The sequence below is a fragment of the Amniculibacterium aquaticum genome, from assembly GCF_003852705.1.
In the GTDB taxonomy this organism is placed as follows: Bacteria; Bacteroidota; Bacteroidia; order Flavobacteriales; family Weeksellaceae; genus Amniculibacterium; species Amniculibacterium aquaticum.
In genome coordinates this window covers 1-57,671 of the sequence record NZ_REFA01000012.1, presented here as the reverse complement: position 1 = coordinate 57,671, position 57,671 = coordinate 1, and the positions used below count along the sequence as shown (strand labels likewise).

Below are 57,671 nucleotides of genomic sequence, written 5' to 3'. Positions count from 1 at the left end.
TGAATTCTTCTACGGATCCCGCAGAGGAGGAGTTGAAGGTGAAGGTACTGTTGTTCAGGGCTTTCATGTCGGGTGTAGAAATGTTTAACGCAGAAACGGGACCATCGACAAAGAGCGTGCCTTGTCCATAAACCATTCCCCAGAATAAATCGAAATCTTTTTGGGTCGTGTTTAACATGAGTAGATTGTCGGCTCTCATTACCAAGTTGACGCCCATTGAAGAAAGTGTTTGGAATTGTATGGCTCCTGAAATGGTTCCACTTGAGTTTTTTCTGCCGTCCTTTATGCCAATGTCATTCAGAATGGCCAATCCTTTGGAAAGGTTTATGACACAGTCGTCCATATTGTAATCTACCCCTGTAAAGTCCAATTTCAGTCCGAACTTTTTCAAGGCAATGTCTCCACTGTAGTCAATGTCGTTCAGAGGCCCTGTGATTTTCAATTCTCCGTTGGCTTTACCTCTCAGATTGCTAAAAATTCCTTTCACAAATTCATTGGCAAATCCCAATTCAAAGTCTTTGAGCTGAGCCGAAAGGTTTAGTATTGCTTTTTTTCCGGTATTGTCAATAGTACCGCTGATATCCAAAGGGTTTTCGCCCAAGAGTTGAGCTCTTTTTATTACGGTAGATACTTTATAGATGTTTGGGTGTTCGGAATTTTCTATAATAACTTCGGCATTACCCATTTCTTTACCGTTCATTTTTAGGTTACTGAAGTCGATATCGATCAGTGGTTTTATGGTGTTTTTGTCCATTTTTATATGGAGATTACCGTTTGCTAACCCTTCTGCATCAATGGGCTTTTCGCCACCAATCATTTGAAGTATTTTGGAAATTTCTAAATTTTGTACCACCGCATCGGCTTCATATTCTTTTCCGGATTTAAAGTTAAATCGATTCAGCACAATCTCGCTATCGTCAGAAAATATTTTTAGGTTTCTAATGTCAATTTCCCCGGTTGCTTTTTTATAGGTGATGGTATGCTCCAAATCGTGATTGGTGTCGATGTTCCATTTAACATTTTTATAATCAATCTGTGTGGGTTCAAAACGAAAAACAAAATCACCGTTGGAGTTGATGGTTTGGTCGAAAGCAATTTGATATTCCTTGCCTTCCACATCGTTGTTGTCAACTTTAAAGTTGGTGGTCACATGCAGGTTTCTATCGTCCTCGTTTTCTCCGTGTATTTCTATGTTTTTAAATTTATTTTCACCGTACTCCAAATGTTCAAGTTTAGCAACGATTTGATTTTCTAGTTTTGAAGTATCTATGGTAATCGCAAGCTGATCTGCCACAATACTGTCTTTTACCACTTTGGGTTTTGGGTGATAATTGGGGTTTTGTTTGGCAAGTTCCAGCTCAGCATCGGTGATGTCCTCGGTTTTGGTCATCATGTATTTTAAAGATTCGGCTTGCGCATTCAGCTTAAGGTTATTGCTATTTCCATCGTACTTCGCAACGATGTGTGCTCCTTTTTTTAGTTTTAATTCAGGTGCAAAATAGTTGATGATGTTTTGTTGAATTGTGAAATTGGCATCAAAATATTGGTTTCTGTATAATTTTTTTGGATGCGGTCCCACCAAAATTTTATTCAGTCCATTTTGTAGCATGCCACCAAGGTCGGAAAGGTTGTACTGACCTCGTAGTTCTCCTTGCAAAACGGATGGTGCGTTAACAGCGATTATTTTATTGCTGGTTTCGTTATAAATTTTTATTTGCGAAGCTGGAATCAGGATTTTTTCTTTTCCGTTAAATACCGACAAATGATCGATATCCGTTTCCAAATGCATATCGTTCATGTTGGTAAATAGGATCTTTCCTTTTAACTTGCCGCTTACTATTTGTGGAGTGCTGGTATTGGTGAAATAATTAAGTTGCAAATGTTGGATGTTGCTCTCAATATCTGCTTTCAATTTCGGCGTGCTAAAGTCGATTAAACCCTCTACGGTAAGCTTTGCAGCTTGATCGTTAATGTCTATTTTCCCGAAATATTTTTTGTGATCCAAACGACCATCAAGATTGATATTGTGGATGGTTTTACCGGCAATTTCAATTTTTTCTACCTGAGATTGGGTGTTCAGGACCATGGTGTTCACATCAAAACTTCTACCGTCCACTTTAAATTTTCCAGAAAGCAATCCGACTTGTTTGCTTTTTGTAATTACTGAAGTGTTCAGGTCTTTTACTTCGGCATAACCGCGATATTTAGGCATGTTGGTGCTGTAATCGCTAAGGTAGAACTGAGAGATTGTGGCTTGTCCAATTCCGGTAATTGCTTGTCCTTTTTCTACAAAAATTTCATGAGGCTGCACTTTGATCGAGCCGTTGTATTTCATTCTACCAAAATTATCCGCAAAGTTTTTAAGTTTTTTGGAAATAAAGGTAGGCATGGCCGATTTCAAATCTTGATAAGTGAAGTCGGTCGAGATGCCTTCACTTTGGATGGTGAATTTTTCAGGATTTGTGATCTTGTTTAGGCTCAATTTTTTTGTATTGAAGCTAAATAATGAATTGCCCAAAACAAAATTTTTCAGCACCATGCTGTTCAGAGGTCCTGCAAGTTGTCCCGAAATTTTTACCGGCTTATGGTTGTCCCAATTGGTGACAAAATAGCTCAGATCGTAACCGCTCAGTTGACTTCCTTGTACGAAGTCGAGCTCCATTTTTACTTTGTTGTTAAAGTCTGCCCAAGAACCGTTGTTTATGTTGAATTTGATACCGCCCTGCAACAAAGAATGCGGAGTGTTGAAGGTAAGGTCTTTAATCTCTAAAGCCTTTTTCGAATAGAAAAAATCGCCAGAAAATGTTTCTACATAATGGTTTTTATTCCAACGATTGGTCGTGAATCTCAGATTGTTGATCTGTGCATGGACATCGGCTCCTTTTACTTTTAGTTCAGGAATTGTTAAACTAAGATTTTTGGCATCCAACCATTTTCCGGCATCTCCAGGACTGTTTTGGTTTACGATGGAAACTGTAGAATTGGTGACCATAATTCTGGACTTCAATTCAAACGGTGGTCTTTTCGGATCCCTGGGTTTGCCGTCATCAAACAATTCTACAAACCGTACGAAATTGGATATGCTGTCGCCTTTGTAGGTGATGACCTTCATGTCCAAATGATCCAATGCAATCGATTGAAAACGAATGTTTCTGGAGTTGAAAATCAATGAAAACCAGTTGGAGTCGGCATATACTTTTTCAATTTTTATAAAAGGAAAATTTCTATTGTCTTTGGCTTGTACACGATGGATGGTAACATCTCCAAAATAGTTGATTTCGACATCCTGAAAAGAAATTTGAGATTTCAAATCTTTATTCAACATCGCAATTACCTTTTGAGCTGCGTAATTTTTGGTTGCCGGCAAACTGATGATCACAAAAATTAGGACGAAAATAGACAGTACGGTCCAAAAAAGAATTTGCAGTAATCGTGCCCACCATTTTACACTAACAACATCTTTTCCGGCTTGTTTTGCCACGGCTTCTGCGGTTTCTAAAGGATGGTGGATGGCATCATTCGTAAAGTCCTCAGCTTCTTTTAGCCCTTCGGATATTTTTTCTTTCCCCAAAGACACAGCGGATTTCTTTGGATTGGATTTATTATTTTGGTTGTCGTTATTATTCTCTAAATTTGCCATTATTATGAGCGAAAAAATTATTTTAGGAATCGAGTCCTCATGTGATGATACTTCTGCAGCCATTATCTGTGGAAACAAAATCCTTTCTAATATTGCTGCCAACCAAAAAATCCATATAGAATACGGTGGTGTTGTTCCGGAATTGGCTTCCAGAGCACATCAGCAAAACATTATTCCCGTAGTGCAAAAAGCATTCAGCCAAGCAAATATACAACAAAATCAAATTGCTGCCATAGGTTTTACAAGAGGACCTGGACTTTTAGGCTCGTTGCTTGTGGGGACATCTTTTGCCAAGTCATTGTCCATGAGTTTGCAAGTTCCGCTGATAGAGGTCAACCATCTTCAGGCTCATATTTTAGCGCATTTTATTGACGATGCCAATCCCAATCCACCAAAATTTCCGTTTCTCTGTCTTACCGTTTCTGGAGGACATACCATGATTGTTTTGGTCAAAGATTATTTTGACATGGAAATTGTCGGTAAAACCATAGACGATGCTGCCGGCGAAGCGTTTGATAAAATTGGGAAAATCTTTAACCTTGACTATCCTGCCGGTCCTATTATTGACCGATTGGCTAAAGAAGGAAATCCAAAAGCGTTTGAGTTTGGCAAGCCCAAATTGGAAGCCTACAATTATTCTTTCAGTGGGGTAAAAACTTCCGTGCTTTATTTTGTTCAAAAAGAATTAAAGAAGAATCCAGACTTTGTCAAAGAAAATCTGAATGATCTTTGTGCTTCTGTACAAGCAACCATCATTTCGGTGTTGATGAAAAAATTGGAAAAAGCAGCAGCAGATTTTAACATCAATCAAATAGCGATTGCAGGTGGAGTTTCAGCCAATTCAGCGCTTAGAAACGCAATGTTGGCCAATGTAGAAAGAAAAGGTTGGGAAGTGTTTATACCAAAATTTGAATATACAACAGATAACGCTGCGATGATTGCGATGGTCGCCCAACTGAAATACGAGAGGGGTGAGTTTGCAGATTTGTCGATTTCAGCAACTGCAAGATACGATATCGAAGAAGATTTTAAAAAGTAAGCATGAAATTATTTTACGGAGAAATTTTAGAAAATGAAGTGCTCATTGATCCTGAAGAACAACAGCATATTGCAAAAGTTCTAAGGATGAAGGAGGGCGAGGAGCTTTTTGTAACCGATGGTAAAGGTAATCTAGCCAAAGGATCTCTTTATTTTGAAGGTAAAAAAGCCGTGTTGAAAGTTGTTGAAATTCAAAAAGAATTGCCCAACCCCAACCTTCAGCTTCATATCGCGATAGCTCCGACAAAAAATATGGACAGGATCGATTTTTTTGTTGAAAAAGCGACTGAAATGGGAATTGCAGAAATTTCTTTTTTGCAAACTGAAAAAACAGAAAGAAAACATTTGAATGTCGATAAGATCATCAAACAAAGCATTTCTGCTTCCAAGCAAAGTCATCGTTTTCGTTTTCCAAAAATTAATGATGTGCAAAAGTTTTCGGATTTTATTAAAAACAGCGTTCCACAAAAAACTTTTGTTGCCCATTGCGATGATGCTTTTGAAAGATCGTCATTGGACATCTTGGATGTTAAAGAATCGCTTACCATTTTGATCGGCCCAGAAGGGGATTTTAGCGCAAAAGAAATTCAACAACTCTCGGATTTAGGAGTGAAAGCCATTTCCTTGGGACACCAACGGTTGAGAACGGAAACGGCTGGTGTTTTTGTTTCGGCTTGGTTTTATTCCAAATCTTTTTTAAAATCTTAAGAAAATAAAAGTCCACCGCAAAAGTGGACTTCATTTTTAAATTGTTTTTTCTGGACGCATTTTTCTGTGTCTTTTCATTTTTTCATTTTTCATTCTCTCCATTTTCTCCATTCTGTTGGCTTTCCATTTGTTGTATTGATCGGTGCTAAGGATGTTTTTCATTTCAGAATCGTGCTTTTCCATTCGTGCTTTTCGTTCTGCTTTTTCTTGCTCCATTTTGGTTTTCCTCAACTGAAATTCACGATCTCTAATGTCTTTTATTTTCGCTACCTGAGCATCATTCAGACCCAATTCTTGTTTCATTTTGTCCAAGTTGGCTTTTTGATTTTCAATTCTTTTTTGCTCTCGAGCTTCTTGTCTGTTGGGAGTTTGTTGTGCCATCATCAAAGATCCAATTCCTAGGACTGCACATACGATTGCTTTTTTCATATCGGTAAATTATTAATTGATTTATTGATAGGATTGCTTTTCTTGTCTGAAGTTAAATTCAACATAAAGAGATTTCTAATTGCCGTACACTTTTATTTGACTTCTAAATGATTACTTTTGCATCATAAAATAGAAATTATGAGCGTTCATATTGCAGCCCAAAAAGGAGAGATAGCTCCTATCGTTCTTATGCCGGGAGATCCGCTAAGAGCCAAATTTATTGCCGATCATTTTTTAGATGAGGTGAAATTAGTCAGCCAAACAAGAAATATTTTTTTCTACACAGGAACTTACAAAGGGAGAAGGATTTCTGTTGGTGCCAGCGGAATGGGTGCGCCAAGTATTGGGATTTATTCTTTTGAACTTTTTACAGAATACGAGGTGGAAACCATTATCAGAATTGGTACTTGTGGTGCCTATACGACCGATCTACAAGTCTATGACATCTTGAATGTGGAAAAATCCTACAGCGAATCGACTTATGCAAAATTTGCTTGGGGAATAGAAGGAGAAGGAATTGGTCACCAAGGAAATGTCTTTTCTAAAATTAATGAAACGGCCGTAGCATTGGATTTGCCTGTGAAATCGGTGAACATCCATACCAGCGATATTTTTTACAGAAAAGATTTGGATGTACCTGCAATTGCTAAAGAAAACAATTGTCCAGCAGTTGAGATGGAAGCTTTTGCTCTATTCGCCAATGCTCAATACCTGAAGAAAAATGCAGCCACCATCCTGACGGTTTCTGATGTGATCCCAACGGGTGAGAAAATCTCTGCCGATCAACGAGAAACGGCTCTCAAGAAAATGATAACTCTTGCATTAGAAACAGCTATTTCTTAATTTGTTGTTTTTTTATAATTCTTAATGAAGCTGAAAACCAAGTTTTTGAGCTTCATTTTTTTTGAAGTATTAAAAGAAAAATATGTACTTTTAATTTATAAAAACAGAAAAAACGAAATGATGTTAGAAAATTGGCCTTATTTGCATTATTTATTAGGAGCGTTCGTAGGTGTTGGCTTGGCTGCAGCATCCGGTTTTAGGGTTTTTCTGCCGATGTTTGTCGTTAGTTTGGCTTCGTATTTAGGATGGATACCGATCGGTGAAAATTTCTCTTGGTTAACCGGTTTGCCCACGGTAATTGCAACAGGAATTGCAACAGTTGTTGAAATTTTTGCGTATTACATACCTTATGTCGATCATCTTTTGGATTCGTTATCCGTTCCCATGGCTACTGTTGCGGGTGCGGTTTTATTTGCCAGTCAATTTACAGGGTTGGATGCTTTCCCACTTTGGGCCTTGGCTTTAATCGCTGGCGGAGGTACTGCCGCAACGATAAGTTCTGGCTTTGCCGGAGTTAGGGCGGTTTCTACTGCTACAACAGGAGGTTTGGGAAATTCTGTTGTTGCCACAAGCGAAACTGCAGGTGCTGGACTTATGTCTGCGCTGGCTTTGGCTTTACCTATAATTGCGGTTGTCGTTTCCGTTGTTTTGGTACTGACGGTATTGGTTTACGGCAGGAAATTGTGGCGTAAATTATCAATCTCAAAAACATAAAAAAACACCTTTTGGTGTTTTTTTATTCGGTATCGATATTGTCTTCGAGTAGGTGACCAAAATAATTTTTTTTGGTTTTTAAATATTCCTTAGAATTTTTATTGGCTTTTATTTGTAGAGGAATTCTTTCGACCAGCTTAATGTCGCTGTTTTCTACAAATTTTATTTTGTCCGGATTATTAGTAAGCAGTCGAATTTCGTGTACATTCAATTTTTTAAGAATTTCAATTGCAACTTGAAAATCTCTATCGTCTGCCGGTAATCCCAATTCTAAATTTGCTTGTACCGTATCCAGTCCTTTTTCTTGTAGGGCATAGGCTTTTAGTTTGTTGATGATGCCTATATTTCTACCTTCTTGTCTAAGGTAAATAATCAAACCACCGTGTTTTTGGATGTATTCCATAGCCGCATCCAATTGTTGTCCGCATTCGCATTTTAAAGAATGAAAAACCTCTCCGGTAATGCACTCTGAGTGAAAACGAACATTGATGGGTTTGGAGAAATCCGTATTTTCTGCAATGAGTACCATGTGCGGCATCCAATCTTCGACATCGTCAGAAAAAGCAATCATTCGGAAAGATCCATATTGAGTAGGAACATTGGCTTCCGCCTGAAGTTTTATCATAATTGGTTCTCTTTTTATTTTTTAGGATTAGAATAATTGGCTTCTAAGAAGGTGATGTTTCTTTTTATTCTAACCAAAATGGAATTGAGTTTTTCATCTTCCAATTTTGGAAGATCCTTTCTCAATTTTTGTATATTAATGTACGATTTTTCTACTTTTTTTAATTCTCTCGTTTTGCCCATTTTGTTGTTGGCCTCCAAAGCATACACATAATTCTGAATATTGGTTTTTAAGCTAACAATTTCAGAATTTAGAGCCTTGTTTTTAAACTTTGGGAAAAGCGAACAAGTATTCGTGAGCTCAGAAGCATAAGCATTGGCCACCACCGATCTGTTAAAACTGGTCGAGATCTTTTCGGTACTTATGCTGCTTTCGGAATAGGCATTTGCAATGGGCGACATGTTGGCCTTTTCCGTTGCGCATGAAACAAATAGGGTTAATGTAAAAATTAAAAAAAGAGTCTTCGTCATTATTTATTTCCTTTTTGATAAAGGATTGGGTTAAGGCTTTCGTCGTTGTACATTTTCATCTGTTTGTACACCTTCATCTTAACCACACCGTTTTCAATATCCAAAAGAAGTTGATCGATGGCAGTGCTGAGGTCTTTGTGTTGCTCCAGTAAAACATTTAATTTTTCCTGGCATTTGGCTCTATGATCATCACCAGCGCTATCTCTATTGGCTTCCAAAGCCATGTGATATACTTTTAATGCCAAAATGGATAATCTGTCGATTGCCCAAGCTGGAGTTTCACTATTTATTTTCGCATCTGCTTTTGGTGCTGTACTTTGATATTTATTCAAAAACCAAGAGTCCACATATTCTACCAAGTCGGTTCTCTGTTGGTTGGAGGCGTCTATTCTTCGTTTAAGTTTCAATGCCTCTGTGGGATCGATGTTTTCATCACGAATAATGTCTTCAAAATGCCACTGAACGGTGTCAATCCAATTTTTAGTATACAAAAGATGTTCCAAACTCTCTTTTGGATAGGGATTGTTGATGGGTTGATCGACATGATCATGAACATGGTAATCTTCAATGGATTGATTGAAAATTGTCCAAGCCTCCTGACTAAAACTCATGGTCAATATTTTTATTGATTGATATTGTTTGGAGAATCGTTGTTTTCAGGAGTTTTTTTGTCTTCTTCCTTTACAGCGTCTTTAAATTCTTTGATACCGCTACCCAAGCCTTTCATCAATTCAGGGATTTTTTTACCACCAAATAATAATAAAATGACAATAGCAGCAATAATAATATGCGATGCTGAAAGTGCTAAAAATGTGGTTAACATAATATTTATTTTTTGCAAAATTAATCTAAATTTTTAATTTACCCAACCCATTGGGTCAACAGCAGTTCCATTGCTGTTATATATTTGGAAATCAAGGGTGTAAGTGCCGTCGAAATCGAGACCTACAGCACCAATAGCTGTTCCTGCAGATACATTTTGATTGGTGTTGACCATGGTATTCGCCAGGTTGGTATATACGGTGAAGTAGTCTCCGTGTTTTACCATGACCGTTTTGGTCCCATCGTTGGCTTGAAGGATCTTGGTGACTTGACCTGGGAAAACGCATTTGGCAACGGTTCCTTTGGTTACCGCAATTTTTATTCCGTTGTTTTCTTCAACAATATTTTTGAAAATAGGATGCGATTGTCTCCCAAATCTATGGGTGATGGTTCCGTAAACCGGCATGGAAAGTTTGCCTTTGTTGTTAGCAAAACCGGCTCCAGCATCGGTGGTTACGCCAAAGTTGGTAAGTGCTTTATTTTCAGCTGCTTTTTTGGCTTCGTTGTTTTTCTTCTCCAAAGCAGCTTCTGCAGCCTTAGCTTCTGCGAGTTTATTGGCGGCTTCTTTGGCTCTGTTAGCCGCATCGATAGCTTCTTTTGCAGCTGCTTCTTTACGGGCCAAAGCTCTGGCATCGGCATCGGCTTTTGATGCATCATCAGCTCTTTTCTTTTCTTCTGCTGCTTTTTTTGCTGCCAATTCATTGGCTTTTCTTACCGCTTCTTCCGCTTCTTTTCTTTCTCGCTCAAGGGCTTCAGCACGAGCTCTGTTTTCGGCATCAATTCTAGCTTTTTCTTTGTCGGCAGCTATTTTTGCCAATCGTATTTTTTCGGCTTCTGCTGCTTTTTTTGCTGCTGCTTCTGCTTTGGCTATTCTAATTTCCTCTGCGATGATGGATCGGATTTGTCCTTCTAAAGCTTTGGATTTTGCTTGTTTTTGTCTTAATTCGGCAGTAAGCTTTCCTTCGTTGGCTTTGAACTCTTTTACCAAATCTTCTTTTTGTTGTCTATCAGCATTGATGGTTGCCAACTCAATTTTTTGATTGTTGAGTAATGTTTCTTTTTCTTTTACGGATTTTTCTTTTTGTTGAATGGATTCTTTTAACAACCTTGCTGCATCGGTGATCTCAGCTGCTTTTTTTTCTTGAAATTCAGAGTATAGCTTCAGATATTGCACCCTACGAATGGCTTCACCAAAACTTTTAGATGAAAGGATGAAGGTGACTTTGTTTTGTATCCCTTTGTTTTTGTAGGCATTGACGAGAACTTTGGCGTAGTTTTTCCTAAGCACAGCCAATTCGCGATTTTGTCGGTTGATTTCCAATTGGCGTAGATAGATGTCGTCTTCTATAAATCTTTTTTCTTTCTGAGTATTGTTGTACACTTTTTCCCTCAAGACAATCTTTTTATTCACATTGTCCAGATAGGCAATGGAAAGTTTGGACTCTTTTTGAGATTGAGAAATGGCTTTGTTGATGGAGGCAATTTCTTTTTTGAGCTCGGAATTTTGCTTTTGGAGTTGTTCTTTCTTTTGTTGTCCAAAGGAAAAGCCAAAAGTTATTAATGCCAATATGATATGGGTGTTTTTACTCATTGAATTTCAATTTTCGTGTAGTTTTTGGGTACCGAATACGGTGTCTGAATTTTCAAATCTTCAAATTTCGTATTTTCGATTAAAATTTGCCCTGTTTTGCTTCCTTTTATAATTATTTTAACATATTCCGGCATTCTGTAATTGCTGAAGTTTTGCCAGTTTTCATAATTTATTTGCAACTCATCTCCAGAGACAGGATCCAGAAGTTCAACTTCCATTAAGTCAAAAGAATCGGAATATTTTAAAAAAACTCTATACTCTCGGCTTGGTCGGTCAGCTGTCGGGCTTCCTATGGTTTGGGTTTTTCTGGAAACCATGTAATACCCTTCCATGTTTTTGGAAAGTATGTATTGCGAATCTCTTATTGGGATGAAGGTTCGCCCCATCAATAATTTTTGCAGAGTAGGATAGTTGATGAAGTCGATGTTTAACAAATTGTTCAGATAATCAAAATCAGAATCAATATAGGTTCTGTTGTATTTTTCATAGGCCTTTATCCCTTCGGGAGTTGCAATTCCCCTCGCAGCATTGACGATGAACGATAGGTTCATCCATATTTTCTGATTGTTTTCTATGTAAATAAGAGCATCCAGAGTCGGTATGGAATTTCCAGTTTCTATTTTTATGGTACTCTTCATTTTCAGATGCTCAAATTTTGGATGAATCAAAGCATGTTCGTAAAAGTCAACTCGCTCATTTATGGATAGGTTGGCATTGGCATCTTTAGGCAGAGAAGAACTTTTGTCCAACTTGATGGAGTCCATCAAAAGGCTATCAACAACCAAGCTGTCTTTGTTGTTAGAGCTTTCTACAGCCGTTTTGGTTTTACAAGACAAAAGAAATAAACCCACAAATAAAATGCAGGTCAAGTTTATAATTTTCTTTTTCTGAAAGATGATATTGCTTTTGAAAATTTCCTTTGTCATTGTTTGTTTTTTATGGCAATGTTGCAATAATAAAGCCAAACCACACAACAAAAGTGTGTGGTTGGTTGTGAAGGCTTGATTAATGCTTATTTGTTATCGGATAAGAAGTCCAAAACCGAATAATCTCCCAATGAAATTTCTCTGGAAACTCCTCTGTATTGTGCGAAATTACCGATCATGGAATTGCTCAAATTTCCGTGGTTGATGATGGTTTTTTCTTGTATCAACGAGTTGTCGATGTTGGAATTGCAAATCTTGGTTCCGTTTCCTAAGGATACGAAAGGTCCAATTTTAGAGTTGTGGATTTCTACTCCTTCACCAATAAAACACGGTGGGATAATCAAGGAATTTTCGATTTTTGAAGATGCCGGGAAAACAGCAAATTCTTCTTTTTCGTATTCCAATATTTTACCGTTGGTTTCCACAGTGGCATTTTTATTTCCACAATCCATCCAATCGTCCACTTTTCCGAGGGAGAATTTTGCACCTTTGTCTCTTAGGTTGTCAAGAGCTGTTGTTAGTTGGTACTCGCCACTTACCATGATGTTGTTGTCCATGATGTGGTTGATTTCGGCCATTAATTTCTCCGCCGACTGAAAATAGTAGATGCCAATAATCGCAAGATCGGAAACAAATTCTTTAGGTTTTTCAACAAAATCAGTGATGAAACCGTAGTCGTCCAATTTTACAACTCCAAAAGCCGAAGGGTCGGCAACTTTTTTCACCCAAATCACACCGTCAGAGTTTTTATCCAAAACGAAATCGGCACGGAAAAGGGTGTCCGCAAAAGCAACCACAACATCTCCGGTCATGGATTGCTCGGCGCATTTTATGGCATGTGCCGTTCCTAAAGGTTCGTCTTGAGTGTATATACTTCCTTTTGCACCTAGTTTTTCTGCTATTTTTATTAAGGATTCTTTCACTTCATCACCGAAATCTCCGATTATGAAAGCAATTTCATCTATTTTTTCATTGGCCACTTTTGCGATGTCTTCAACCAATCTTTGTACAATTGGTTTCCCACCGATTGGGATTAGTGGCTTAGGTACAGTCAGTGTGTGAGGTCTTAGTCTGGAGCCTCTACCGGCCATAGGAACAATAATTTTCATATAGTTTATTAATTTTTTATTTTTTTAAAATCTTTTTAACAATGTTTTTTTCTTGATACAATACGAAGCCCAAAAATAACAATAAAAATAAATTTCCAATGAAATAATTGGTTCTAAAAAAGTAAAATGAAAGTAAGGAGAGCGAAATGGAAAGGAAAAGGTACATGGAGAGTTTTCCGACATGGTAATGGATGGGATACACGCGTTGTCCCCAAATATAGGAAATGACCATCATGCTGGTGAAGGTGATCAGTGCGGCACTTGCACTGGCCCAATAACCAAATTCTGGTATGAAGATAAAGTTGATGCCGATGGTGATGGCTGCTCCGATGAGCGAAATGTACAGTCCAACTCGTGTCCTGTCCGATAATTTGTACCAAATGGAAAGGTTGAGGTAGATGCCTAAAAACAAAGCACCCAACATCACCATGGGGATAATTTCAATACCTTCGTAGTACAAGGGGTTTCTTAAGTATTTTTCGGAAATCCATTGCAAATTAGCCATCAGTCCCATGTAGATTAGGCAATTGCAAATGACAAAAATGTCCATGAGTACAGCATAGGTTTTATGATTGTTTTTGTCTTTGAAACTGCTGAAAAAATAAGGCTCAATACCCAGTTGATAGGCTTGTCTGAAAACGGTGATGAAAGTGGCTATTTTATAAACAGCTCCGTAAACTCCAATCTGATGTTTGGCTTCGCCTTCCGGTAAAAGGTATTTCAGAAACTGTCGATCCAAAGTCTGATTGACCACTCCTGCAAGTCCCGCAACCATGACCGGCCAAGAGTAATTCATGATCCTTTTCCAAAGCAAAAAATCGAATTTTTTTATGCTGAAGTTCACGAATTCTTTTCCAACAATGGCAAGGGTAACAATGCTTTGCACCAAATTGGCAATAAAAACATAACCTACACCAATTTCCGGATTGTACTTTAATCCCAAAATACCATCGGGCATTTGTGGGAGCCATTTGATGAAGAAGACCACCAGGAAAAAATAAACCAAAGACCCCAACACTTTTGAAAGCATGTACAGTATCGGTTTGCCTTCCAATCGCAATATGGCCGAAGGAATGGTAGCAAAAGCATCAAAAGAAAGGATGAATAAAAATAAAACCAAAAAGTTTACCTGATCCGGTGTTTCGAAAGCATTGGCAAGGGATTGTCTGAAAACATATCCAAGGATAAGATAGATGAGACCAATGCTGATGATGCTCAATGAAGTTGTAGAAACCAATGTTTTCTTATCGATGTCTTTTTCCTGAGCAAATCGGAAAAATGATGTTTCCATACCGTGGGTCAGCAAAACGGTGATCACTCCTGCAATGGAATACCAATCTACAAAAGGTGAAGAGGCTGTTGGGCCGAAAGCTTTGGTAACAATGGGAGCAATAAGAAATGGAAATATCCTCACCAATACCGAACTTAGTCCGTACACGGCTGTTTGGCCTAATAATTTTTTATACAATTTTTATTTTATTTTAATTGCAAAAGTAATTATTTCGATGGGTAATTGTCAATTCTTGGTATTAAATTGTGATTAAAACTTTACATTTGTTTGAAATTAATTTTTACTTAAAGTAAACAATGAGAACATTAATAAAAAATGCCAAAGTGGTTAATGAAAATTCCATTTCTCAATGGGATGTTTTGATAGAAAATGACCTTATTTGTAAAATAGGAAAAGACCTTAACTCGGAAGCAGCAGATTTAATAATTGACGGTACCGGAAAATTTCTTATCCCTGGAGTTATTGACGATCAGGTGCATTTCAGAGATCCTGGACTTACACACAAAGGCGATTTAGAGTCCGAGTCCAAAGCAGCCATTGCCGGTGGTACAACCAGTTTTATCGACCAACCCAACACCGTACCCAATGCGGTAACTCAAGAATTGTTAGAAGAAAAATACCAACTTGGAGCGGAAAAATCCTTTGCCAATTATTCCTTTTCTATGGGCGGAACCAACGATAATTTGGACGAAGTCCTGAAAACCAACCCCAAAGAAGTGGCAGCCATCAAATTGTTTTTAGGCTCTTCAACAGGAAATATGCTGGTGGACAACCCCGAAACTTTGGAAAATATCTTCAGCAAAACCAAGATGATTATCTGTGTGCATTGCGAAGACGAAGCCACCATCCAAAAAAATACTGAAGACTACAAAGCAAAATATGGCGATAACATCCCGATGGATTTTCATCATTTGATAAGAAGTGAAGAAGCGTGTTATCTGTCAAGCTCCAAAGCGATTGAACTGGCAAAAAAAACCGGAGCAAGATTGCATATTTACCACCTTTCCACAGCCAAAGAAATGTCGCTTTTCTCGAATGATATTCCGTTAAAAGATAAAAAAATAACTGCTGAGGTTTGTGTCCATCACCTTTCGTTTACCAATGACGATTATGCTAAAAAAGGGGCACTCATTAAATGGAATCCTGCCGTAAAAACCCAAGCCGACAAAGACGAACTTTGGAAAGCACTTCTGGACGATAGGATAGATGTCATTGCAACCGATCACGCACCACACACTTGGGAAGAAAAACAAAATCCCTATACCTCTTGTCCATCAGGAGCGCCTTTGGTGCAGCATTCTTTAACCGTGATGTTGGAAAATTATAAAAATGGAAAAATTTCTATTGAAAAGGTGGTAGAAAAAATGTGTCACAACCCGGCAATTCTATTTCAAATAGAGAAAAGAGGTTTCATAAAAGAAGGCTACAAAGCCGATTTGGTATTGATTGATCCTGAAAAAAAATGGACTGTGGCCAAAGAAAATATTTTATACAAATGCGGTTGGAGTCCACTAGAAGGGACAGAATTTAGCACAAAGGTGACCCATACTTTTGTTAATGGACATTTGGCATATGAAAACGGAGTGGTCAATGAAAATAAATTTGGTGAACGATTGAGATTCGATCGATAAATTAATTGAAATTTAAACAGGCTCAAAGAAAGCAACAAGAATTAAAAAAATAAAACAAACATGATTAAAAGAATTTTTCTGGTTTCGGCATTGTCAATATCCTTGTCGTCTTTTGCCCAAAAAGCAGAATGGAAAACAGCAGAAAGTGGAGGGTACACCTACAAATTTGTGACCAACGATCCTACAAAAGCAAGATTTTACACCCTGAAAAATGGACTCACCGTAATTTTGAGTCCAACCAACAAAGATCCTAGGGTACAAGCGTACATTGCGGTAAAAGCAGGTAGTAAAACCGATCCTTCAACCAATACCGGTTTGGCGCATTATCTAGAGCACATGATGTTCAAAGGAACGGATAAATACGGCTCTTTGGATTTTGCTAAAGAAAAAGTACAATTGGATAAGATTGATGCCTTGTACGAAGAGTACAACAAAACAAAAGACGAGGCCAAAAGAAAGGCAATTTATCATAAAATAGACTCTATTTCTGGGGTGGCTTCCAAATTTGCCATTGCCAATGAGTACGACAAAATGATGTCTGCCATGGGAGCTCAAGGGACCAATGCCTTCACTTCATTTGAACAAACGGTCTATACCGACGATGTGCCCAGCTCGGCTTTGGATAAATATTTGGCAGTACAATCCGAACGATTCAGAAATCCGGTTCTTAGGATTTTCCACACCGAACTAGAAGCGGTTTATGAAGAAAAAAACAGAAGTTTAGATTCCGACGGATCCAAAGTATTCGAAGAGCTGTTCGGTACGCTTTTTAAAAATCACAATTACGGAAAACAAACCACCATTGGTACGGTTGAGCATTTGAAAAATCCTTCTTTGGTGGAGATTAGAAAGTATTTCAACACCTATTATGTGCCCAACAATATGGGGATAGTTATGTCAGGAGATTTTAATCCGGATGAAGTCATCAAGAAAATTGATGCCCAGTTCGGAAGCATGAAGCCTCATCCTGTACCTAAATATACATTCCAACCGGAAGCACCTTTGACAGCACCCGTTGTCAAAGAGGTTGTAGGTCCGGATTCCGAAAGTCTAACCATGGGCTATCGTTTGCCGGGGAACAAAGACAAAGATGTTTTGTTGGCCGATTTGGTAGGTTCTATATTGACCAACGGAAAGGCCGGATTGTTGGATCTTAACTTGGTGAAAAAACAAAAATTATTGTCGGCAAGTGCTTCTGCTTTTACCCTGATCGATCATGGTGTTTTGTATATTTCTGCAAAACCAACCAATGGACAGTCTTTAGACGATGTAAAAGCCTTGGTTCTTGGTGAAATTGAAAACCTGAAAAAAGGCAATTTCGATGATGATTTGATCACCTCCATCATCAATAACATTAAAAAATACAAGATCCAAGGATCTGAAAAGTACAGCAACAGAGCCAACGATTTGATGGACACTTTCACCTCCGAGCAAGATTGGAAAGATCAGGTGGCCTATGTCGATAACCTCTCAAAAATCACCAAACAACAAGTGGTCGATTTTGCCAACAAGTATTTGGGAAATAACTATGTCGCAATCCTGAAGAAAAAAGGAGAAGCCGAAAAAACAGCCAAAATTGAAAAACCGGAAATCACACCGGTAGAGACCAATGCCGACAAGCAATCTCCTTTCGTGAAAATGGTGGATGATATGCCCAACATCCCATCGAAACCCGTGTTTTTGGATTACAATAAGGACATTCAAAAATCCAAATTAGGAAATGCCGAAATTTTGTATGTACCCAATACGGACAATCAGCTTTTCCGTCTCAGATACCGATATAAAATTGGCTCGACCAACGATCTCAAGCAATCGTATGCGTCCATGTATCTGCAGTTTTTAGGAACGGACAAAAAATCTTCCGAAGATATTTCTAAAGAATTTTATAAAATTGCCAGTTCTTTCTCTGTGGGTACGGGCGAAGAATATACCACAGTAACCATAGAAGGTCTGCAAGAAAACTTCAAAAAAGCCGTGGCATTGTACGAAAACCTGATCCAGAATGTAAAAGCCGACGACAAAGCATTGGCCAACCTAAAAGCCAGATTGTTCAAATCCAGAAAAGATGCTAAAGCCAACAAAGGCGCTATCTTACAAGGATTGACCAGCTACGCACAATACGGAGCCAAAAATAAATTCAACAATACCCTAACCGATCAAGAAATCAATGCCATCACTGCGCAAGAATTGGTGGATAGAATAAAAGGACTGAACCAATACGAGCAAACCGTCATCTATTACGGCCCAGAAAAATTGAAAACCCTGGTCTCTGATTTGAAAGCTTTGCATACGGTTCCTGCGAAGTTTGCCACACCAACTCCGGCGAAAGTCTTTACCCAAATCGAGCAAAAGAAAAACCAAGTTTTATTTGCCAACTACGATATGGTGCAGGCAGAAACTCGTTGGGTAAGAAATACCACACCGTACAATCCAGCACAAACAGGGCTTATCGATGTGTTCAATAATTATTTCGGAGGTGGTATGGGTGCCATTGTTTTCCAAACCATTAGGGAGAGTAAAGCCTTGGCATACAGTACTTTTGCAAGGTATGTGAGTCCGGCAAAAGCCAATGAAAAATACGGAGTTATCGCCTATGTGGGCAGCCAGTCGGATAAATTTAACGAGGCAACCGTTGGCATGAATGAATTGCTGAACAACCTGCCTTATCTTCCAAAAAATTTAGAATTGGCAAAAGGCGGTGCCAAAAAAGACATCGAAACCGAAAGAATTACCCAAGACGGAATTATTTTCAACTACCTTGCAGCAAAACAATTGGGACTGAAAGACGACATTCGAAAGTCGGTCTATGCCAATGTCGATACCATATCATTTGCCGATTTGCAAAAATTACACCACGACAATTTAGCAAACAAGCCTTATACCTACGCCATTGTAGCATCGGATAAGAAAGTGAAAACCGAAGACATGCAAAAATTAGGAGAACTGAAAGTCCTTTCTTTAGAAGAAATTTTCGGATACTAATTTCGCCCGGTTATTATACATTTAACTGTCCAACTTTTTTGTTGGGCAGTTTTTTTTTGGGCACCTTTTCCGCCTTCCGTTCCCGCTTTTTTATTTTTTCTCCCTTCGCTTTCGCTCGGGAATCAAAAAAATAAAAAGAGCTCCACTCAAGTCGGGGTGCAACGCAGGGATCATTTGTTTTCTCGAGACATTTACTTCATCATTTGCTAAGTGCTGAATACTATTTTTTAATCCCTCGCCTTCAAATATTTTGTACTTTTAAAAAATATAAAAAATCACCCATGAATTATACAAAACCCATGCTTCGAGAAGGAGCGCTGAACGATAAAGTAATCGTAGTAACCGGTGGTGGAAGTGGTTTGGGAAAAGCCATGACCAAATATTTCTTAGAATTGGGAGCCAAAGTGGTCATCACCTCCAGAAATTTAGAAAAATTGCAAAATACCGCCAAGGAATTGGAAGAAGAAACAGGAGGCAAAGTCCTCTGTGTCGCATGTGATGTGAGAAATTGGGACGAGGTAGAAGCAATGAAGGAAGCAACCCTGAAAGAATTCGGAAAAATCGATATTTTATTGAACAATGCTGCCGGCAATTTTATCTCACCAACCGAAAGATTGACCCATTCCGCCTTCGATTCGGTGTTGGATATCGTACTGAAAGGGACAAAAAATTGTACACTTTCCATCGGAAAATATTGGATAGACAACAAAGTCCCGGGTACAGTTCTTAATATCGTGACCACCTATTCTTGGACGGGCTCTGCCTATGTCGTTCCATCGGCTTGTGCCAAGGCTGGAGTACTTGCCATGACCCGATCTTTAGCTGTAGAATGGGCCAAATACAAGATAAGGTTCAATGCCATTGCACCAGGACCTTTCCCTACAAAAGGAGCTTGGGAAAGATTACTACCTGGAGATTTGGCAGAAAAATTTGATATGAGAAAAAAAGTACCACTCAAAAGGGTAGGAGAGCATCAGGAATTGGCCAATCTTGCAGCCTATTTGGTGTCGGATTTTTCCGCGTACATCAATGGAGAAGTCGTAACCATCGATGGTGGAGAGTGGTTGCAAGGTGCTGGTGAGTTCAATATGTTGGAGCAAATTCCTCAAGAAATGTGGGACATGCTAGAGGCGATGATCAAAGCAAAAAAAGCACAATAATTTTTATTAGATTTAAAAATGTAAAAGTCAATTCGGATAGAATTGGCTTTTTTTTATTGTTTTTGGTTGATAAATAGGAAAAAGCCTTTAAAACTATGACAATTAGGATTGTAATATTGTATAGGAAAAATTTAACTAACCTAAAAACACATTATTATGGCAACTTTAAAATCCATTTTAGAAAAAGATTATTCTAAAAAAACCAAATCAGAATTAATTGACATCATCTCCGGTATCAAAGAAACCATTGGTTCGGGTGAATACGGGAAAATAACCGGAGTGGATCCCAATGAGATGCAAGATTTATCAAAAAAAGAGGTGGCGGATATTTTATCTTTATTTAAAACCAAATTCGATGCTTCTTGGGAAAATGCCATGGCGAAAGCCACAACAACAGCACTTAATTTACTCATGGGAATACAAGCCGTAGATCCATTGCGATTTACTGCGGCAGATGCGGCTTCAGCTAATTTTGCAGCCGAATTGGGATCGATAGATTTCGCAAAAATTATTGGTGCGCCTTTGTTGGCTTGTGTGAGAGCTCAGGCTTCGGCTTCCATGAGTACGCTCAATTTTATCAACAATGTAGGTTTCGAAGTAGCTGCCGACGGTAAGAAAACCCTAAGGATGGCCGAGTTTAAATACAAAAAGAACGGACCTAATCCGGATTTTGACAGTTCAAAACCAGAAAGTGCAGCCAATCCAAAAATGAAAATACAAGATGTGGAAATCATTGTTCCTTTTGTAGCTTTACTCAATATACCAAGCATCAGAATTGAAAGTTGTGATATCGACTTCAATGTAAAATTGAACTCTACATTTACAGAAACAACCAAAACGGATTTCAGCTTTGCCTCCAATGCAAGCGGTGGAACAAGCGGACTTTCCAATCTTTTTGCTAAAGCCAGTTTCAGCGTATCCATTTCTGCTAAACGATCCACAACAACCGGTGTAAAAGTTGAAAAGGAATACTCATTAGGTATCAAAGTTAGAGCAACCAATGACGAAATGCCAGCAGGTTTAGAAAAAGTTTTGGGATTGCTTTCTGAATAATATCTAAAAATTTTACGAGTATGATAAAATTATCGGACTACTTGGATTATCTTAATAACGAGATAATCCAAGCTCGTAAAATGGCTGATGAAAATGCCATACGAGTTGCAAAAATGTATGCGGATCATCCACAACTAAAGTATTTTCGAGTACCTCGATATTCCATGCCAAGCATCAAAATGGATGTGCCCATAAAAATTTCGGATATCGATACGGAGGATAAATACGAATTTGAAGTCGATAGAAAACAACTTCTAACCGAGGTGAACGATAAAATTCTAAGGTTGAACATTGAAAAAAAAATGAACATTCCACCGTTGACGGATCAGTTTTTCAATTCGCCAGGAATGCTTGGCTTTTTCAAATCCATGGAGAATCCTACGATTAAGAAGCCAACAATGCCCGTTTTTAATGTGCCGATTCGAGTTCCTGTTAACCCGAGTGTACTGAATATTTCAGAGGTTACTAATCCTTCGAATTTTAAGATGGTGAAACCCATCAATGTTACCGGGATCGTGAAGTCATTAGACATCAAATATTTTAAACCTTTGCCAACGACGACAGACAATGAAAGTGTGGAACTTCGGAATTTGGTATCAGAATCTTTGGAGTCGCGTTATAAATTGGTTTCATCCAAATTAAACACCATTTATATCGATCCGGATACTTCGAAAAATGATGACAAAGATAAATTGTTCCTTAACCTTCATGTTGAAATGGAAGAAGAAGGAATCCGATTGGTGAGAATTCAGGACGATAAAGGCAATTCTATAGAAGAAATAACTTTTGAATAATGGTTGAATTTGTACATCATAAAATAAAAGTCGCTGAAGGTTTTCTTTCAAAACTTATTAAGGTTCAATCGCTCTTTATAGAGCGTTCTTTTCGATTCGAAACTGAATTTAATGATCTTTTGACGGACTTGCAAACCTATTTTAAAAGTATTAAAGACGGTTCAAAAGAATCAGACGTTTTACGATTGCAAGGGCTGTTACAAGTAGTAAAGAAAGGTTTTGATCCGATTAAATTGGAAAGGTTGCCGGTCAGTAGAAGAGAATTTTATTGGGGGATTGCTTTTCATGTTGTTGAAGAGGTGAAAAAAATGATAGAGGATATCTTAACAAAAGAAAGGCAAAAATTGGATGAAGCGGAAGACTTGTTGTCCAATACTTTTTTAAGTTTAATTCAAAATGGAATTCTCAACAATCAAGAGTTGAAAAAGTTGGATTCCGTAGCAAAAATAGAATTGTTGTGGACGGAAATCGTAAAACAGAATGCCTCCATAGCTTTACTGGACAAAAAAATGAAACTTCAGGTGACCAGGGAAGATATGTACCTGTTGATTGAAAAAATTATTGGAAACATGAGTTAAATTCAAAACATTATGAAATCTGAAAAATACATTGTGCTACTGGAAAATCAAGACTCTAAAACCTTGAAATCTGTTGAAAAAGAATTTCAACTTAAGTTAACATCGTCTGAGTTTCTTTCCAAGGATAATCGTTCTTTTGATTTGATTGATGATAAAAATGGTGTGCTATACAAAAATCTAAATGTAATGGTGGTTGATAAAATGGATGAAGATCAATTGATGTCAGCGGTCAACGATGGTAGCAATCCCATTATTCATTTTGAAAAAGAAAGAACTTTTTACATCGATGGCGCTTTAGAAATTGTGAAATCCTTGCAGGTTTCGGTTTCGGAAATGGAGCAAAAATTATTAGAATTGGAAACTGAGCTCAAGAAAAAAGTAAAGAAACCTTCAAAAGTGACCACCGATTTCGAATGGGGACTGAAGGCTGTAGGGCTCGATACCACACAGTTGACCGGTAAAGGAGTGGATCTGTGTATTCTAGATACAGGGTTTGATGTTACCCATCCCGATTTTTTAGGAAGAACCATTGAGGGTAAGTCTTTTATTTCTGGAGAAGCATGGGATATCGACTTGAAAGGTCACGGAACGCATTGTGCAGGGACAGCCGCTGGAAATGTCCGATTAGACACCGGAAAAAGATACGGTATTGCAAAAAATGCCAATTTGAAAATAGCAAAAGCTTTGGCAAATGATGGAAGCGGCACAACAAGCAGTATTGTAGATGCCATAGATTGGGCTATCTCTAAAAAAGTCCGTGTGATATCCATGTCGCTTTCGGCACCGGTACAGCTCAACGAGGCTCCCTCTCCAATTTTTGAAATGGTAGGGAAAAAAGCATTGGACAACAATTGTCTCCTCATTGCAGCAGCGGGTAACGACAGTCAAAGACCGGCTTTGCCACAACCGGTTTCAATACCTGCCAATTCAGAGTCCATTATGGCTGTAGGTGCAATCGATGGACAAATGCGCGTTGCAACCTTCTCAAACGGTGGACTGAATGCTGCAACGGGTGGTGTTATAAATGTTTGTGCTCCAGGGGTCGATGTGCTGAGTTCGTTTCCGAAAAGTCTCGTAGTTGAAGGGTACATGCTAAAAAACGGAACCAGTATGGCAACGCCTCATGTCGCTGGGATAGTGGCGCTTTATATGGAGAAATATCCCCATCTAACTGCGTTGGAAATTTGGAAAGTATTGGAGAAAAATGCTCGCCTTCTCGAAGGGTTAAAATATAGAGATGTGGGAAATGGATTGGTGCAAATAAAGGATTAGTATGATGAAAGTTTATTTTGGAATTTTGAAAGAAGGAGTGAGTCAAAAAGAAGCTGAAAAATTTTTGGAAAAGCTAAATTTGAAAATGATCAAGTTTTATCCGGCTTTGAATATTGTTCAATTTCAATCGGAGCAGGAAATCAAGTCTGAGATTTCCATTTTTAAAATTATAGAATTGGAAAAAAATAATTTCAGAGGAGATCATCATTGAGGTGAAGCCTCTATTGATGGGCGTTATAAAAAAACCTTGGCCTAGAATAAATCTAAGCCAAGGCAAAAACACAAATGATGAAAAAAAATTATTGTACTAAAACAACGCGCAAATTTAATCAATGTTATGTTAAATGCAAAATAAATTGAAAAGTTTTTCTTTTTTTATTCTGTAGGTCTAAAAATTAATCCGGTTTCTTCAAAATAATCCAAAGTAATTCTATCGTTGTCGTGTACTTTTCCAGCAAGGATTTCCTTGGAAAGTTGGTTTAATACTTCTTGTTGCAAAACTCTTTTCAAAGGTCTTGCTCCAAATGCAGGTTGGTAGCCTTTATTCATTAGGTATTCGATAGCATCTTCCGTAGCGGTTAATACAATCCCTTTTTTCTCCAACATTTTGTTGAATCCAGACAGTTGGTATTTCACAATTTTTCCAATTTCTTTTTTGTTCAACGGTTGGAACAGCACAATTTCATCTATTCTATTGATGAATTCAGGTCTTAAAGTTTGTTTCAACAATTCGAAAACTTCTACTTTGGTTTTTTCTACAATTGAAACTGAATTTTCTTCCGTAATATTTTCAAAATTTTCCTGAATAATTGGCGAGCCCAAATTGGAAGTCATGATGATGATGGTGTTTTTAAAATTCACCACTCTTCCTTTGTTGTCCGTAAGGCGGCCATCATCCAAAACCTGCAATAAGGTATTGAAAACATCAGGATGTGCTTTTTCGATTTCATCCAAAAGGACAACCGAATAGGGTCTTCTTCTAACCGCTTCGGTCAGTTGTCCGCCTTCGTCATAACCCACATATCCTGGAGGCGCTCCTACCAATCTCGAAACGGAATGTCTTTCTTGGTATTCGCTCATGTCTATTCGGGTCATGTTGTTTTCGTCATCGAAAAGCAATTCGGCCAAGGCTTTTGCAAGTTCTGTTTTTCCGACCCCTGTTGTTCCTAAAAATAAGAAACTTCCGATGGGTTTTTTATCGTCATTCAGTCCAGCTCTATTTCTGCGGATGGCGTCGGAAACGGCTTCTATGGCTTCTTCTTGTCCTACCACTCGTTTGTGGAGTTCGTTTTCCAAATGAAGGAGTTTTTCTCTTTCGCTTTGCAATAGCTTGGTTACTGGGATACCGGTCCATTTGGAGATAATTTCGGAAATATTTTCAGCAGTGACTTCTTCTTTAATCAATTCGTTTTGATGGTTTTGCATTTCCAATTCCAGTTTTTCCAGGTCGGCTTCTTTTTCTTTTAACCTTCCATATTGGATCTCGGATGCTTTGGCATAGTCTCCTGATCGGGTTGCCTTGTCGTACTCCAATTTCAGCGTTTCTATTTCTTTTTTAATTTGGGTTAGGTCTTCGGATTTTTGCTTTTCCTGTAACCATTTAGCATTGATTTCGTTTCTTTGTTCGTTGAGTTTAGAAATGTCTTCTTTGAGGTGGCTAATTTTCATTTCGTCATTTTCTCTGGAAATTGCTGCTAATTCTATTTCCATCTGCATGATTTTTCTGTCCAAAACATCCAATTCTTCGGGTTTGGAGTTGATTTCCATTCTCAATTTTGCAGATGCTTCATCAATAAGATCAATGGCCTTGTCCGGTAAAAAACGGTCTGAAATGTATCGTTGAGACATTTCTACCGCTGCAATAATGGCTTCGTCTTTAATTCTCACTTTATGGTGGGCTTCGTATTTGTCTTTAATTCCTCTCAGGATGGAAATGGCAGATTCTGTATCCGGTTCTTCCACCATCACTTTTTGGAATCGTCTTTCAAGGGCTTTGTCTTTTTCGAAATATTTTTGATACTCGTTCAGGGTGGTTGCACCAATGGCTCTCAGCTCGCCTCTTGCAAGGGCAGGTTTTAAAATATTTGCTGCATCCATGGCACCTTCACCACCTCCTGCGCCAACCAAAGTGTGAATTTCGTCAATGAAAAGAATAATTTGTCCTTCAGATTGTATCACTTCGTTGACTACAGATTTCAATCGCTCTTCAAACTCGCCCTTGTATTTGGCTCCGGCAATCAAAGCTCCCATGTCTAGAGAAAACAAAGTTTTGTCCATTAGATTTTCGGGAACATCTTGTGAAATGATTCTGTGGGCAATTCCCTCGGCAATGGCGGTTTTACCAACGCCGGGTTCTCCGATGAGGATGGGGTTATTTTTGGTTCTTCTGGATAGAATTTGCAAAACTCTACGGATTTCTTCGTCTCTTCCAATGACAGGATCTAGCTTGCCTTCAGCTGCCAATTCGTTGAGGTTTTTTGCATATTTGCTCAAGCTTTGGTAGCTTTCTTCTGAACTGGATGAGGTGGCTTTGGCTCCTTTTCTTATTTCATTAATGCCGGCTTCTAGGAGGTTTTTTGTTATGCCCATGTCTTTCAAGAGTTTGGAGACATTGGACTGGATTTCTATTAATCCCAACCACAGGTGTTCGATGGTAACAAATTCGTCTCCCATTTTTTTAGCTATGTTCAGGGCTTCTAGGAGAATTTTGTTCGAATTCTGGGACAGGTACATATCGCCGCCTTCTACTTTTGGTAGGGTTTCGATCAGGGTTCTGTTTCTTTCACGGATAAGGGAAGCATCGGCTTCGGATTTTTTTATTAAAAAGGAAGAAATGACTTCGTCGGTTTGGAAGATGCCCTCCAAAATATGTTGAGGTTCAATGCTTTGGTTACTGAACTCCATTGCGATTTGTTGAGCTTTCTGTATCGCTTCCTGAGATTTTAGTGTAAATTGATTTAGGTTCATATTAGATGTTGGTTTTTTATGGTGATTTGAATTGTTCTTTTCAAAAATCATGCATTCGTTATTAAAATTCAATTTTCAAGAAATAATGCCTATTTTTTCAATTGTATTAAAGACAAAATTTCCGTTTAAATGCAATTGGTTTTACTGTTTATCTGACATTTTTTCCGATTCGCACAGGTGTTGTTCAGTGATTTTCCTTGGATTTTAAACAATATTTAATAGTAATTTTGATAGCAATAAAAATAAGTGTTATGAAAACTAAGATAATGATTTTGGCTTTTTTTATGCTAATATTCAATGCTTTACAAGCACAGTTTTTAGATAAGTTAATGAAGTCTGCAAAGCGAGAGGCTGAAAGAACGGTTGAGAGAAAAGTAGAGGAAAAATCCAGACGAACTACAGACGATGCCATGGATAAAGTTTTAGGAAATAAGAGTAAGAATTCGAGTTCTGAAGGGGCTTCGTCCAAAAATAAATCGTCAAAAAAAACAAATGGTTTAGAAGATGGAGGGGGTTCTTTGTCTGAAGAAGGAGACAATGCTGTTGGTTTTAAAAGAGGAACAAGGGTGATTTTTCAAGATGATTTTTCTAAAGATGCAATTGGTGATTTTCCTGCAAAATGGAGCACCAACAAAGGAGGTGAGGTGAAAAGCCTTAAAAATATGGGTAAATTTTTAAAAATTTCAGCTGATAATCTGGTTTATCCGGAGCTGACTAAGCCATTGCCTGATAATTTTACAGTAGAGTTTGATTTGGTGTATCCCTCAGCACATCCGTATCGAAGGATGGGGGTGGGATTTGGAAATAAGCCTGAAAAGTTGGATTATTTATTGGGTTCAAAAACTGCTGTGACATTTGATATTATGTCAGCATCAAAAGGAAGTCAAAATTATAATTTGATTTATTATTCCGAGAAATCTTTAGGCTATGGAAAGGAAGAGGTTGATTATGTAGCCCCTTTGGATAAAATCATCAAAATCGCATTTGAAGTCAATGGTAAAAGAATCAGAATGTTTGTCGATGGTAATAAAAAAGTGGATTTACCCACTCAGTTCAAACCTGAATATAGAAAGTCGCTTTTTTTTACTTCAATAACCAGTGGTTGGGCAGAAACAGCAGATGCTTATTTCTATATCGGAAATTTGACAATTGCTGAGACAGGAAAAGATGAAAGAAGTAGCGTATTGAAAGATTTGATGGAAAAAGGAAGCTTCTCGACCACTGCCATATTGTTTGCAACCGGTTCCGATAAAATCCAAAGTGAAAGTACAACAGTGCTCAACCAAATTAAAGACGCATTGAGCCAAGCTCCCGATATGAGAATTAAAATTATTGGGCATACAGACAATGAAGGTGATGATGCTTCTAATCTTGCACTCAGTAAAAAAAGAGCCAATGCAGTAAAAATGAAATTGTCGACTATGGGTATTTCATCCAACCGAATGGAAACCGATGGAAAAGGAGAGTCTGACCCGGTTGCTGAGAATAATTCCGCTTTTGGAAAAGCACAAAATAGAAGGGTTGAATTTGTGAAAATTAATTAAATTATGAAAGCTTTAATTTATATAATGCTCCTTTTTGGAGCATTTCATTTATCGCAAGCTCAAAGTAGGGAACAAAGGAAAAAAGACAGTTTGCGCTTGGATTCTCTTTGTAGGAAAAATGCTTCTTTATGTTCAGAGTATCGGGATCTTGTTGGTAGGGGTTCTGTATTTAGAAATCTGGAAGAGAAAAAGTTGTATCCTAAAGAAACCAATTGTTTTAATAAGAAATTCTATTTTTCAGGACTTATTAACAACAAGCCTGCTTCAGGATGTTATTTTGTAGACACCCATAATGGACTTATTGCCAAGGTTTCAGACTTTAATAAAAGTTGCGGATCGATAGGTGATTTTCAACCTGGATTCGAATTAGAAATTTATTCCATGCAAGGCGATTCCTATAATTATGTTATGGATAAAAAAGGGAATAAACTATTTTATAAAATTCCAGCAATGGAAACTTTATTGGATTATGAAGTAAAATTTGTGATTACCTCTATGGCAAGTATTACACATTTGGCGTTTGAGAAAATTGGTGATCAAAATGTGCCCACTCTTCAATATCATATCAATGGATCTTCGCAAAGAGCCGTGTACTATCTTTTCACATCCGAAATTAAGCCAGAACTAAAAGTGCATAACTACTTAGGAGTATTCGGAACGGGGTATTATGAAGATGAAAATGGAAATACCGTAATATCGATGTTGCTGGACTCAGATCCACAAAATTATATTCGAATTGATAAGATTGTTGATGTTGCTGAATGTTTTGATGGTTCTTCATTTATTGATCAGGTAGAGGAGTCGGCTCGAATTGAAAATGATTTGGCCGAAGAGAAAAAGAAAAAATTGGAAAATCAAGCAGCAAATGCAACTCAATCCCTTTGTGTGGAAAGTCGATTAATTGTAGAATTGGAAAAAAGTATTTTAGAAAAAGAAGAAAAAGCCAATCGATTGGCCAGATCCAATTCCATTAGAACCAATAACCAAGCCTTGATGAATATTTTAGCCGAAGGTGCTGATGTCATTGATCAAGTGATGTTGAAAAAATTAAAATTGAAACTTAAAATTTGTCATATTAACAACAGCTTGAACCGGCCAGGTGATAATCGAAATAAAGAAAAGGCATTGATGAAAAAACAATGTTTATTGGAAGCGGTAAGTAAATTAGGTGTTATGGAATCCGAACTTAGAGCTATAGAAAGGGTTTATGCTTCTAATACAGCTAAAAGTATAGTGGAGAAAAACAGGTACTACTCAGAGAATATTGGCAGGATTGATATGTCTTGCGGAGGTCGATGATAAAGTGAGAGGAATGACGAAAATAGAATAGTTTTCAAGTATGGTTTTCAATTCTTTAGAATTTGTTTATATTTGTTGAAAACAGTTTAAGAATAACAATGCATCATTTTCACTCATTAAAAGCAATAAAAGTAAAAAAAGAAACCAATGATTCTGTGCACATTACTTTGGAAATTCCACAACATCTTCAACATGAATTCCAATTTAAACAAGGGCAATATCTTAATGTTCGGTTTATCATGAACGATGAAGACCTAAGAAGGTCTTATTCTATTGTAAATGCACCATCAGAAGGAAATCATCAACTGGAAATTTTAGTGAAACACCTGGAGGATGGAAAGGTTTCTACTTATCTTAATCAACAACTAAAGGAAGGAGATACGATCGAGGTTTTAGCCCCTCAAGGGCATTTTTTCACCAATTTTCATTCGTCTAATGAGAAAGTATATGTGGGATTAGCTGCTGGTAGTGGCATTTCGCCCATCTTGTCCAACATAAAAGAAGCTCTTTATCAAGAGCCAAATAGCAAGGCGTATTTGTTTTTCAGTAACAAGAGCTGCCAGGATATTATTTTCAAACAACAAATTGATGATTTGGAACAACATTTCAACGGTCGATTGAAAGTTGTCTACCTCCTGTCCAGAGAAAAACATACCGATAATCCATTGTTCGAAGGAAGGATTGGTCCTCAAAAACTAGAAGCTTTGTTGCAGCATTTTCCAGAAATTCCTGCATCGGAAACTACATTTTTCATCTGCGGACCAACCGAGATGATTAAAGAGGTTTCTAATTATCTGAAAAATGATAAAAAAGTCCCATCGTTGCAGGTGATGTATGAGTATTATGCAGCTCCTGATGATGAGGAAAATTCCGAAAGAAGTGAAGAGTTTAAGAAAATACCAAACATCGAAAGTTTTGTAACTTTGATTATTGATGACGATGAGTATTCTATCCACCTCAACTCCAAGAAAGAAAGCATCTTGGACAAAGGGTTAAAAGAAAATTTGCCTTTACCTTTTGCCTGCAAAGGAGGCGTTTGCTGTACTTGTAAAGCTCAAGTCCTAGAAGGAGAAGTGTTTATGGAGAAAAATTTTGCTCTTACTGAAGAAGAAGTAGAAAGAGGAATGGTACTGACCTGTCAATGTCACCCTACAACCAATGTGGTGATGCTGACTTATGATGTATAATTAACAATTTCTAACAATTAAAAACGATTTCATTATGGCACATTGGAAATTCGCATCTATTATCGAAACCGATAAAGAGTACAAAGTAAAAGGGATTAATATTTGGAATCACGATTGGCACTGCTCAGATCGTAACATCGAGGTAATAGAACCTTCTGAAAGAGAAATTTATATTTTCAAAGAGTATTCTATTGCACATAATGATCAAACCGTATATTTCGTAGCCGGAGAGTTTAGCAACGGAAAAATGGGAATTTATCTTAAAGAAGAAACCGACAAAATAATTTAATATTAGTAAAACCATTTTAATGGTTTTGAGATTCAAACTATGGATACAAACAAGTTTTTAGAATATGTACAGGCCGAAAATAAAGTAGAACCAAAGGATGTGATGCCGGAGGATTACAGAAAGCTCCTCGTACGACAAATCTCCCAACACGCCCATTCCGAAGTTGTGGGAATGTTGCCGGAAGCCAATTGGATTACTCGTGCCCCGTCTTTAAGAAGAAAAATGGCTTTGTTGGCTAAAATACAAGACGAAGCCGGTCATGGATTGTATCTTTATGCTGCAACAGAAACCCTTAACGATGGGAGTTTGAATGCAGATAGAGATTCTGTGTACCAAGATATGCTTTCGGGAAAAGCCAAATATTCTTCAATATTTAACTATCCTGCCCTCTCTTGGGCAGATATTGGGGCAATCGGTTGGCTGGTAGATGGCGCAGCTATTATGAACCAAGTGATGTTAATGGGGAATTCTTATGGGCCTTATTCCAGAGCAATGGTAAGGATTTGTAAAGAAGAATCCTTTCATCAAAGGCAAGGCTACGAAATCCTTATGACGCTTTGTCGTGGAACAAAAGAGCAAAAACAACTGGCGCAAGATGCATTGGATAGATTTTGGTGGGCAGCACTCATGATGTTTGGTCCAAACGATGAGGCTTCTCCTAACTCTCAAAAATCCATGAACTATCGTGTGAAAAGGGAAAGTAACGACTCCCTTCGCCAGAGATTTATAGATGTTACCGTACCTCAGGCTGAATTTTTAGGACTAAAAGTACCGGACAAAAATTTGAAATTCAATGAAGAAACCGGTCATTATGAATTTTCTGAACTTCCTTGGGACGAATTTATGGAAGTGCTAAAAGGAAACGGCCCTTGCAATAAAAAAAGATTGGAAACCAAAAGAAAAGCACAACAAGAAAATGCTTGGGTAAAAGAAGCTGCCGTAGCTTTTGCCAAAAAACAAAACGAAAAAGTATCGTAATTATTTAACTCTAATTCAACAAAATATAATGAGTAATTTAGAAGTTTGGGAAGTATTTATACAAACAAAACCGGGATTGTCCCACAAGCATGCAGGGACTGTACAGGCTGCAACTGCAGAAATGGCTTTGCAAAATGCCAGAGATGTCTATACCAGAAGAATGGAAGGAACCTCTATTTGGGTGGTGCCTAGCAAGTATATCGTAACCAGCGAAGGCGTGGATAAAGAGGCTTTCTTTGACCCTGCAGACGATAAATTGTACAGACATCCTACATTTTATCAGATTCCGAACGATGTGAAAAATATGTAAAATAGACTCGGAATTGATGATTTTAGAAATTTTATTTCTGAAGTATTCGGTTTCAAATCCATAATAAAAATGAAAAACTATATCTTAAAATTGGCCGATGACTCCCTAATTATGGGACAAAGATTGGCAGAATGGTGCGGAAAAGGACCCTATCTGGAAGAGGATATCGCCCTGATCAACATTGCTCTAGACCAGTTGGGACAAGCCAATAATTTATACAATCTTGCGGTTAAGTTTTTTAACGACGGCTGCTCCGTTGATGACTTTGCTATGCTAAGAGCAGAAAAAGAATATCTTAACGCTCAATTGGTAGAAATACCGAATGGAGACTATGCGCAGACCATTCTTAAAGCCTATTTTTTTGCGGTGTATCAAAAAATTCTTTACTCGCAACTTAGCCAGTCTGCAGATGAAGATCTGAAAGCCATCGCCATAAAATCTTTGAAAGAAGTAAAATACCATGTGACTCATACCGAAACTTGGATGAAAGTATTCGCACAAGGAACCGATGAAAGTAAAAGCAGATTGCTTGCCGCAGTAGAAGCCGTTTGGGAATACACAGGTGGATTGTTTGATGAGGTGGATGGCGAGTCCGAATGGGTTGCCTTAGGATTAATACCTTCTTCAAAAGAAATTTATGCCGAATGGAATGCTCAAATTAAAAACTTCTTCACAACCATAGAAATCGAAATTCCAACAGATCCTTTTATGCAAAAAGGCAGTAGAATAGGCATTCATACCGAATACTTTGGGTACATTCTTTGCGAATTGCAATACATGCAGAGGACTTATCCGGATTGTGTTTGGTAATATTAAAATCAAATTGTCTTAATTTAACCTCTTCGTTCTTCAAAAAGGAGGGGTTTTATTTTTTTAAATTATTAAAAAGAAGATGTCGAAATACATTCAGCTTCTGAAAAGCATACCCGATCCCGAAATCCCAGTCATTGATATTGTTGAACTCGGTATTGTAAGAATGATAAATGAGTTGGAAGATAACACCGTAGAGGTGGTCATTACCCCAACTTATTCCGCTTGTCCTGCCATGTTCAATATCGAAGAAGATATTGTAAAATTATTTCAAGAAAATAACATAAAAGTCAAAGTAACTACACAATTGTTTCCTGTTTGGACCACGGATTGGCTCACGGATGAAGCTCGAGAAAAATTGAAAAACTACGGAATTGTACCTCCCGAAAAAGGACATGACGAAAATCATTTGAACATCCCCATTCGTTGTCCAAGGTGCAATTCTACCAATACCAAGATGATCAGCAGGTTCGGATCCACACTTTGCAAAGCTTCATACCAATGCAACGACTGTTTAGAGCCTTTTGACTATTTCAAATGTCATTAAAATTAACTATCTTTATACCAAGATTAAAACCATTTCACTATGTATGTATATTCACAATTTGATGTAGAATCTCATTTTCAAGGAAAACTGAAAATAGCCTATCTTAACCAACCGGAAACCCTCAATGCACTCAATAAAGCATTACTCTTGGAATTGAGAGAGTTTATAGAATTTTATGAGAAAGACCAAGACACCCGTTGTATTGTAATCGCAGGCAAAGGCAAAGCGTTTTGTTCTGGACAAATGTTGGACGAGCAATTGTTGGATCCCAATGTTAATATAGGAAGAGAAGTGCAAAAAATAGTTACCGAATTCTATAATCCTTTGGTCAATGCCATCAATTATTCCAGCAAACCAATTGTTTCTTTGGTGAACGGTTTGGCTGTGGGCGCCGGCGCTGTTTTGGCACTGATTTGCGACTTCTCATTGGTGGCCAAATCCGCGTACTTTTCTTTTGGATTCTCCAATATTGGACTCATCCCCGATACCGGAGGTACTTACTTTCTTCCAAAAATTATGAACAGACAAATGGCGCACTACCTAACTTATACCGGTAAGAAACTTTCTGCCGACGAAGCAAAAGATTTAGGAATTGTTGCTGATGTGTTTTCCGATGAAGATTTTTCTGCAAAATCCATGGAAATGTTAGAAGGTTTGGTAAATATGCCGACCAAAGCTCTTGGGTTAACCAAAAAAGCACTAAGAAAATCGTATCGTTATAGCCTGAAAGAACAATTGGACTTGGAAAGCGTTTACCAAGCCGAAGCCGCAAGATCTGAAGATTTCAAAGAAGGAATCGATGCATTTTTGGAAAAGAGAAAACCCGTTTTCAAAGGGAAATAATTCAACAATTTCAATGAATAAGTTAAAGATGGTTTTGATTTTTCAAAACTATCTTTTTTTGTATCTTTAGAAACTCAAAAATCAAAAGAAACTTTATCAATAGTGGAAAATAAAATAAAAACCGTAGGGGTCATCGGCTCTGGCACCATGGGCATTGGCATCGTGCAGGTAGCAGCCAGCAACGGTTGTCAGGTTTGCCTTTTCGATGTTAATGAAGAACTAACCCAAAAGTCTTTGCATAACCTTGAAAATACATTACAAAAACTCGCTCAAAAAGAAAAAATATCCTTCCAAGAAGCCGAAGATATTTTTAACAGAATAAAATTCTGTACCGAGCTCTCCGATTTTAAAAATTGCGATTTGGTCATCGAAGCCATTGTCGAAAACAAAGAAATCAAGCAAAAAGTATTTTCAGATTTAGAAAATATCGTTTCAGAAAATTGTGTTTTGGCATCCAACACTTCATCCATATCCATAACATCCATTTCTTCAATACTGAAGCAACCAAGCCGTTTTATCGGGATACACTTCTTCAATCCGGCTCCCATCATGCCTTTGGTAGAGGTTATACCAGGATTGTTAACCCATAATACTTTGGCCGATGAAATGTATAATTTAATGAAATCTTGGGGCAAAGTTCCCGTCATTGCCAAAGACATTCCAGGCTTTATCGTCAACCGAATTGCCCGACCTTATTACGGCGAAGCCCTACGATTGGTCGAAGAAAACATCGCTACTCCCCAGCAAGTAGATCAGGCTATGAAATCTTTGGGCGGCTTTCGTATGGGACCTTTCGAACTGATGGATCTCATCGGTGTCGATGTCAATTTTTCCGTAACCACCACGGTGTACAAGGATTATTTTTACGACCCAAAATACAAACCCAGCCTCCTGCAACAAAGAATGTCCGAAGCCAAATTGCACGGCAGAAAAACCGGAAAAGGATTTTACGATTATTCGGATAATGCCGTAAATCCAACAGCTGAAAAAGACGATGACTTGTACCAACAGATTTTTATGAGGATCATTTCCATGCTCATCAACGAAGCTGTGGAAGCCAAAAGACTGAAAATCGCCTCCGACCAAGACATAGAGCTTGCCATGCAAAAAGGAGTCAATTATCCAAAAGGGCTTTTGGCTTGGGCCAAAGAAATAGGATACGAAAAAATCTCACAAACTTTAGAAAACTTGTACCAAGAATACCAAGAAGAACGATACAGGCAAAGTCCACTTCTTCGTAAATTATAAAATAAACAAAATGAATCCCTTAGAAATAGCAAAATACATGCTCGCCCAAGATCATTTCTCCCAATGGATGGGGGTAGAAATCCTTGAAGCACGCGAAAAATACTGCCTTCTGCAAATGCCCATTCGTACAGAAATGCTCAACGGACTCCGTACGGTACACGGCGGTGTCACATTCTCCTTCGCAGACACAGCATTGGCATTTTCTTCCAACAACACCAACGACGCTTCGGTGGCGCTCAATTGCAACATCAATTTTACAAAAGCCGTTCGCGAAGGCGATGTCCTTTTTGCCGAAAGCATTTTGATATCCGATACCCGAAAAACAGGAATTTATGACATCAAAATCACCAACCAAAACAAAGATCTAATGGCATCCTTCCGAGGGACCGTTTATAAAATTAACAAAAAAGTAACCGAGTTATAATTTTTTTTGGGCACCTATTCCGCCCTCCGTTCCCGCTTTTTATTTTTTTTGCCCATGCAAGTTCCAAACAAAAAAAAATAAAAGAGCTCCACTCAGGTCGGGGTGCAACAAGCTTCACAAAATAACAAGAATATAAAATCAAAAAACAATATGAAACTTAATAACTATACCTACGGACAATGGACCGAAGGAAATAAAGAAGGCACAACGCTCTTCAATTCCGTAACCGGAGAGCAAGTAGCCATCGCAGATACCAGCGGCATCAACTTCAGCCAAGTTCTGGAGTATGGCCGAACCGTTGGCTACAAAAATTTGGCTTCCATGACCTTTTACGATCGTGGCGAAATGCTGAAAAAAGTTGCCCTCTATCTTCTGGAAAGAAAGAAAAAATACTACGAAATTTCCTACAAAACCGGAGCAACACACACCGACTCTTGGGTGGATATCGAAGGCGGATTGGGAACTTTTTTTACCTATTCGGGTTTGGCAAAAAGAATGTTGCCCAACACTCCTTTCTGGGTGGACGGCGATGTGCAGAAAATTTCAGCCAACGGTACGCATTTGGGCACTCATATTTTAACTCCTTCCGAAGGGGTTTCGGTACAGATTAACGCATACAACTTCCCGGTTTGGGGCATGTTGGAGAAACTTTCAACCTCGCTCTTGGCCGGTGTTCCGAGTATTGTAAAACCCGCAACACCAACATCGTATCTTACCCATGCGGTTTTCCAAGATATGATTGAGAGTGGCATTTTACCGGAAGGAGCCATTCAACTTATCTGCGGTAGCGCCGGCAATATGCTCGATTTTATGCAAGACGGAGATTCGGTATTGTTTACAGGTTCGGCATCCACCGGAAAAAAACTGAAAGCCATGCCATCCATTTCAGGAAATGCCGTTAGATTCAACATGGAAGCCGACTCCCTCAATTGTTCTATTTTGGGTAAAGATGCCAAACCCGGCACACCAGAATTCGACTTATTCATCCGTGAGGTGAAAAACGAAATGACCACAAAATCTGGACAAAAATGTACCGCCATCCGTAGAATTATTGTTCCGGAAAACTTAGTGGGCGATGTGCAATCTGCACTTTCTAAAGAATTGGACAAAGTAAAAATAGGAAATCCACTCAACCGAGAAACCCGAATGGGTGCTTTGGCGGGGAAAGACCAATACAACGAGGTGCTGGAAAAAATTAACCTCCTAAAATCCGAAACCGAACTGATCTACGATGGAAAGCACGATTTGATAGATGCCGATTATGAAAATGGCTCCTTCATGACTCCAAAATTATTCCTGAACGACAGTCCTTTTTCTAAAAATATTTCCCACGATGTGGAAGCATTCGGGCCGGTTTCTACCATCATGCCGTACAAAGATGCAGAAGAAGCGGCTGCTCTTGCCAAAAGAGGAAAGGGAAGTTTGGTGGGATCCATCATTTCTCACGATGACCAATTTATCGCCGAAACTTCTTGGAAAATGGCTTCTTCGCACGGTAGAATTTTCGTGCTGAACAGAGACAATGCCAAAGAAAGTACAGGTCACGGTTCTCCATTACCGACTTTGATGCACGGTGGACCGGGAAGAGCCGGTGGTGGCGAGGAAATGGGCGGACTGAACGGTCTGCATTTTTTCCTACAAAAAACAGCCGTTCAAGGTTCTCCGGATGTGCTTACCGCCATTACAAAAATTTACACTCAAGGTGCCGAGAAAAAATATGCAGACAAGCATCCTTTCCAAAAATACTTTGAAGAAGTTGAAGTTGGAGATTCTTTGGAAACTGCCGGTAGAACGGTTACCGATGCCGATATTGTGAATTTTTCCAATGTGTCTTGGGATCATTTCTATGCACACACGGATGCAACTTCACTCAACAATACCATTTTCGACAAAACCGTTGCTCACGGATATTTTATCCTTTCTGCTGCTGCCGGTTTGTTTGTCTCCGGAAAAAAAGGACCGGTAATTGCCAATTATGGTCTAGAAAATTGTTCGTTCTTCAAGCCTGTTTATGCCGGTGATACCATCACGGTATATCTTACGGCAAAAGAAAAAATTAACCGCGGTGTAAAAGGCAGAAACATCCCAAGTGGTGTGGTAAAATGGTTGGTAGAAGTGGTGAACCAAAGAGATGAGGTGGTTTGCGTTGCAACAATTCTAACTTTGGTGGCTAAAAAATCTCCTTTTGTTGATTTCAAAAAAGACAAGATCCAAAAAATTATTAATGGATTGACGGATAACACCCAACCGCTTTGGGGAAAAATGACGGCTCAGCAAATGCTGGAACATTTGGAAGAAACTTTGTTGTACAGTATGGGAAAACCAGAAGTGCAAACTTGCTATACCCCTGAAGAACAATTGGAAAAATTCCAAGATTCTTTGTACACTTTCAGGAAGATGCCAAAAGACTATCCTGCTCCTTTCTTGCCAGAGGATGGCTCTTTACCCGCTTTGAAATACAAAAACTTGGATGCTTCAAAAACAGCTTTCATGACCGCAGTGCAAGAGTTTTTGGTGTATTACAGAGAACATCCACAGGCTGAACATCTGCATTTTGTCTTTGGTAAATTGAATAAAGAAATGATGGAATTGTTCCACAGAAAACATTTCACCCATCATTTCGAACAATTTGGTCTAATCTAAAAATAAATGCTAAAAACCTTGTTGGAGGTTCTTTCGACAAGGTTTTGGTGTTATTCAATGAAAACATTTGGGGAAAAAGTTGTAGCATTCAACAAGAATTTAGAATTTCATGATGAACTACCTGAGGGTTTTGGGGTGCTCAATCCGTATTTGGACAATCCCGAAACTTTGATGGTGATGGAAGCGTTCTACAAAAAATTTTACAACGATCATCAACATCGAAAATTCATCATTGGGATCAATCCCAGCAGGCACGGTGCCGGTGTGACGGGCGTTCCGTTTACCGATACCAAAAGATTGGAGACGGTTTGTGGGATAACGATGAAATCGGCAAGGACGCATGAGGTTTCATCGGTTTTTCTATACGATATGATAGAAGCCTTTGGAGGTCCCGAAAAATTTTATGCAGATTTTTACATCAATTCTCCTTTTCCGTTGGCCATTGTCAGAAAATCCAAAACCGATTGGGTAAATGCCAATTATTACGATGACAAAGAGCTTTTTGCCGCTGTAAAACCCTTCATGATAGAAAGCATTAAAAAGCACATCGCTTTGGGGTTGGAGACGGACACGGTTTATTGTTTGGGAAAAAAGAATGCCGAATTTCTAAAAAAAATTAATCAAGAAGAAAAACTCTTTGGAGCGCTGAAGGTTTTGGATCATCCACGATACATACAACAATACAAATCCAAGGAAAAAGAAATGTATATCGACCGATATCTATTGACACTAACAGGACAGATTTAAAAAATTATAAGAACTAAAAGAAAAATATGGAAGATTTTGTACAATCAGAATTTAAGAATAACATTGCCGAAATTACCTTTGGGACTGCGAAAAGTAACGCTTTGCCGGGAGCAATTTTAGAAAAATTAGCTACCACCATTTTGGAAGAAGGTGCAAAAAAAGAAGTGAAAGCCATTTTGTTGAAATCGGCTGGTGAGAAAGCTTTTTGTGCTGGAGCTAGTTTTGACGAACTTTTGGAAATTGAAGACCTTGAAACTTCTAAAAAATTCTTCGGAGGTTTTGCCAAAGTTTTGAACGCCATGAGAAATTGTGGGAAAATTGTGGTGGTAAGAGTTCAAGGAAAAACCACAGGAGGTGGCGTTGGTATTGCTTGCGGTGCCGATTATTGCTTTGCCACCGAAAGTTCGGCTTTGGCTTTAACCGAGATCAATTTAGGAATTGGCCCTTTTGTGATCGGTCCGTATGTGGAGAGAAAAATTGGGAAATCTCAGTTTTCAGCCATGGCAATCGATGCAGGATTTAGATCTGCAAATTGGGCAGAACAGCACAATATTTATCATTTTGTAGGTAAAGATATTGCAGAAATGGATGCCGAATTGGAAAAATTCATGACGCGATTATCCAGCAGAAGTGAAGATGCTTTGGCGTTAATCAAAAAAGTATCTTGGGAAGGAACGGATCATTTTGATGAACTGATGCCGGCAAGAATACACATGTCAGCGAGTTTGATTTTGGAAGATTCGGCCAAGAAAAACATCACCGCCATCAAGGAAAGGTTGAGAGCGAAATAAAATTTAAAAGCCCTATTCAGACAAATAGAATAGGGCTTATTTTTTATTTTTTAGCTGGAGTTGCTGGTGGTGGTGGAGTAGTTGGAGGGTTTCCTGAGTTGAAGTCCAATAACTCGACATCAAAAATCAAAAGAGCACCAGGAGGGATAACGCCGCCTGCACCGTTGTCGCCATAGGCCAAATTAGCAGGGATGTAAAAACGATACTGAGAACCTTTGTTCATCAATTGTATTCCTTCTGTCCATCCTTTTATAACGCCTCCCAAAGCAAATTCAGAAGGTTGTTTTCCTCTGTTGTCTGTGGAGTCGAAAACCGTTCCGTCAGGTAATTTTCCGGTGTAAAGTACTTTTACCAAGTCGGATGCTTTTGGAGTTTCTTTACCGGTTCCTTTTTTGATAACTTCGTATTGCAAGCCAGAAGCCGTCGTTTTTATGGCTGGATTTTTCTTGTTTTTCTCAAGAATTTCTACAGCTTTCTTTTGGTTTTCTTCGGCTTTTACTTTTTGTTCAGCAATTTTTTTATCGTTCATTTTTTTGGAGAACTCCATCATGAAACTGTTCATGCCAGCAGGGTCTAAAAGTTTTTTAGCACCCGTTTGTTGGTCTTTAAAAGCTTGTGCAAAAATTTCAGGGTCAACATTTAATCCTTGGTTTTTGAAGCTTTCGGCAACATTCATACCTAGATAATACGATACTTTTTGGTCATCGGTCATCGTTGCTGGATCAAGAGCTGCAATGTTTGTTTTTTCAGGGGTCTTAGAGTTTTGTGCGCAAGAAATTGCACTAACCATAATCGATAAAACTAGAACGGTCTTTTTCATATATAATATTGGTTAATTTGAATTATTAAAGTGAACAAAAATATTGATTTTTTTTAGATGGTATAAAAAATATTACGATTTTGTTTGGCTGTCCATTACAATGGTGACCGGTCCGTCATTAATCAATGAGACTTTCATATCGGCACCAAAGATTCCGCTTTCTATTTTTAATCCTGATTTTGAAATTTCTTGTTTAAAATAATCAAATAGGGGAATGGCAATATCGAGTTTGGCAGCTCGGATAAAGGAAGGACGGTTTCCTTTTTTGTAGTCGGCAATAAGGGTGAATTGGCTGATGCACAGGATCTCACCGTTGCAATCGAGTGCGGAAAGATTTAGTTTTCCTTTTTCATCACCAAAAACTCTTAGATTAATAATTTTCTGTATGAGCCAATCGGCATCGGTTTTTGTGTCTTTCTCTTCAATGCCTATAAGTAGAGCCAATCCGTGACGGATCTCGCCAACAATTTTTCCATCAACCCTAACTTGCGCTTCGCTTACGCGTTGTATAACGGCCTTCATGTTTTAGTTAAAAATATTTAAAATGTTCGAACTGCTGTCGTAGTTATAATGGTAGGTTTTTGGGGGGACAGAAGAAATGTTCGTCGGTTGACCGGTCAATAAAATCCATTCGGCACCGTCTTTTGGACAAAGGATTTTGATGTTGTCTTTCACTTCCAATGTGGTGCTGCTGTCCGGACAAATGTGTGGCGCATTTCTATCGTAAATTTTGAATCCTGTTGAAGTCCTAACCACAATTAGCCCTCGGGTTCCGGCGCTTTGTTCATTCACATAGATCCATCCACCAACATTTTGCAAAGGATAGTAGGCCGGAAGATTTAGGTTGAGCATAACCTGTATGTTAACCTCCGGGAAACAGCTTACCGTTTCTTGGGTTCTGCTGCAAGAACTGTGGTTTAAGGTGCTGAAAATCAAAAAAAATAAAAAGAATAATGAGGTGCTTAATTTTTTCATTTGAAAATAATTTATATCTTTGTGAAACAAATTGAAACAACAGATACATTGTCCGGCAAATGTCGGATTATTTTTTTATACACACTGAAAATATTTTATTATTATGGCAACTTATGTTACTAATGAAGGTCTGGAAAAAATGAAAGTAGAACTAGAACAATTGGAGCGTGTAGAAAGACCAAAAGTTACCCAGCAAATTGCAGAGGCTAGAGATAAAGGCGACTTGTCGGAAAATGCTGAATACGATGCAGCAAAAGAAGCACAAGGCATGTTGGAAATGAAAATTTCTAAACTGAAGGATATGATCGCCAATTCTAAAGTAATTGATGAAACACAATTGGACACATCAAAGGTTTCCATATTGACCACGGTTCGATTGATGAATAACGCTACCAAAGCCGAGCAAAAATTCACCTTGGTTCCGGATAATGAGAGTGATTTGAAATCGGGTAAAATATCTATTAATACACCAATTGCAAAGGGATTGTTGGGAAAAGCGGTCGGTGAGACGGCTGAGATTTCCTTGCCCAATGGAAATAAACTTTCTTTCGAAGTTTTAGAAATTTTATTGTAAATTCACAAATTGATATGAGCAGCATTTTCACAAAAATTATAAAAGGCGATATTCCTTCTTATAAAATTGCCGAAGACGAAAAGCACTTGGCTTTTTTGGATGCAATGCCTTTGGTTGAAGGGCACACTTTAGTAATCCCAAAACAAGAGGTGGATCTGATTTTTGATTTGGAAAATGAAGATTTTAAAAATTTGTGGGGTTATGCGCAACAAGTAGCGAAAAAATTGCAAAAGACCTATCCCGACAAAAGAATTGCTGTCGCAGTGGTCGGTTTAGAAGTGCCGCATGCTCATATCCATCTGGTGCCTATAGAAAAAATGGCAGATCTTAATTTTGCTAATTCAAGATTGAAATTTAGTGATTCAGAATATGTTGAAATTCAAAATAAGATACTAAATTACTAAAATAAAAACCAGACTAACCTCTGGTTTTTATTGTTAATGGCCTAACGGAAAGATATTTTTTTAATAATTTTGTAGAATAATTGAATCCAGATTCCACGGATTGTGGTGGGTAAATAATAATATCATTAATAATTATATGAATTCAAATCAATGTTCATTTTGTGGACGAAAAAGAAAAGATGTACAAATGCTGGTTTCGGGACAAAATGGCTTTATTTGTGAAAACTGTATAGAGCAAGCGCATTCCATCGTTTTAGAAAACAATTCTAAGTCCGGATTTGCTCCTGCAAAAAGTTTGGCAGATCTAAAGAAACCCAAAGAGATCAAAACTTTTTTAGATCATTATGTTATTGGGCAAGATCAGGCGAAAAAACAATTGTCTATCGCAGTGTATAACCATTACAAAAGATTGTTGCATGCTGCAGATGAAAATAGAGAGGTAGAAATTGAAAAGTCCAACATCATCATGATTGGTGAGACCGGTACAGGTAAAACACTTTTAGCCAAAACCATAGCCAAAGAATTGAATGTTCCGTTTTGTATCGTAGATGCGACCATACTTACAGAAGCGGGTTATGTGGGTGAGGATGTGGAAAGTATTTTGTCCAGACTTTTGATGGTAGCCGACTACGATGTGGAAAAAGCAGAAAAAGGTATTGTTTTCATTGATGAAATTGATAAAATTGCTAGAAAATCGGACAATCCAAGTATAACAAGAGATGTTTCTGGGGAGGGCGTTCAGCAAGGGTTGTTGAAGCTTTTGGAAGGAAGCATTGTTAATGTGCCACCACAAGGAGGAAGGAAGCATCCGGATCAAAAATACATTCAGGTAAATACGCAGAATATTCTGTTTATTGCTGGAGGTGCTTTTGACGGGATCAAAGAAATCATCGAAAGAAGACTGAACAAGCAAGCGATTGGATTTTCTTCTGAAAAAATCAATAAAACCGACGAAGAAGAGTATATTTTAAGTCAGATTAATGCGATAGATCTTCGCTCTTTTGGATTGATACCGGAGCTTTTAGGGCGTTTCCCTATCATTACTTATTTGGATAAACTAACCAAAGAAACGATGGTGAGAATTATGAAAGAGCCCAAAAACTCTATCGTTAATCAATTTGTAGAATTGTTCAAAATGGATGGGGTAAAACTCGAATTTTCTGATGAAGCCATTGAAAAAATTGTAGAAGAAACCATTGAAAAAGGACTTGGAGCAAGAGGATTAAGAGGTACTACTGAAAAAGTATTGGAAGAGTATATGTTCAATATTGATGAAGTAGATGAAATCATTTTAACAAAGGATAATGTGAAAATATGAAAATATTTTTGTGATTTTCAAAAATATGAGTAAATTTGTCAGTGGAATATAGTGTAGTTATTAACACAAATACATATTGAAATGAAAAGAATTTTATTTGCTATCGGTCTTCTGACAATAGGACTGTCAGCTTTAGCACAAGCGCAAGTACTCACCCATGTGGACAAAGCGGGGAAGGTATATGTTGGTAAAGGAGCCTTGTTTTACAACGGTGGAGGTCTTCAATTGAAAGATACAGGTAATTGGGAAAACCATGGAGATGTGATGTTGGTGGGGACAAGTACTGATGTTTTCAAAACATTGGACGCTTCTGGAAACAATCGAGTATATACTACAGGAAGTGGTTATAATGCAGGAGGTGTTTTTGAGAATAAACTGAATACGCCTGCCAATTATGCTTTGCCTAATAACTCATTGCTTCCTGATCAATACACCTACGGACAATTGTATGTTCAAGGATTAACTCAAGCGAATGTACAAGGGGTTGTCAACCAAGAACACGCCAATGTGAATCACGGTACTTATCAACAGGTAGCAATGCCATTTTTCGGTAAAGAATTGAAATCTTTATCCTCTGGTACTGAATTGAATAAGACTTTTGCCGATCAAAGATGGTCGATGAATGAAATATTGAAGTACAATAATGCCAATGTGGTTTTTGATGGAGCTCCTATTGCAACATTGACATCGGATCCTTCAGCTTACTATATTTTAGGGAATAAAAACACTTCAATTAATTTTAATAATGTAAAAACCATTGTTGGTAGACCTTATGCGAATAACTCAACCTCTGTTACATTGCAAAACGCGGGTAATGGAATAGTTTGGGGAGCAGGAGGTAATAATATTAATGCCTATAACGAAAAGTACAATACTTATGTTCAAGATGGTTTTGAATTGCAAGCTGCAATTGGAGGAACTGCTTGGCAAGGTAATTACGGTAGAAACTTGTACCAATTTGGTAATCCTTATATGACCAATTTGGATTTGAAAGGACTTTTTGTAAGTGGAGATCCTAATTACATACCCAATATTTACGGAATTCGTTTAGAACAATCAGAAGGAACAGTTTCCTATTCTCCAAGTGTAGGTGGTGGTTCTGGTTTGTTTAAATTTGTAACTTGGAGTGGATCTTCATTGGTTGGAGACTCCGATTGGGCAGTTATTAGACCGATGAGTGTTTTTTCTATTAAATTAAAAAATAACAATGCGGGTTCTTCTATTAATTTTGATAATTTAAGAAGATTCGGATATCTACCTAGAACGGCATCAACTTATGATGTTACTGCATCCAGAACAAATAATCCTGGAACAACTAAAGAGTTGGCGGTTGCTGCCCTTGATGAATTTGGGAAAGAAATCGGAAGAACTTACTATGTGGTGACTCCCAATGCGGTTACCGGACACTCGAGTAATACGACAATGCAGGTTGCCGCAGCAAATACTAATGTAATTGGAACTTTTGAAGAAGATCCTGTAAATGGAGGTTACGACTTGAATTATAACAGTGCTTATTGGTTGTATATCAACGAAGCAAATGAACTTAATTTTACGGGGAAAGCAATTCCAATGGCCTTGTACGGTTCATTAGTGAAATCACTTAGGTTTTGGGTAAAAGAAGAAGGTCAATACATTCCAATGGGTTCATCTTTATTGTCTACCGGTTTAGCGTTTTATTATAAATTAGAAAATGGTACGGCACAGCAAATTACACAAGGTCAAACAATACCTGTAACGGTTAACCCTACCATAGGAAGCGATGTTAGTTTGTACTACGGAGCACCGACAAGTTCGCTAGCAGTAAATGATGCTGATGTTAAGCACTCAAGAACTAAAGTAATTTATAACCCTGAAATTGATAACTTTATTGTGAGATTTGACCCAAGTTGGAAAACTGCGGATGTTAAAGTGTATGATATGAGTGGTAAATTGGTAATTACTTCTAATAAAGTTAATGCAAATAAAGATTTTGTTATTGAATTGGCAAGAGGAAATAAAGCATATGTTGTTTCCGTAATATCTGAGAGTGGAGTAAAAGTAAATGCGAAAATAATAAGATAAAATACCATTATGATGAAAAAAATATTTAATAAACTATTTCTTAGTTTACTGGCTATAGTATTTTGTGTTGACTTTTATAAAGCACCACCACCACCACCATCAGGGGGGGGCGGTCCGACAACACCAGGTGCACCAGCATCGCCGATTGATATGTATTTGTTAATTCTAGGATTTGTTGCTTTTGTTCTAATCTTAGTTTTTACCAAACGAATGAAAATTAATAAAGCATAAAGTTTGTTAATTCTATTATAAAACCCATAGTTTACTGTGGGTTTTTTTATATTTACAAATTAGAAAATTAAGTATTAAAAATGAAAAGAAAAATATTTACGGGATTATTTGGATTAATGAGTTTGACACTATTTTCTCAGTTTAAAGTGGATGTCAAAGCACCAGAGAAGTTTTCTGCTAAAGAAGCTATATTGTACACGCTTAGTGGGTCTAAGGATGTTATTGTTGGTAAAACCATAAAAAAGAATAACCAATGGTCTTTTTCTGTGCCACAAGCATATACAGGAATGCTCAAAGTATATTTCCCTGAAGTAAATGCCTCTTTAAACATGATCTCTGAAAACAAGAATGTTGATTTAAATTTTGATTCGGATCAGCAAAAAATAAAACAGGTATTTTATAATGATGCGTCTAACAAACTGATGGATCAAGTACAAGAAGTTGAACAGAAAAGAGAAATTATACTTCCGGCTTTATATCAAATGGGAGAGTATTATACCCAAAAATCAGATTTTAAAACGGCAATAGACAAGGAAATAAACCGTCTTAATGGTAAAATGGATATAGATGCTGCTTCCCACCCTTTTGTAGCGTATTATAATACTAATTATCATAAATATGTACTTAAAGATCCAGCGGGTAAAATAAATTCTCAAGATGATCTGGCGCATTTTATAATAAACTCAAGTGATTATCTCGAAAGTTCATCGTTACTAAGGCCAATTTTACTGTTGTTTCTTAATTCCGGTTCTAAAACCAATGTGGACTCAGCTATAGACAAACTGCTTTTAAAATTAAATGTAGAAACAACTAGAGGTCAGGTGGTGTTATCAGAATTGATCGATCTGTTTGATGTGTACGGGATGTCGGCTCTAAAGGAAAAGTACCTCACACAAGCTGCAAATCTTAAGTGTACCATAACCGACCGGTTGGCGACGACTTTAAAACTCAATAAAAATACAGAGATGGGTGCTGTGTTTCCAGATTATGTTTTTCAAAATACACTAAATTCTAATGAGAAATCTTTGCATCAAGTTAAAGCAAAGCATAAAGTAATCGTTTTTTGGTCATCGACTTGCTCGCATTGTGAGACGGAATTGCCAGTTTTATATGCAGAGTATAATAATTTGAAAAAAATGAATATCGAAGTTATCGCTTTTTCATTAGATGCTGATAAAGCGGTGTATTTGCAAAAAGCTTCTGTGTTTCCATGGGTAAATACTTCAGAACTAAAAGGTTGGAATAGCGAATTTGTACAAACCTATAATGTGCATGCAACGCCAACATTCTTCATTCTGGATGAAAATAATAAGATTGTTGATAAACCTGACCATGTTCAGGATGTTTTGAAGTATTTTAATTTAAAAAAAGCTTTGTAGATTAAAAAAAAGTTTCTACATTTGCACCACTCAAAACCGAGGCGAGGTAGCTCAGTTGGTTAGAGCGCAGGATTCATAACCCTGAGGTCACGGGTTCAATTCCCGTCTTCGCTACAAAGGACTTTCTATATTTAGGAAGTCTTTTTTTGTTTCTTATTTTGATGAATATCGGCCAAGTTTCAGTACCAGGTATTCGAATAGTCGTTCTACAGTACTTCCTATTTTTTGGTAATGTGAAAATTTAATTCTTTGTGTAAAAACGAAATGAAATTTGCAGATCATGTTTATAAAATACTATTTTTCTTACTTGTGATATTCTTATGCTTATTTTATACTCGTTGAGGGAGGTTAAATAATGAGTCTATTCTAAATTATTCGTGTTTTGATGAAAATAGTACGGTCTGAGCTTTTGTGTTCTGAATCATATGTTCCTAATTATTTATTTTTTCTTTGAATATTTTTGATAAAACTATTTGTTTTGTTCATTATTTCTTTTATATTTGCTGTAGTCAAATGGGGATAGTTAAATATTTCCAGACTATAAATTTTTTTTCATCATTTGTGTTTTGGAATTGCGTTGTGAAACGTGATTCTTTTTTTATTTAATTTTATCAAAAAAATATAATACCTCTTAATTGAGGTTTTAATGAATTATTTCAAATGAAAAAAGATAATTAGTTTGAATAGTTCTGTCATAAGGATGAAAAAGTCTTAATTAAGGAAATGCTATAATTTTCATTCATATTTTTTATTTGGAAGATATGAATATATGTTGTAATTTTGGAGTGCTTTAAAGCTATTGTTCTTAAAGCAATAAATTTTTTTTTCATCATTTGTGTTTTTGGAACTGCGTTGTGAAACGCAGTTCTTTTGTTTCGTACCTGATGAAGAGTTCTATGAAGTACGAATAACTAATGCTTCCATCTTGTTGATTGCTTTTTAGAAACCAGTCATTGGTGGTGTAAAATACAGTGTTTAATAAGCCTTCATGCTTTTTATAGAACGCTTTTTCTTCCATAAAATCTTTCTCTAGCCCAACAGGAAATTCAGATACCATTTTCTTTACATACTCCGGGTCGTAATTTTGTAGATGAATTAATAGGTTTTTCAGAACAAAATAATGGGTGCTGTACCTCAGTTCATTGTTTTGGCTGTTTTTTCCCATTAAAAATGCTGCAAAATTGGCTTCTTCTTCTCTTGCAATACCAAGCTGATGTGCGCTTTCATGGGACAGGGTAAAAGGGATTTGTGTGTCTGGGATATTGTTATTGAACTGCGCCTCGGCGGTAAAAGGATTGTAATAACCCAAAATACCGGTATAGCTCATGAACTCTGCAAATAGACTGGGTTTTATACTTTTTACTTCCGTAGTTGATAGGTTGATTAATTTTTTTGGAATTGATTTTTGTGAGTTTAATATCTCTTTTTTTATAGAGTCTATATTTTTAATTTTAAAAACTCCAGCATGATTCTCGTGGATCAAGGCTCGATCGGCAATGCATTTATTAAAATATATTTCAGTTAATCTTTTTATGTCATTCAAGTTGCTTTTACCTTCAGGCAGTTTTTCAATAATCGGTGGTTGAAAATACAACAAGCCCCAAATGAGTTGATAGATGAGGTAGCAGATGTTCAATAAAATACAAATCTGTTTGAAGGATTTCTTTCTATTTTTAAATGACTTTATGAAGATGCCCAGAATGTATACTCCTAAAATGATGTAAAATACATCTCCGATGGAGAAAGGGATCCATGAAAATATCTTCTGATGGACGGCCTTTTGCCATTCAAAAAAATAAATGTGAAAACTTAATAATTTTTGACTTTTCGATATGAAGTAAAAGAAACAAATTTGGGCAAGTAAAAGACCTGCCCAAATTAATGTATTGTATTTAAAATATGTGTTTTTAATGTCCATTTTTTACGCTGGCATTTTCTAATTCTATTCCTTGTTTTTTTAAGATTTTTGTAACCTGTATGGCGTAAAACGCGAGGTAAGCAAAACAAATAACCCCAACAATATAAGAAAAATGTATGCTGGTTGCATCGGCTATCGTTCCTTGTAGCCAAGAGATAAACCCACCTCCCATAATCATCATAATCAACAATCCGGATCCTTGGTTGGTGTGTTTTCCTAATCCGTTTATGGCCAAAGCAAAAATACATGGCCAAAGTGTAGAACAGAAAAGCCCAACGCTGGTAAATGCATATACGGAAGTCATTCCGCTGCTCATCATCCCAATAATCAGTGCTGTAATGCCGGCAATCGAAAATATAAGCAACATTCTTGCTGGGTTGCCCTTGCTTAAGATGTCGCAAATAATAATGGCTAAAATAATCCATCCGTACACATAAAAATGAGACAAATCGTGCTTTGCAATGGCATTAACCAATAAAAACACTGAAAAAGCCAAGTACGGAGCTAGAAATCTTAAAACTTTTTTTAGATTTAAACTGAAATCGAAAGCTTCAACGGCTCCTGTCCATCGGCCAATCATCAAAGAAGCCCAATATAAAGATACGAAAGGAGCAATCTCTTTGGTTTCGAATCCCAAACTGTTCTCCATATATGCCGGTAGGTTACTGGCTGTTGATACTTCAACACCAACATAAAGGAATATGGCAATCATCCCTAAAATTAATTGCGGATACTGAAGTGCCGAGGTTTTGTGATGTCCTTCTTCTTTGTCGTCTGTATTTTCCAAATTGGTTGGCCTTACGGCAGGAAGTGAGGAGAATTTTAATAAAATTGCAACCAAAATAAAGGCAACTCCAAGAATTAGATACGGGATTTTTACCGATTCTATACTGGCTTCTGTGTTGCTGGCAGTTGCAGATCCAAAGATTGCAAAAGACACAATTAACGGTCCAATTGTCGTTCCAAGATTGTTAATTCCTCCGGCCATGGTCAATCGCTGTGAGCCGGTTTCTTTTGGACCAACCTCTATGGAAAGAGGGTTGGCGACAATTTGTTGTAATGAAAATCCTAGGCCAACTATAAAAAGTCCGGTAATCATTAAGACGAACGATCCCATATTGGCTGCAGGATAAAACAACAAAGTCCCGGATGCGGAGATCAGCAAACCGTAGATTAACCCGTTTTTGTAACCGATTTTGTTGATCAAATCTTGTTTGATGCCTTTTGAAATAAACATATAGATGAGTGAACCTACCGTATAAGCAATGTAGAAGGCCAAAGATACCAATTGGCTCTGCCCTTGGCTGAGATTGAACTCTTTTTTGAAAACCGGAATTAAAATATCGTTACTGGCTGCAACAAATCCCCAAAAGAAAAAAACCGTAACAAGAGGTATGAATTGCCCCCAATTGGTTTGCTTAGAATAATCTGACATGTTTATTGTTTAATTTAATGTTATGCAAAAATATTATTTTATTGATAATATTTATTTAAAATTGTTAATATTTTATCAAAAGAATCCTTTTTTAGTTCAGAAGCTGTTGGTGTGGGCTCAAGGATGTCATTTAGAAATACTTTTATTTTTCCAGGTTTTCCCTTACCGTTGTCAAACGGAAATCGTTCTTTTAGACCAACATAGGTCAAAACGACCAAAGGATGTTTATGTTTGTGGGCCAAAATAAACGGCCCGTCTTTGAAATTGTCCAAGATGACAGTCGTATCGTCCGGGACACCGCCTTCTGGGAAAATCACAATGCTGTCGCCCTCGTCCATGCGGTCAGAACAAAGTTGGTACACTCTGGCTCGGCTTCTGGGAGAGCTTCTGTCAACCAAAACACAAATTCTTTTGTAAATCATCCCAAACAGAGGTATTTTTTCCAATTCTTTTTTACCAACAAAACACAAGGGATGGTGTGGGAAAAGTACTACGGTAAGCATGATGTCCATGATGGAGGTATGATTGGCGATAATCACATACTGCAATTTCGGATCTATTTTCTTCTCCGTCAACGATTGAAAAGTATAACGAAAACCCATCCCGTAGAATAGGATCAGGCAGAACAATCGCATCCACCAATAGGCGTATTGGTAATGTTTTTTTTTAAACGAAAGTAAAAATACAGGTACAAAACAGATGAGGAGTAATACAAAGGCCAATAAAATAAACCAAATCCTCCAAAGGTAGTTAAGTGTTTTTGCAATCATCTTTTAAGAAAAACTCAAAAATATCAAATTTATTGATATTTACCCGTTGAAAATGATTCTTTTTTTTAAGGAATAGTTTAAAACAGAGACCACAACTATGGCAGCAATTTTACTCAACATTTCTTGGCTAAAAGTGAAAAATACCAAATCCAAATAAGTGTGGAAGATGTATCTGAAAAACAACTGAAAAAATGCTAAACTAAAAAGGGTAGATGCTGCCGACAATCCCATGAAATAAACAAATTCTCTTCTTTTTGAATGCTTGCCCCTTTCAAACACAAACCAAATGCTGAAAAAATAATTCGATACAATGCCGCATGTGGTAGAGAGTATGTTGCTGAAAGGAAAGTGTATGCCCCAAAGGTTGGTTTCTTGTGGGAAATATTGAGGGATAATGCTGCTGAATAGTTTGAAAGTTCCTATTTCTATGATAGCGCTTAGCCCTCCAGCAAGGATAAAAAGCAATACCTGTTTCTGTCTGAGTAATAGTTTTTTCATAAAACGAATAGGACTGCAAATTTATAATTAAATGTTAAAGTTTGATTAAAGTTTTATAAAAAAAGTTGGCATGTGGAAATAATTAATAATTTTAACTATCCAAATGAAATGTATTGATATTAAGACTAAATTGTATGAAAACAATGCAATTAAGTAAAGAATTGTGTGAAAAATTTACTATTAATAAATAATTTTAACGACTTATTTGACATGAAAAACTCCAGACCCTATAGAAAGTTTCAGTTTCAGCAAAAAAAAATCCAAGAGTTGGAGCAAAACAACAACCAATTTAAAAGGATGTACACCGAATACGAATGTATGTCCGAAGAATTGTGGGATCTAGAAAACGAAGAAAAAACTTCGGTAACCGATGATTTTTTAGACTCTTTCCGGTTGCAAACCAATTATCTTGAAGAGCAAATAGAGCATTGGTTGCAAGGTGAAGAGCAGTAGTTTTATAGTGCGTGATCAGAATTTTTCAGTTAATTCTTGAACCAATTTTGACAAACGGTTCTTTCTTTGAAGACATTTACTGAATATTTCCCTATTTTAGCACATCAAAACTCGTAAAATATGATTGCAATAGTCGATGGTGGCTCTACAAAGTGCGATTGGGTAATCTTGGATCGTAAAGGAGAAATCGTACAAAGGACAACAACTACAGGATTCAATCCCAACATCATTCAAGCGGAACTTATTTCGGTTGAATTGGCAAAAAATCCTGAAATCGAACACATAAAATTCAAAATATCGCATTTGTTTTTTTACGGTTCGGGTTGCGGTATCGATAGAAATGCAGCGATGGTGTACCAAGAATTTCAGAAATTCTTCAGCAATGCTAAAGTTACGGTCAAAGAAGATATGACGGCTGCGGCTTATGCTGCCTACACCGGACATCCGGCAATTGTTTGTATTTTGGGCACAGGATCCAATTCTTGTTATTTTGATGGCATCTCCATTCGTAGAGATTTGCCTTCACTTGGATTTTTAATAGGCGATGAAGGAAGCGGATCGGCTTTCGGAAAACTTTTACTGAAGAAGTTCTTCATGAAAAAACTTCCTCACGATCTGGAACAAGAATTTGTTGCCACCTATCATTTGACCATAGAAGATGCCCTGAAAAATATGTATCACAATCCTAGAGCCAATGCATATTTAGGAGAGTTCAATCAATTTATTTCAGAAAGAAAAGAACATCCCTATTTTCAAAATTTAGTTTTCGAAGAAATGAAACATTTTTTTGAATACCAAGTACTTCCCTATCCAGAAGCTTCCATTGTCGAAATTAATTTCATAGGTTTTGTGTCCTACATTTATGAAGATATAATTCGAGCTGCCGCCGCCGATCTCAACCTAAAAGTGGGTACAGTTGTCAAAAAGCCCATAGAAAGTTTGGTGAATTATCATGTCAATTATCTTTTGTCGGATATTTTAGATTAGCTAACTTTGTCCGCTTTTGTTTGAAGCAAAAACATTTCAGTTAACTAAATTCATTAACCCATAATAATCATTATGCCTGAATATAATAACAATAGAGACGAGAAAAATTTTAATAAAGCCGCTTTGGAATACCACCAAATGGAACCCAAAGGGAAAATAGAGGTAATACCTTCCAAACCCCATTCTACCGCAAGAGATTTGTCATTGGCGTATTCGCCTGGTGTAGCCATCCCTTGTTTAGAAATAGAAAAGGATCCTAAAACGGCCTACGAATATACCGGAAAAGGAAATTTGGTTGCCGTAATTTCTAACGGTACAGCCGTTCTTGGTTTGGGCGATATCGGTGCCGAAGCTTCAAAACCTGTGATGGAAGGAAAAGGTTTGTTGTTCAAAATTTTTGCAGATATCAATGTATTTGACATCGAAATCAACGAAAAGGATCCGGACAAATTTATAGATATCGTAAAAGGAATTGCACCTACTTTTGGCGGAATTAATTTGGAAGATATCAAAGCTCCTGAAGCTTTTTACATAGAAAACCGCCTGAAGGAAGAGTTGGACATTCCTTTGATGCACGATGATCAACACGGTACCGCAATTATTTCTGCTGCTGCATTGCTCAATGCTTTAGAGCTTGCCGGGAAAAAAATTGAAGAAGTAAAAGTCGTGGTTAATGGCGCCGGAGCGGCAGCCATTGCTTGTACCAAACTGTATATGGCGCTTGGTTTGCAAGCTCAGAATATTTTAATGTGCGACTCCAAAGGGGTGATCAATAAAAAAAGAAGCAACCTTACTCCTGAAAAAATAGACTTCGCAGTAGATACCGATATCGACACTTTAGAAGATGCCGTGAAGGGCGCCGATGTTTTTGTTGGGCTTTCTAAAGGAGATGTTATGAGTCCTGAAATGTTGCTTTCCATGTCCGAAAATCCTATTGTTTTTGGACTTGCCAATCCGACTCCAGAAATTGATTATGACCTGGCCATCAGTACCAGAAAAGATGTGATCATGGCAACAGGGCGAAGCGATTTTCCTAACCAGGTGAACAATGTACTTGGTTTTCCTTATATTTTCCGTGGTGCTTTGGATGTGCAATCGTCCACCATCAATGAAGAGATGAAGTTGGCTGCCGTTCGTGCAATTGCCAATTTGGCCAAAGAACCGGTACCGGAAATGGTAATCCTGGCCTATAATCTTAAGCAGTTGTCCTTCGGTCGAGAGTATTTTATTCCAAAACCTTTTGACAACAGATTGCTGACAAGAGTATCTATCGCAGTGGCAAAAGCAGCTATGGACAGTGGAGTAGCTGGTAAACCCATTGAAGATTTCGCAGCGTATGAAAATGCTTTATTGGATAGAATGGGTCGTGATGAAAAACTGATCCGAATGATGCAAAACCGTGCAAAAGCCAATCCTAAAAGAGTAACTCTAGGAAATGCCGAAGAATATAATGTGCTGAAAGCGGCTCAAATTTTATTGGAAGAAGGAATTGCTAAGCCCATTTTGTTAGGTGAGGAAAAATTCATCAAACAAAAAATGGAAGAATTTGGGATCGATATCAATGTACCCATTATTGACCCCAACAGCGACGAGTCTAAAGAATGTAGAGCAAAGTATCGTAAAACCCTTTGGGAGCTTCGTAGCCGAAAAGGTGTGAACGAGTATATCGCAAAAAGATTGGTAAGACAAAGGGATTATTTTGGACCTCTTATGCTGAAGCATGGCGATACCGATGCATTGGTTGTGGGATATTCTAAAAACTACAGAACCGTACTGAAACCGGTTATGGAAGTGATAGAAAAAGACAACAGTGTCGATAAAATTGCCGCCATGATGATGATCCTGAGCGATAAAAAACAATATTTCTTTGCCGATGCCGCCATACAACCCAATCCCAATGTGGACGAGTTGGTGAGTATTGCAAAAATGGCTGAGCTAACCGTTAAAACCTTTGGTGTAGAACCGAGAATTGCAATGTTGTCGTATGAAAACTTCTCCAACAATTCCGAGACTTCCAAAAAAATGGCTAAAGCGGTAAAAGTTTTACACGAAAAATTCCCTAAAATGATTGTAGATGGCGAAATTCAACCGGACTTTGCCATGAATCCGGATCAACTTCAGGATTATTCCTTCTCTAAATTAGGAAATACACCCGCCAATACTTTCATCTTTCCAAACCTAGAAAGCGCCAATCTTTCGTATAAAATTATTCGAGGGATGAAGGTCGCACAGGTCGTTGGTCCAATCTTGATGGGACTGAAACAACCGGTGCATGTAATACAGATGCGTGCAAGCGTTGATGAAATTGTAAATCTCGCAACCATTGCCGTGTTGGACGCACAACGAAGAGAACAAGGTTAATTTTAATATAGAATCCGTCAAACTTATTTGGCGGATTTTTTGGTATTATTTCGTTTATCTCAATATAAAAGGATAAATTTGTCCTGTTAGAAAAATAAGGTATAATGAAGACGAAATATCAAGATCTTCCCTTGGTGTATTCTTGTTCAGGGTGTTCAAGTGCGGCACAAATGGCCAATTACATTGCTATAAAATTGGATAGAATGCAAGTGGCAGAAATGTCGTGCATTGCAGGAGTTGGCGGCAATGTGAAAAAGTTGGTGAAAACAGCCAAATCTCAAAGAAAAATGATCGTGATTGACGGTTGTCCTTTAACCTGCTCCAAAGCTTGTCTCAATAACCACGACATCCAACCGGATATTCATATCGACTTGTCAAAATTAGGTGTGAAAAAATCTCAACACGAAGATTTTGATCCAGAACAAGCTCAAGAACTCATTCAAGAAATAGAAAAAATGATCTCTGAAATCTGAGTGAATATAGTTAAATAAAAACCGTTGTACATGGAGTGCAACGGTTTTATTTTGAAAAATAGTTAATATGAATTAAAGCGATTTCGAATTTTGGAATTTTGAATCGGCTTTCCAAATTCTATATTTTACTTCCATATCCTTCGGAGCGTAGATTACGATGGGCAATTTGCTGTTGTATCTCAACAATTCCGGTTGCATATAGATGAATTTTTTTGTTTTTGTCTGATCCGGACATCCCATCATGGTGCTTGTAGATTGTCCGTTGCTTTCTACCTCATAATAGGTATAACCCCAACCATCAAGGTTTTTGTCATCAATGTCGCCCATCATTCTATGGTTGTTGCAATCGACCAACATGGTTTTTCCTGCAAAAACTTCTACTTTATAGTCGTTTTCATTTTTCATCGCAGGAACTTTGATGTACACTTGCTTGTATCCCGGTTTGGCTTTAGGAAACATTTTAATTTCAGATTGTATGTCTTTTGTAACTTTTTTTTGTGCAAAAGCAGGAGTGGCAAATGCAAAAGCGGCTAAAAATAATGCTAATTTTTTCATCGGAATTAATTTTAGATATTTAATTTAAACAATGAACTTGTTTAATGTTTCCTAATCAAAATACAACAGAATGCGAGCAGATGAAAATCCCTCCAATGTTTTTCTTTAGTTTCATATCGTATTAATAGCGCTTTAAAGCTATCTATCCAAGCGTTC

Annotated in this window: 55 protein-coding genes and 1 tRNA gene (1 of these 56 running past the window's edge); 37 read left to right on the top strand and 19 right to left on the bottom strand. The window is 37.6% G+C overall.

Annotated features, from left to right (window positions below):
• Positions 1–3,640 carry the 5' portion of a translocation/assembly module TamB domain-containing protein gene (locus tag EIY84_RS06920; protein WP_124641582.1) on the bottom strand. Its footprint begins 1,130 nt before the window's first position, so 3,640 of the gene's 4,770 nt are visible here — the first part of the coding sequence; the start codon lies at positions 3,638–3,640; the stop codon falls past the left edge of the window.
• A 4-nt stretch (positions 3,641–3,644) separates the two neighbouring features.
• Here EIY84_RS06920 and tsaD point away from each other — a divergent pair, with 4 nt between their 5' ends.
• Positions 3,645–4,679: a tRNA (adenosine(37)-N6)-threonylcarbamoyltransferase complex transferase subunit TsaD gene (tsaD, locus tag EIY84_RS06915; RefSeq protein WP_124641580.1), complete on the top strand. Its 1,035-nt coding sequence runs from the start codon at positions 3,645–3,647 to the stop codon at positions 4,677–4,679.
• Between the two features lie 2 nt (positions 4,680–4,681).
• Entirely contained in the window at positions 4,682–5,386 is a 705-nt protein-coding gene (locus EIY84_RS06910; protein WP_124641578.1) for an RsmE family RNA methyltransferase, read from the top strand.
• A gap of 36 nt (positions 5,387–5,422) precedes the next feature.
• Here the strand turns inward: EIY84_RS06910 and EIY84_RS06905 are convergent, their stop codons facing one another.
• On the bottom strand, positions 5,423–5,815 hold the full coding sequence (locus tag EIY84_RS06905) for a Spy/CpxP family protein refolding chaperone (protein WP_124641576.1): 393 nt from the start codon (positions 5,813–5,815) through the stop codon (positions 5,423–5,425).
• 138 nt (positions 5,816–5,953) lie between these two features.
• On the opposite strand from EIY84_RS06905, the gene deoD reads away from it, so the two are divergent.
• Both deoD and EIY84_RS06895 read left to right on the top strand, forming a co-directional pair.
• Positions 5,954–6,658 (top strand): purine-nucleoside phosphorylase, encoded by a 705-nt coding sequence (gene deoD / locus EIY84_RS06900; protein ID WP_124641574.1) that lies wholly within the window; start codon positions 5,954–5,956, stop codon positions 6,656–6,658.
• 117 nt (positions 6,659–6,775) lie between these two features.
• On the top strand, positions 6,776–7,372 hold the full coding sequence (locus tag EIY84_RS06895; RefSeq protein WP_394336898.1) for a DUF4126 domain-containing protein: 597 nt from the start codon (positions 6,776–6,778) through the stop codon (positions 7,370–7,372).
• Positions 7,373–7,394: 22 nt separating this feature from the next.
• Here the strand turns inward: EIY84_RS06895 and ribA are convergent, their stop codons facing one another.
• From ribA to EIY84_RS06855, 8 genes are all read right to left on the bottom strand, one after another.
• Complete coding sequence (gene ribA, locus EIY84_RS06890) at positions 7,395–7,997, bottom strand: GTP cyclohydrolase II (RefSeq protein ID WP_124641572.1); 603 nt, start codon at positions 7,995–7,997, stop codon at positions 7,395–7,397.
• Between the two features lie 14 nt (positions 7,998–8,011).
• On the bottom strand, positions 8,012–8,467 hold the full coding sequence (locus EIY84_RS06885; protein WP_124641570.1) for a hypothetical protein: 456 nt from the start codon (positions 8,465–8,467) through the stop codon (positions 8,012–8,014).
• Positions 8,467–9,078, bottom strand: a complete 612-nt coding sequence (locus EIY84_RS06880) for a DUF4254 domain-containing protein (protein WP_124641568.1) — start codon at positions 9,076–9,078, stop codon at positions 8,467–8,469. Before EIY84_RS06880 ends, EIY84_RS06885 begins: the two co-directional genes overlap by 1 nt.
• Positions 9,079–9,089: 11 nt before the next feature.
• A complete protein-coding gene (locus tag EIY84_RS06875; protein ID WP_124641566.1) occupies positions 9,090–9,290 on the bottom strand; it encodes a twin-arginine translocase TatA/TatE family subunit in 201 nt (66 codons plus the stop codon).
• A gap of 33 nt (positions 9,291–9,323) precedes the next feature.
• Positions 9,324–10,880, bottom strand: coding sequence for a murein hydrolase activator EnvC family protein (locus EIY84_RS06870; protein WP_124641564.1), 1,557 nt, complete (start codon positions 10,878–10,880; stop codon positions 9,324–9,326).
• On the bottom strand, positions 10,877–11,806 hold the full coding sequence (locus EIY84_RS06865) for a DUF4292 domain-containing protein (protein ID WP_124641562.1): 930 nt from the start codon (positions 11,804–11,806) through the stop codon (positions 10,877–10,879). The genes EIY84_RS06870 and EIY84_RS06865 overlap by 4 nt, the downstream gene beginning before the upstream one ends.
• 86 nt (positions 11,807–11,892) lie before the next feature.
• Positions 11,893–12,915 (bottom strand): sugar nucleotidyltransferase, encoded by a 1,023-nt coding sequence (locus tag EIY84_RS06860; protein ID WP_124641560.1) that lies wholly within the window; start codon positions 12,913–12,915, stop codon positions 11,893–11,895.
• Between the two features lie 16 nt (positions 12,916–12,931).
• Positions 12,932–14,383, bottom strand: a complete 1,452-nt coding sequence (locus tag EIY84_RS06855; RefSeq protein WP_124641558.1) for a lipopolysaccharide biosynthesis protein — start codon at positions 14,381–14,383, stop codon at positions 12,932–12,934.
• A 119-nt stretch (positions 14,384–14,502) separates the two neighbouring features.
• On the opposite strand from EIY84_RS06855, the gene EIY84_RS06850 reads away from it, so the two are divergent.
• From EIY84_RS06850 to EIY84_RS06815, 8 genes are all read left to right on the top strand, one after another.
• Positions 14,503–15,837: a dihydroorotase gene (locus EIY84_RS06850; RefSeq protein ID WP_124641556.1), complete on the top strand. Its 1,335-nt coding sequence runs from the start codon at positions 14,503–14,505 to the stop codon at positions 15,835–15,837.
• Positions 15,838–15,897: 60 nt separating this feature from the next.
• Positions 15,898–18,819 (top strand): M16 family metallopeptidase, encoded by a 2,922-nt coding sequence (locus EIY84_RS06845; RefSeq protein ID WP_124641554.1) that lies wholly within the window; start codon positions 15,898–15,900, stop codon positions 18,817–18,819.
• Between the two features lie 281 nt (positions 18,820–19,100).
• Complete coding sequence (locus EIY84_RS06840; protein ID WP_124641552.1) at positions 19,101–19,979, top strand: SDR family oxidoreductase; 879 nt, start codon at positions 19,101–19,103, stop codon at positions 19,977–19,979.
• A gap of 156 nt (positions 19,980–20,135) precedes the next feature.
• Positions 20,136–21,032: a DUF2589 domain-containing protein gene (locus tag EIY84_RS06835; protein ID WP_124641550.1), complete on the top strand. Its 897-nt coding sequence runs from the start codon at positions 20,136–20,138 to the stop codon at positions 21,030–21,032.
• Positions 21,033–21,052: 20 nt separating this feature from the next.
• Positions 21,053–21,826 (top strand): hypothetical protein, encoded by a 774-nt coding sequence (locus EIY84_RS06830; RefSeq protein WP_124641548.1) that lies wholly within the window; start codon positions 21,053–21,055, stop codon positions 21,824–21,826.
• Positions 21,826–22,404, top strand: a complete 579-nt coding sequence (locus EIY84_RS06825) for a hypothetical protein (protein ID WP_124641546.1) — start codon at positions 21,826–21,828, stop codon at positions 22,402–22,404. Before EIY84_RS06830 ends, EIY84_RS06825 begins: the two co-directional genes overlap by 1 nt.
• A gap of 12 nt (positions 22,405–22,416) precedes the next feature.
• Entirely contained in the window at positions 22,417–23,676 is a 1,260-nt protein-coding gene (locus tag EIY84_RS06820) for a S8 family serine peptidase (RefSeq protein WP_124641543.1), read from the top strand.
• A gap of 1 nt (position 23,677) precedes the next feature.
• Positions 23,678–23,887, top strand: a complete 210-nt coding sequence (locus EIY84_RS06815) for a hypothetical protein (RefSeq protein ID WP_124641541.1) — start codon at positions 23,678–23,680, stop codon at positions 23,885–23,887.
• Between the two features lie 164 nt (positions 23,888–24,051).
• Here the strand turns inward: EIY84_RS06815 and clpB are convergent, their stop codons facing one another.
• Positions 24,052–26,643 (bottom strand): ATP-dependent chaperone ClpB, encoded by a 2,592-nt coding sequence (clpB, locus tag EIY84_RS06810; protein ID WP_124641539.1) that lies wholly within the window; start codon positions 26,641–26,643, stop codon positions 24,052–24,054.
• A 251-nt stretch (positions 26,644–26,894) separates the two neighbouring features.
• Between clpB and EIY84_RS06805 the strand changes: the two genes are divergently transcribed.
• The 14 genes from EIY84_RS06805 to EIY84_RS06740 all read left to right on the top strand — a co-directional run bounded on the left by EIY84_RS06805 (position 26,895) and on the right by EIY84_RS06740 (position 40,303).
• Positions 26,895–28,187 carry an OmpA family protein gene (locus EIY84_RS06805; RefSeq protein WP_124641537.1) on the top strand — a complete coding sequence of 431 codons (1,293 nt, stop codon included), beginning with the start codon at positions 26,895–26,897 and terminating at the stop codon, positions 28,185–28,187.
• A gap of 3 nt (positions 28,188–28,190) precedes the next feature.
• Positions 28,191–29,486: a hypothetical protein gene (locus EIY84_RS06800; protein WP_124641535.1), complete on the top strand. Its 1,296-nt coding sequence runs from the start codon at positions 28,191–28,193 to the stop codon at positions 29,484–29,486.
• Positions 29,487–29,584: 98 nt separating this feature from the next.
• Positions 29,585–30,673 (top strand): FAD-binding oxidoreductase, encoded by a 1,089-nt coding sequence (locus EIY84_RS06795; protein ID WP_124641533.1) that lies wholly within the window; start codon positions 29,585–29,587, stop codon positions 30,671–30,673.
• Positions 30,674–30,707: 34 nt separating this feature from the next.
• Positions 30,708–30,962 (top strand): hypothetical protein, encoded by a 255-nt coding sequence (locus tag EIY84_RS06790; RefSeq protein WP_124641531.1) that lies wholly within the window; start codon positions 30,708–30,710, stop codon positions 30,960–30,962.
• A 39-nt stretch (positions 30,963–31,001) separates the two neighbouring features.
• Positions 31,002–31,940, top strand: coding sequence for a 1,2-phenylacetyl-CoA epoxidase subunit PaaA (gene paaA, locus EIY84_RS06785; protein ID WP_124641529.1), 939 nt, complete (start codon positions 31,002–31,004; stop codon positions 31,938–31,940).
• A 28-nt stretch (positions 31,941–31,968) separates the two neighbouring features.
• The gene (gene paaB / locus EIY84_RS06780) at positions 31,969–32,250 is read left to right on the top strand and encodes a 1,2-phenylacetyl-CoA epoxidase subunit PaaB (protein ID WP_124641527.1); all 282 of its coding nucleotides are present in this window, start codon (positions 31,969–31,971) and stop codon (positions 32,248–32,250) included.
• A 69-nt stretch (positions 32,251–32,319) separates the two neighbouring features.
• Positions 32,320–33,060, top strand: a complete 741-nt coding sequence (paaC, locus tag EIY84_RS06775; protein WP_124641525.1) for a 1,2-phenylacetyl-CoA epoxidase subunit PaaC — start codon at positions 32,320–32,322, stop codon at positions 33,058–33,060.
• Positions 33,061–33,142: 82 nt separating this feature from the next.
• Positions 33,143–33,607 carry a 1,2-phenylacetyl-CoA epoxidase subunit PaaD gene (paaD, locus tag EIY84_RS06770; protein WP_124641522.1) on the top strand — a complete coding sequence of 155 codons (465 nt, stop codon included), beginning with the start codon at positions 33,143–33,145 and terminating at the stop codon, positions 33,605–33,607.
• Positions 33,608–33,646: 39 nt separating this feature from the next.
• Positions 33,647–34,450 carry an enoyl-CoA hydratase-related protein gene (locus EIY84_RS06765; RefSeq protein WP_124641520.1) on the top strand — a complete coding sequence of 268 codons (804 nt, stop codon included), beginning with the start codon at positions 33,647–33,649 and terminating at the stop codon, positions 34,448–34,450.
• Between the two features lie 102 nt (positions 34,451–34,552).
• Positions 34,553–35,698 (top strand): 3-hydroxyacyl-CoA dehydrogenase NAD-binding domain-containing protein, encoded by a 1,146-nt coding sequence (locus tag EIY84_RS06760; RefSeq protein WP_262696908.1) that lies wholly within the window; start codon positions 34,553–34,555, stop codon positions 35,696–35,698.
• Positions 35,699–35,708: 10 nt separating this feature from the next.
• Entirely contained in the window at positions 35,709–36,122 is a 414-nt protein-coding gene (locus tag EIY84_RS06755) for a PaaI family thioesterase (protein WP_124641518.1), read from the top strand.
• Positions 36,123–36,272: 150 nt separating this feature from the next.
• Positions 36,273–38,765, top strand: a complete 2,493-nt coding sequence (paaZ, locus tag EIY84_RS06750; RefSeq protein ID WP_124641516.1) for a phenylacetic acid degradation bifunctional protein PaaZ — start codon at positions 36,273–36,275, stop codon at positions 38,763–38,765.
• A 57-nt stretch (positions 38,766–38,822) separates the two neighbouring features.
• Entirely contained in the window at positions 38,823–39,512 is a 690-nt protein-coding gene (locus EIY84_RS06745) for an SMUG2 DNA glycosylase family protein (RefSeq protein ID WP_124641514.1), read from the top strand.
• A 26-nt stretch (positions 39,513–39,538) separates the two neighbouring features.
• Positions 39,539–40,303 (top strand): enoyl-CoA hydratase/isomerase family protein, encoded by a 765-nt coding sequence (locus tag EIY84_RS06740; RefSeq protein WP_124641512.1) that lies wholly within the window; start codon positions 39,539–39,541, stop codon positions 40,301–40,303.
• A 43-nt stretch (positions 40,304–40,346) separates the two neighbouring features.
• Here the strand turns inward: EIY84_RS06740 and EIY84_RS06735 are convergent, their stop codons facing one another.
• The 3 genes from EIY84_RS06735 to EIY84_RS06725 form a co-directional block, all read right to left on the bottom strand.
• On the bottom strand, positions 40,347–41,123 hold the full coding sequence (locus EIY84_RS06735) for an FKBP-type peptidyl-prolyl cis-trans isomerase (protein ID WP_124641510.1): 777 nt from the start codon (positions 41,121–41,123) through the stop codon (positions 40,347–40,349).
• 72 nt (positions 41,124–41,195) lie between these two features.
• Positions 41,196–41,645 (bottom strand): D-aminoacyl-tRNA deacylase, encoded by a 450-nt coding sequence (gene dtd / locus EIY84_RS06730; RefSeq protein ID WP_124641508.1) that lies wholly within the window; start codon positions 41,643–41,645, stop codon positions 41,196–41,198.
• Between the two features lie 3 nt (positions 41,646–41,648).
• Complete coding sequence (locus EIY84_RS06725; RefSeq protein WP_124641506.1) at positions 41,649–42,098, bottom strand: hypothetical protein; 450 nt, start codon at positions 42,096–42,098, stop codon at positions 41,649–41,651.
• Positions 42,099–42,201: 103 nt separating this feature from the next.
• On the opposite strand from EIY84_RS06725, the gene greA reads away from it, so the two are divergent.
• From greA to EIY84_RS06690, 7 genes are all read left to right on the top strand, one after another.
• On the top strand, positions 42,202–42,672 hold the full coding sequence (greA, locus tag EIY84_RS06720) for a transcription elongation factor GreA (RefSeq protein ID WP_124641504.1): 471 nt from the start codon (positions 42,202–42,204) through the stop codon (positions 42,670–42,672).
• Between the two features lie 14 nt (positions 42,673–42,686).
• A complete protein-coding gene (locus EIY84_RS06715; protein WP_124641501.1) occupies positions 42,687–43,076 on the top strand; it encodes an HIT family protein in 390 nt (129 codons plus the stop codon).
• A gap of 136 nt (positions 43,077–43,212) precedes the next feature.
• Entirely contained in the window at positions 43,213–44,394 is a 1,182-nt protein-coding gene (gene clpX, locus EIY84_RS06710) for an ATP-dependent Clp protease ATP-binding subunit ClpX (protein ID WP_124641499.1), read from the top strand.
• An 81-nt stretch (positions 44,395–44,475) separates the two neighbouring features.
• On the top strand, positions 44,476–46,455 hold the full coding sequence (locus tag EIY84_RS06705; RefSeq protein WP_124641497.1) for a T9SS type A sorting domain-containing protein: 1,980 nt from the start codon (positions 44,476–44,478) through the stop codon (positions 46,453–46,455).
• A gap of 9 nt (positions 46,456–46,464) precedes the next feature.
• Entirely contained in the window at positions 46,465–46,686 is a 222-nt protein-coding gene (locus EIY84_RS06700; RefSeq protein ID WP_124641495.1) for a signal peptidase, read from the top strand.
• Between the two features lie 80 nt (positions 46,687–46,766).
• On the top strand, positions 46,767–48,065 hold the full coding sequence (locus EIY84_RS06695) for a peroxiredoxin family protein (protein ID WP_124641493.1): 1,299 nt from the start codon (positions 46,767–46,769) through the stop codon (positions 48,063–48,065).
• Positions 48,066–48,105: 40 nt separating this feature from the next.
• A tRNA-Met gene (locus EIY84_RS06690) sits at positions 48,106–48,179 on the top strand.
• Between the two features lie 715 nt (positions 48,180–48,894).
• On the opposite strand, the gene EIY84_RS06685 is transcribed toward EIY84_RS06690, so the two are convergent.
• The 4 genes from EIY84_RS06685 to EIY84_RS06670 are packed head-to-tail and all read right to left on the bottom strand — an operon-like array spanning position 48,895 to position 52,686.
• Complete coding sequence (locus tag EIY84_RS06685; protein ID WP_124641491.1) at positions 48,895–49,983, bottom strand: DUF3810 domain-containing protein; 1,089 nt, start codon at positions 49,981–49,983, stop codon at positions 48,895–48,897.
• Positions 49,973–51,418 carry an MFS transporter gene (locus EIY84_RS06680; RefSeq protein WP_124641489.1) on the bottom strand — a complete coding sequence of 482 codons (1,446 nt, stop codon included), beginning with the start codon at positions 51,416–51,418 and terminating at the stop codon, positions 49,973–49,975. The genes EIY84_RS06685 and EIY84_RS06680 overlap by 11 nt, the downstream gene beginning before the upstream one ends.
• 38 nt (positions 51,419–51,456) lie before the next feature.
• Positions 51,457–52,188: a lysophospholipid acyltransferase family protein gene (locus tag EIY84_RS06675; RefSeq protein ID WP_124641487.1), complete on the bottom strand. Its 732-nt coding sequence runs from the start codon at positions 52,186–52,188 to the stop codon at positions 51,457–51,459.
• A gap of 39 nt (positions 52,189–52,227) precedes the next feature.
• Positions 52,228–52,686: a GtrA family protein gene (locus EIY84_RS06670; protein ID WP_124641485.1), complete on the bottom strand. Its 459-nt coding sequence runs from the start codon at positions 52,684–52,686 to the stop codon at positions 52,228–52,230.
• A 165-nt stretch (positions 52,687–52,851) separates the two neighbouring features.
• On the opposite strand from EIY84_RS06670, the gene EIY84_RS06665 reads away from it, so the two are divergent.
• The 4 genes from EIY84_RS06665 to EIY84_RS06650 all read left to right on the top strand — a co-directional run bounded on the left by EIY84_RS06665 (position 52,852) and on the right by EIY84_RS06650 (position 56,960).
• Positions 52,852–53,139: a hypothetical protein gene (locus EIY84_RS06665; protein ID WP_241154746.1), complete on the top strand. Its 288-nt coding sequence runs from the start codon at positions 52,852–52,854 to the stop codon at positions 53,137–53,139.
• Between the two features lie 120 nt (positions 53,140–53,259).
• Positions 53,260–54,126 carry a BadF/BadG/BcrA/BcrD ATPase family protein gene (locus EIY84_RS06660; protein ID WP_124641483.1) on the top strand — a complete coding sequence of 289 codons (867 nt, stop codon included), beginning with the start codon at positions 53,260–53,262 and terminating at the stop codon, positions 54,124–54,126.
• Between the two features lie 72 nt (positions 54,127–54,198).
• Positions 54,199–56,487, top strand: a complete 2,289-nt coding sequence (locus EIY84_RS06655) for an NADP-dependent malic enzyme (protein WP_124641481.1) — start codon at positions 54,199–54,201, stop codon at positions 56,485–56,487.
• 104 nt (positions 56,488–56,591) lie between these two features.
• Positions 56,592–56,960, top strand: a complete 369-nt coding sequence (locus EIY84_RS06650) for a putative zinc-binding protein (RefSeq protein ID WP_124641479.1) — start codon at positions 56,592–56,594, stop codon at positions 56,958–56,960.
• Between the two features lie 72 nt (positions 56,961–57,032).
• Here EIY84_RS06650 and eco read toward each other — a convergent pair whose 3' ends face one another.
• Entirely contained in the window at positions 57,033–57,515 is a 483-nt protein-coding gene (eco, locus tag EIY84_RS06645; RefSeq protein WP_124641476.1) for a serine protease inhibitor ecotin, read from the bottom strand.
• Positions 57,516–57,671: the final 156 nt, after the last annotated feature.

Bases quoted from the DNA above. Each gene is read 5' to 3' on its own strand.
- tsaD (WP_124641580.1), top strand. From the start codon at position 3,645: ATGAGCGAAAAAATTATTTTAGGAATCGAGTCCTCATGTGATGATACT.
- EIY84_RS06910 (WP_124641578.1), top strand. From the start codon at position 4,682: ATGAAATTATTTTACGGAGAAATTTTAGAAAATGAAGTGCTCATTGAT.
- EIY84_RS06905 (WP_124641576.1), bottom strand. From the start codon at position 5,815: ATGAAAAAAGCAATCGTATGTGCAGTCCTAGGAATTGGATCTTTGATG.
- deoD (WP_124641574.1), top strand. From the start codon at position 5,954: ATGAGCGTTCATATTGCAGCCCAAAAAGGAGAGATAGCTCCTATCGTT.
- EIY84_RS06895 (WP_394336898.1), top strand. From the start codon at position 6,776: ATGATGTTAGAAAATTGGCCTTATTTGCATTATTTATTAGGAGCGTTC.
- ribA (WP_124641572.1), bottom strand. From the start codon at position 7,997: ATGATAAAACTTCAGGCGGAAGCCAATGTTCCTACTCAATATGGATCT.
- EIY84_RS06885 (WP_124641570.1), bottom strand. From the start codon at position 8,467: ATGACGAAGACTCTTTTTTTAATTTTTACATTAACCCTATTTGTTTCA.
- EIY84_RS06880 (WP_124641568.1), bottom strand. From the start codon at position 9,078: ATGAGTTTTAGTCAGGAGGCTTGGACAATTTTCAATCAATCCATTGAA.
- EIY84_RS06875 (WP_124641566.1), bottom strand. From the start codon at position 9,290: ATGTTAACCACATTTTTAGCACTTTCAGCATCGCATATTATTATTGCT.
- EIY84_RS06870 (WP_124641564.1), bottom strand. From the start codon at position 10,880: ATGAGTAAAAACACCCATATCATATTGGCATTAATAACTTTTGGCTTT.
- EIY84_RS06865 (WP_124641562.1), bottom strand. From the start codon at position 11,806: ATGACAAAGGAAATTTTCAAAAGCAATATCATCTTTCAGAAAAAGAAA.
- EIY84_RS06860 (WP_124641560.1), bottom strand. From the start codon at position 12,915: ATGAAAATTATTGTTCCTATGGCCGGTAGAGGCTCCAGACTAAGACCT.
- EIY84_RS06850 (WP_124641556.1), top strand. From the start codon at position 14,503: ATGAGAACATTAATAAAAAATGCCAAAGTGGTTAATGAAAATTCCATT.
- EIY84_RS06845 (WP_124641554.1), top strand. From the start codon at position 15,898: ATGATTAAAAGAATTTTTCTGGTTTCGGCATTGTCAATATCCTTGTCG.
- EIY84_RS06840 (WP_124641552.1), top strand. From the start codon at position 19,101: ATGAATTATACAAAACCCATGCTTCGAGAAGGAGCGCTGAACGATAAA.
- EIY84_RS06835 (WP_124641550.1), top strand. From the start codon at position 20,136: ATGGCAACTTTAAAATCCATTTTAGAAAAAGATTATTCTAAAAAAACC.
- EIY84_RS06830 (WP_124641548.1), top strand. From the start codon at position 21,053: ATGATAAAATTATCGGACTACTTGGATTATCTTAATAACGAGATAATC.
- EIY84_RS06825 (WP_124641546.1), top strand. From the start codon at position 21,826: ATGGTTGAATTTGTACATCATAAAATAAAAGTCGCTGAAGGTTTTCTT.
- EIY84_RS06820 (WP_124641543.1), top strand. From the start codon at position 22,417: ATGAAATCTGAAAAATACATTGTGCTACTGGAAAATCAAGACTCTAAA.
- EIY84_RS06815 (WP_124641541.1), top strand. From the start codon at position 23,678: ATGATGAAAGTTTATTTTGGAATTTTGAAAGAAGGAGTGAGTCAAAAA.
- clpB (WP_124641539.1), bottom strand. From the start codon at position 26,643: ATGAACCTAAATCAATTTACACTAAAATCTCAGGAAGCGATACAGAAA.
- EIY84_RS06805 (WP_124641537.1), top strand. From the start codon at position 26,895: ATGAAAACTAAGATAATGATTTTGGCTTTTTTTATGCTAATATTCAAT.
- EIY84_RS06800 (WP_124641535.1), top strand. From the start codon at position 28,191: ATGAAAGCTTTAATTTATATAATGCTCCTTTTTGGAGCATTTCATTTA.
- EIY84_RS06795 (WP_124641533.1), top strand. From the start codon at position 29,585: ATGCATCATTTTCACTCATTAAAAGCAATAAAAGTAAAAAAAGAAACC.
- EIY84_RS06790 (WP_124641531.1), top strand. From the start codon at position 30,708: ATGGCACATTGGAAATTCGCATCTATTATCGAAACCGATAAAGAGTAC.
- paaA (WP_124641529.1), top strand. From the start codon at position 31,002: ATGGATACAAACAAGTTTTTAGAATATGTACAGGCCGAAAATAAAGTA.
- paaB (WP_124641527.1), top strand. From the start codon at position 31,969: ATGAGTAATTTAGAAGTTTGGGAAGTATTTATACAAACAAAACCGGGA.
- paaC (WP_124641525.1), top strand. From the start codon at position 32,320: ATGAAAAACTATATCTTAAAATTGGCCGATGACTCCCTAATTATGGGA.
- paaD (WP_124641522.1), top strand. From the start codon at position 33,143: ATGTCGAAATACATTCAGCTTCTGAAAAGCATACCCGATCCCGAAATC.
- EIY84_RS06765 (WP_124641520.1), top strand. From the start codon at position 33,647: ATGTATGTATATTCACAATTTGATGTAGAATCTCATTTTCAAGGAAAA.
- EIY84_RS06755 (WP_124641518.1), top strand. From the start codon at position 35,709: ATGAATCCCTTAGAAATAGCAAAATACATGCTCGCCCAAGATCATTTC.
- paaZ (WP_124641516.1), top strand. From the start codon at position 36,273: ATGAAACTTAATAACTATACCTACGGACAATGGACCGAAGGAAATAAA.
- EIY84_RS06745 (WP_124641514.1), top strand. From the start codon at position 38,823: ATGAAAACATTTGGGGAAAAAGTTGTAGCATTCAACAAGAATTTAGAA.
- EIY84_RS06740 (WP_124641512.1), top strand. From the start codon at position 39,539: ATGGAAGATTTTGTACAATCAGAATTTAAGAATAACATTGCCGAAATT.
- EIY84_RS06735 (WP_124641510.1), bottom strand. From the start codon at position 41,123: ATGAAAAAGACCGTTCTAGTTTTATCGATTATGGTTAGTGCAATTTCT.
- dtd (WP_124641508.1), bottom strand. From the start codon at position 41,645: ATGAAGGCCGTTATACAACGCGTAAGCGAAGCGCAAGTTAGGGTTGAT.
- EIY84_RS06725 (WP_124641506.1), bottom strand. From the start codon at position 42,098: ATGAAAAAATTAAGCACCTCATTATTCTTTTTATTTTTTTTGATTTTC.
- greA (WP_124641504.1), top strand. From the start codon at position 42,202: ATGGCAACTTATGTTACTAATGAAGGTCTGGAAAAAATGAAAGTAGAA.
- EIY84_RS06715 (WP_124641501.1), top strand. From the start codon at position 42,687: ATGAGCAGCATTTTCACAAAAATTATAAAAGGCGATATTCCTTCTTAT.
- clpX (WP_124641499.1), top strand. From the start codon at position 43,213: ATGAATTCAAATCAATGTTCATTTTGTGGACGAAAAAGAAAAGATGTA.
- EIY84_RS06705 (WP_124641497.1), top strand. From the start codon at position 44,476: ATGAAAAGAATTTTATTTGCTATCGGTCTTCTGACAATAGGACTGTCA.
- EIY84_RS06700 (WP_124641495.1), top strand. From the start codon at position 46,465: ATGATGAAAAAAATATTTAATAAACTATTTCTTAGTTTACTGGCTATA.
- EIY84_RS06695 (WP_124641493.1), top strand. From the start codon at position 46,767: ATGAAAAGAAAAATATTTACGGGATTATTTGGATTAATGAGTTTGACA.
- EIY84_RS06685 (WP_124641491.1), bottom strand. From the start codon at position 49,983: ATGGACATTAAAAACACATATTTTAAATACAATACATTAATTTGGGCA.
- EIY84_RS06680 (WP_124641489.1), bottom strand. From the start codon at position 51,418: ATGTCAGATTATTCTAAGCAAACCAATTGGGGGCAATTCATACCTCTT.
- EIY84_RS06675 (WP_124641487.1), bottom strand. From the start codon at position 52,188: ATGATTGCAAAAACACTTAACTACCTTTGGAGGATTTGGTTTATTTTA.
- EIY84_RS06670 (WP_124641485.1), bottom strand. From the start codon at position 52,686: ATGAAAAAACTATTACTCAGACAGAAACAGGTATTGCTTTTTATCCTT.
- EIY84_RS06660 (WP_124641483.1), top strand. From the start codon at position 53,260: ATGATTGCAATAGTCGATGGTGGCTCTACAAAGTGCGATTGGGTAATC.
- EIY84_RS06655 (WP_124641481.1), top strand. From the start codon at position 54,199: ATGCCTGAATATAATAACAATAGAGACGAGAAAAATTTTAATAAAGCC.
- EIY84_RS06650 (WP_124641479.1), top strand. From the start codon at position 56,592: ATGAAGACGAAATATCAAGATCTTCCCTTGGTGTATTCTTGTTCAGGG.
- eco (WP_124641476.1), bottom strand. From the start codon at position 57,515: ATGAAAAAATTAGCATTATTTTTAGCCGCTTTTGCATTTGCCACTCCT.